We start from the raw sequence: 57,671 nt of genomic DNA on the forward strand, positions 1-57,671 counted from the left end.
TTCCCCTTCCTGTCCCTGGCGGTGGAGCGGCTGCAGGGCACTGCGGTCGCGGTGGCGGCGCAGCACTGCCACGAGGCGGTCTCAGGCGCCTTCACCGGCGAGGTGAGCGCGGCCATGTTGGCCAGCTGTGGTGTGAAGGCGTGCATCGTGGGGCACAGCGAGCGGCGGCAGTACTTCGGAGAGACCGATGCGGCGGTGCATGCCCGGATCCAGGCGCTCCTCGCCGTTGGCATCACGCCCATCTACTGCTGCGGAGAGATGCGCGCAGACCGCGAGGCCGGCCGGCACCAGGAGGTGGTGGGCGCCCAGATGCACGACGCACTGACCGACTTGTCCGGCGAAGCCATGTCGAAGCTCATCGTGGCCTATGAGCCCGTGTGGGCGATCGGCACCGGCCTGAACGCCACGGCGGCCCAGGCGCAGGAGATGCACGCGTTCATCCGTGGCCGGCTTCGTGCCCTTGCCCCGGGCCATGCCGAAGGGATCCCCATCCTCTACGGCGGCAGCTGCAAGCCCGAGAACGCCGCGGAGCTCTTCGCCGGTCCGGACGTGAACGGCGGGCTCATCGGCGGCGCCTCCCTGGATGCAGGGGCCTTTCTGGAGCTCGTGCACATCGCCCACCGCATGAAGAAGCCCAAGTGACGCCATGCCCTGGACCGAGATCGATCTGCTGATCCGACCGCTGGAACCCTGGCGCGACCTGCTGATGGTGGAGCTTGCCGAGCTGGGGTTCGACAGCTTCGAAGAGACCCCGCAGGGCGTGAAGGCGGCGATCCGCTCTGAGCGGTACGATCGGAGCGCCGTGGATGCCGCCATCGCCCCCCACCGAGCCCACATGCAGGTGGGTATCGAGGAACGTCAAGTGCCGGACACCAATTGGAACGCCGTGTGGGAGGCGAGCTTCGAACCGGTGCGCGTGGGGAGGCAGGTGCTCATCCGGGCGGGCTTCCACCCCGCCGAGCCCGGCTTCGGCACGGAGATCGTCATCACCCCGCGCATGGCCTTCGGCACCGGCCACCACGCCACCACCCGGTTGATGGTGCAGGCCATGCTGGCGATGGACCTGGCGGGAAAGACCGTGTGCGACATGGGCTGCGGCACGGGCGTGCTGGCCGTCCTGGCCGCACGGCGCGGGGCCACCGATCTACTGGCGGTGGACAACGACCCGCTGGCGGTCGACAACGCCCGCGAGAACCTTGACGCCAACGGCTGCGCGGGGTGGCCGGTGGTGCGCGGGGACGTCAACGACCTGCACCCCGACCGTTGGGACCTGATCCTGGCCAACATCGAGCGCAACACCTTGCTTCGCGGCATGCCGGCGCTGGCCAAGGCGCTGCGGCCGGGCGGCACCCTCCTCCTCAGCGGATTCCTGGCCCCGGACACGGACGCACTGCGCGCTGCGGCGCGCATGGCCGGCCTGCGCGATGGCGACGCCGCGCATGACCGTGAATGGACCCTGCTCGCCTGCCACCGACCATGATGAAGCTCCGCTCGAACACCGTTCCGCGCATCGTCCTCGCCCTGTTCGGCCTGGCCGCCGTCCCGCGTCCGGCCTTGGCGCAGACGAAGGCCTTCTCCCAGGACCCCGCGGCCTTCCTGCAGGAGATGAGCGCCCTGCTGATCGAGGCGGACAAGAAGGAGGGCAAGGCCTTCATGGAGACCGTGTTCACCCCGGTGTGGAACGGCAGCTACTACCAGGACGGCCAGCGCAAGCGCGTGATCGACATCGCCAACGCGATGCAGAAGAAACGGTTCGAGGCCTACCCGCACTTCAAGGACTACCTCGGAGCGGTGGCGGCCTTCGCCAATGGCGGGCGCAGCGCGGCCCGAGTTCGATGCCTGGATGACCAGCTTGGACGAGCTGGTGAAGAGCGGCCGCAAGAAGAACTTCAGCAGCTACATCACCATGTGCGCCGGGCTGTTCCGCGACCGCACCATCTACGAGAGCGCCAGCACCCGCTGGCAGGCCGCGGGCACGGGCTTCACCTTCGCCTACGACACGGTGCCGAAGGTGGTGTTCGAACGCACCGACCTGCGCTGCTTCGCCAAGGGGGACAGTGCCGTGATCATCGGCACCAGCGGCACGTATTATCCCACCCTGGAGCTGTGGCGGGGCCGTGCGGGCAAGGTCACCTGGCAACGCGCGGGCCTGAAGCCTGCGGCCACCTTCGCCGAATGGAACGGCCCGTATGAGGTCCGCATGAAGAGCAGCACCTTCGAGGTGGACAGCGTGCAGTTCAACGACCCCTATTTCGAGCGCACCCTGCTGGGCCGGCTCACGGACAAGGTGCTGGCGAACGTGGATGAGGACAACGCGAGCTACCCGCGCTTCGAGAGCTACGACCGCCGGATGAAGATCCGCGACATCGTCGACGGCATCGACTTCGAGGGCGGCTTCAGCATGCAGGGCGCCAAGCTGCAGGGCTATGGCACGCGGGAAGAGCCCGCCTACCTCACCTTCTACCGCGAGAAGCGCCCCTTCATCATCACCCAGGGGCTGGCCTACAGCATCGAGCCCGAGCGCATCACCAGCGAGGATGTGGGCGTTCGCCTGGTGGTCGACAAGGACAGCATCCATCACCCCAGCGTGAGCCTGCGCTACCTGAAGGACAAGAAGCTGCTCACCCTGATCAAGAAGGACGAGGGCCTCAGCAAGGCCCCGTACTACGACACCTACCACCAGATCGACATGTATTTCGAAATGCTCACTTGGAAACAAGGCGATCCGGTGGTGCATCTGGGCAATTTGCAAGGCAGCACCCAGGACCGGGCGAGCTTCGAGAGCTTCAACTACTTCAAGGAGAAACGCTACATGGCCATGCTCGGCATCGACGCCATCCATCCGTTGGTGCGGTTGAACGACTTCACCAAACAGGCCGGCATGGACTTTTCCGCGCAGGAGTTCGCCAGCGGCACGCGCATGCAGAAGGACCAGGTGGTGCCCCTGCTGATCGACATGGCCAACAAGGGCTACCTGGACTACGACCCCGAGACCGAGGATGTGCACGTGAAGCCACGCCTCAAGCAGCATATCCTGGCCAGTGCGGGCAAGCTCGACTACGACGTGCTGCAGTTCAACAGCAAGGGCCAGGACGGGGTGAACGCCACGCTCAACCTGCTCAATTGGGACCTGGCGCTGGTGGGCGTTTCGCGCATCATCCTCAGCGATTCACAGGACGTGCGGATCTTCCCCAGCGAGCAGAAGATCACCATCAAGAAGGGCCGCGACTTCACCTTTGGCGGCATGGTGCAGGCCGGCAAGCTCCAGTACCATGGCAAGGAGTACTACTTCCACTACGATCCCTTCTCCGTGGACCTGCTGAACGTGGACTCGGTGAGCTTTTACGCCGACAGCTTCGAACCCGATGAGAACGGGGAGACCGGCTGGGTGCGCGTGCGGAACGTGCTCGAGCAGGTGAGCGGGACCCTCGAGGTGGATGCGCCCACGAACAAGAGCGGCCTGCAGCAGAAGAACTACCCCCAGTTCCCCAAGTTCAACAGCGCCAAGGAGTCCTTCGTGTACTATGACAACCCCCGCATCCAGCAGGGTGTCTACGACCGCGATCGGTTCTACTACCGCAGCGATCCCTTCCAGCTCGACAGCCTCGACAACTTCACCAACGCGGGTCTGTACTTCCCAGGCACGCTCGTCAGCGCGGGCATCTTCCCGGACATCAAGGAGCCGCTGCGCCTTCAGCCGGACTACGCGCTCGGCTTCGTCCGGTCCACCGGCGACGGGGGCATGCCGCTCTATGGCAAGCGGTCCAAGTTCGACAACACCATCACGCTCAACTTCAACGGCCTGCAAGGCGACGGCGAGCTGGCCTACCTCACCACCATCGCCAATTCCAAGTCGTTCGTCTTCTGCCCGGACAGCACCTTCGGGGTGGCCGACACGCTCCTCAACGCCGCGAGCACGGCCGCGCTCAACGTGCCCAGTGTGAAGGGCGGGCAGGTCTTCGTGCGCCTCGAACCGAAGCGGGAGAACCTCTTTGCCGCATCCACCCGCGCCCCGATGGTGATGTACGAGGGACAGGCCTACCTGCATGGTCACACCGACCTGGGGCCCAAGGGCATGACCGGGGCCGGGCTGGTGGACTTCACCAACGCCACGCTGCGGGCGGACCTGTTCGACTTCAAGACCATGCAGCTCCACTCCGATACGAGCGACTTCCGGCTCACGGAGGGTGATACGGCCAGCATCGCCTTCAAGACGGACAACGTGAACGCCACCGTGAAGCTTGACGAGCGCCTCGGCGAGTTCGTGAGCAACGGCGACGAGACCAAGGTGGAGTTCCCGGTGAACCAGTACATCTGTTACATGGACCGCTTCAAGTGGTACATGGACCAAGGCGACATCGAACTGGAGAGCGACCGCACGGCCGCAGCGGCCTCGGAGGACCTGCAGCTCTCCGGATCGAACTTCATCAGCATACGGCCGGACCAGGACTCGCTGGCCTTCATGGCACCCAAGGCCCGGTACGACCTCAAGCGGCACCTCATCACCGCCAACGATGTGCAGTACATCCAGGTGGCCGATGCGCTGGTGACACCCGACAGCATGCGCGTGCGCATCCGCCGCAACGCCGAGATGGACCCGCTCACCAACGCGGTGATCACGGCCAACTTCGTCACCAAGCACCACCGCATCTACAACGCCACGGTGGACATCCGCAAGCGGCGCGAGTACAGCGCCACCGGACAGTATGACTATGTGGATGAGAACAAGAAGACCTACACCATCCGCCTGCAGAACGTGAACGTGGACACGGCCTACCAGACCTATGCCCGGGGCCGGGTGCTGGAGGATGAGGGCTTCCAGTTGAGCCCCGCGTTCGACTTCTTCGGTGATGTGCTGCTGGAGGCCAGCATCAAGGAGCTCACCTTCACGGGGAGCACCCGCGTGCAGCACGGTTGCACGGGCCTGGAGCGCAACTGGATGCGCTTCAGCGGGCGCATCGACCCCTTGGAGGTCTTCATCCCGGTGAGCGACTCCCTGCTCGACGACAAGGGCCAGGCGATCGGCAACGGTGTCTTCCTCACCACCGAGGACCCCTTCGCCACCTACGGCACCTTCCTGAGCCGCAAACGCGACCGCAAGGATGCCCCGGTGATCACCGCTCAGGGCCTGCTCTTCTACGACAAGGCGAAGAAGGCCTATGTGGTGAGCAACAAGGAGAAGATCCGCCAGCGCAGCCTGCCGGGCGACCTGGTGAGCCTGGGCACGGAGGACTGCCTGGTGCAGGGCGACGGCCGCATCCGGCACGGCCTGAACCTGGGCCGCGTGGTCGTGGACAACGTGGGTTCCCTCGTGCACCGACCGGACAGCACCACCGCCCGCGTGGTGATGATGGCCGACTTCTTCTTCCTGGAGAACGCCCTGGAGCGCATGACCACCGAGATGCTGGCCTATCCGGACCAGAAGCAGGTCGACATCACCAAGACACCTTATGAACGCTCGTTGCGCGAGGTGCTCGGCCTGGAGAAGAGCGACAAGCTCATCAGTGAGCTGAGCCTGAAGGGCGAGATCAAGAAGCTGCCCGACGAACTGGTGAAAGCGCTCAACCTGTGCGACGTCAACCTGTATTGGGACGAGGTGGAGCAGAGCTGGCTGAGCCGCGGGCCGATCGGCGTGGGCACCGTGCTGAAGAAGCCCGTGTTCCGCTATGTGAAGGGCAAGGTGGAGCTGCAGCGCAAGCGCAGCGGCGACGCGATGACCATCCTGCTGATGCTCGACGACCAGACCTACTACTTCTTCCAGTACGCGCGTAACTACCTTTATGCCTACAGCAGCGACCAGCAGTTCAACACGATGCTGAGCGAACTGAAGGACGACAAGCGGGTGCTCGAAAGCAAGAAGGACGAGCCCGCCTACCAGTTCATCCTCACCAACAAACGCAAGGTGGACGAGTTCCGCGACCGTTTCGGACTTTGAACCATGGACTTCCCCTGGGTGTACGGTGCGTTCAGCGTGATGCTCGCCTACCTCATCGGCAGCATCCCCACCGCGGTGTGGTGGGGCCGGGCCTTCCATGGCATCGATGTACGCGAGCACGGCAGCCGCAATGCCGGGGCCACGAACACCTTCAGGGTGCTCGGTCCGCGCGCCGGTGTGCCGGTGCTGCTCATCGACATGCTGAAGGGCTTCCTTCCGGTGCGTGTGCTGCCCAACTTCTCGGGCCTGGAGGTGGACGGGGAGGGCTGGATGTGGCTCCGTGTGGTGCTCGTCCTGGCCACGGTGCTCGGCCATCTGTATCCGGTGTTCGCCGGTTTCCGCGGCGGGAAGGGCGTGGCCACCTCCCTGGGCGGGGTGCTCGCCGTACATCCCGGTGCGGCCCTCATCTGCGTGGCGGCTTTCGCGGTCGTCTTCAGCGTATCACGGTACGTCTCCCTCGGCTCCATGACGGCCGCTGTCGTCTATCCGCTGGCGGTGGTGCTGGTGTTCCACGAGACCGGTCCGGTGAAAGTGGGCTTCGCCGTGGTGCTGTGCCTGCTGGTGCTGTACACCCACCGCCAGAACATCGGTCGCCTGTGGCGCGGGGAGGAGAACCGGATGAACCTGGCCGGCCGGAACGCCGGAGGCCCATGAAACCGCCGACCCCTGCAAGCGGTACAAAGGCGCGCTCTTCGATGATGACCCGCCTCGCGGTGCTCCCGCTGTGGCTGTGCGCTGCCTTCCTCGCCCACGGACAGGGTGACAAGCAGCTGCGCGCCAAGGCCGACGCCCTCTTCACCGAGGAGCGGTTCGCCGAGGCCCTGCCGTTGTACTCGCAGCTGGTGAGCCTGGAGCCCGGCGACCGCCGGCTCAACTACCACTACGGCACCTGCGTGCTGCATGGCGGCGGCGACCGGGAAAAGGCCATCGGTTTCCTGAAGTACGCGGCGGCGGACCCGTCCATCCCCGCCCTCGCCTGGTTCTGGCTGGGCCGCGCCTACCACCTCAACTACCGCTTCACCGACGCGCTGAACGCCTACCAGCGCTTCCGCGGCACCGGCGACGCCAAGGCCATCGCCGCCCATCCGGTGGACGCGCTGGAGCAGCAGTGCCGCAACGGTCAGCAGCTGCTCAGCAGCCTCAAGGAGATCACCGTCAGCAGCAAGGTGGAGGTGGAGGACCGCGAGTTCTTCCGCTACTACGACCTGGAGGGCATCGGCGGCCGCATCGTGGTGACCCCGGACGAACTGAAGACCCCCTTGGACAAGAAGTTCACGGGCCGTTCCCTGATCCACCTGCCGGACAAGCCGGGCCCGATCTACTTCGGCAGCTATGGCAAGGACGGCAAGAACGGCCGCGACATCTACCGCACGGAGATCCTGCCCAACGGCACCTTCGCCGTTCCGGTGCGCCTGGCCGGCTTCATCAACACCGACCAGGACGAGGACTTCCCCTTCATGCATCCCGATGGCAAGAGCTTCTACTTCGCCAGCAAGGGGCACAACAGCATGGGCGGCTACGACATCTTCAAGAGCGCCTACGACCGCGGCATGGACGTCTTCGGCCGTCCGGAGAACCTCGACTTCGCCGTGAACACGCCCGATGAGGACCTGTTCTACATCGTGGACGGGGAGGGGCGCCAGGCCTGCTTCGCCTCGGCGCGCAGCAGCAGCCAGAACATGCTGCATGTGTACCGCGTCAGCACCGAGCAGGTGCCGGTGGTGCTCACCGTGCTGAAGGGCACCTTCGCCTCGGCCTTCGATGCGGATGACCGCAAGGCGCACATCATCGTCGAGGACGGCCTCACCCGCGAGGTGGTGGCCGATGTGCGGACGGACATCAACGGGACCTACCTGATCAGCCTGCCGCGCAGTGGCCGTTACCGCTTCCTGGTGGAGGCGGGTCCCACGGGAAGGAAGCACGCCGGTATCGTGGAGGTGCCGCGCAGCGATGGCCCTCGCGCCTATCGCCAGGAGCTGAAGCTGGAGGACCAGGGCGGTCAGGAGCGGTTGGTGATCCGCAACTACTTCGAGGAGGCGCTGGAAGGCGACCTGGTGGCCATGGCCCTGGAGGAGATCAAGCGGCGCGCCCGACTGGACGTGGGGCAGGCCGCGGCCGCACCGCCGGTGGCCCAAGAGCAGGCACCCCGCAGCACCGACCAGCTGATGAACGAGGCCGGCTTCACCGGCGACCGTACAGCAGCATCCGTGGTGGCCGATCTGAAACGTAGTGCACAGCAGGACGAGCTACACATCAAGGACCTTGGCGATGGATCGGGCGCCGCCTTCACCCTGGCCCAGGAAGCGGTGCTTGAGGCCGAGCGCTCGGCCTCGGTCGCGGATGACCTCGTGAAGCAGGCCGTACTGATCACCGACACGGTGGCGCGCGAGCGGCTGATGCGTGAAGCGGCGTTGGCCCGTGCGCGTGCGACCGATGCCAACGCCAAGGCCCGCGCGGCCATGCGCACCGGGCAGGACCTGGATGCCGAGCGGATGGCCACCGCCCAACGGTCCCAACGGACCGCCACCCTGGCCACCGAGCTCGGCGATGCGCTGAACGCCAAGCAGGCCGACCGTACCCTGCCCTTGCTGGTGAAGGCCCGCGAGCACGAGGAGGCCGCGAAGGGCTCCGGCGCCGGCCCGGACCTGGTGGAGCGCGTGCGGCGGGAGGCCACCGAGAAGGAGCTGGAGGCCACCCGCACCATGGCGGCGGCACGCAGCAAGAGCAGCGAGGAGAGCGAACTGCGGGACCGCATCGGAAGGCTCGAACGCGAGCTGGCCACCGCGAAGGGCAAGACCAGACAGGACGAGATCACGCGGGAGCTCACCGAACAGCGCGAGCAGCTCGGGTACCTGGGGCAGGAGGTCACCAAGGCGTACGCGCGGGCCCGCGCGGCCGAGGCCGAGGTGGCCACGATGCGCACCCGCGGCCAATTGGTCGCGGGCCTGGTGAAGCAGCCCGACCTGCGCCCGGCCACCCGGCTGGACGCCTCCGCGGTGGAGGCCCTCGCCGGGCGCATCGCGCAGAACGTGCAGCGCATCGGTGGTCTGGCGGTGGACGAACGCTACAGCGGGGCCGCGGCAGAGCTGCTGGCCGAGGAGCCTGCCGCACGCTATGACTGGCAACTGGGCGAGGCCCTCGCCGCAGCGGAGCCGCGCGCTTCCACCGCGGCGGCGGCCACCGAACGCGTGACCGCCGAACAGGCCGCCGCACGCACCATTGCCGCACCGACGGGACAGTCGCAACAGGCCGCGCCGGTGCAGGTGGCACAGCCGGAAGGCATCACTGCGCAGGAGGGTGATGCCCTCGCCAGCGAACGCCCATCGGCATCCGCCAACGGAGCGGCGCAGGTGCCTGCTGCGCCACAGGTCGTCGAGGAAGCCGCATCCGCCGACGGCGCCGCGCTCCCGAACGGAACGCTCGCACAGCCCGATGCCCCGACCGCCGGGCAGGTCGTGACCGGTGGCGCCGATGCGACGCATGGCGCGGACAATGCTCGACAGGAGGACGCGACGACCTCCACCTCCGGGGAAGGGGTGACGTCGCGCGATGGAACGGAGGGAACGCAGCCTGTGGTCCAGGTACCACCGACCCCGCAGCAGATCCGGGAGGACACCCGGGTCGCCGACCAAGGCCAGGGCACCCTGGATGCGGTGCCACCGACCGTGAGCGCCGAACAGCAGCGGTTCGTGCTGGAGAACGAGGTGGCCGAGCTGCAGCAATTGCGGGCCGCCACACGCGACCGTCAGGAACGGGAGCGCGTGACGGCGCGGATCACCGAGGTCCGCACGCGCATCGACAGCCTTGATGCGGCCATCGCCGCTGAACGCATCGCCGCGGAAACGACCGCGCAACCGGTGGACAGCCCCGAGGTGGTGGTGATCTCCGGGACGGCGCTGGAGCTGCCGGCAGGGCTCTCCGACGAGGAGCTCATCGAACTACTGACCCCGGGTCATGCGGCCGATGTGTCGCGTCTGGAGGCGGTTCAGGACCTGGATGAGCGGGTGGCCGCGTTGAGCGACCTGAGCGCGATCCTGGTGGACAGCATCGATGTGCAGGTTCAGCGTCAGTTGAAGCTCATCGAACGCGAGCCGGCCCGTTCCACCGAGGTGCTGCCACGCGTGGACCGCCTGCGCAACCTGAAAGGCGCCGAAGAGGCCCGGGCCGAACGCCTGCGCTCGGAGGCCATGCGCAGCGATCTGCTCGTCACCGCGGCACCGGGGTCGGGCATCGATCGCGGGCCCATGCGTTCCGCGGGAACGATCTCCGGCACGGAGGCCGCCCGCTACGTGGCCATCGCCGGCCGCCCCACAGCGGTCTATGCCAGCAAATTGGAGGTGCGTTCCAACGAGGTCGGCGAGGCCGTTGCGCTGCGTGACAGGGACCTGGGGGAGATGGACCTGTTGCAGGTCCGTATCGATTCCTTGGAGGCGATGCTGGATACCGTTCAGGGAAAGACGTACGACCGCATCCGCAAGGACGCCGACCGCGCCATCGATGATCAGCTGATCCTGCGCACGGAGATGGGCCAGCGCATGGCCTTCATCACCCGCGAGGAGCTGAAGGCCGGGCGTGACAGCCTGAAGGAGCTCGGGGCGCAGGTGGCCCGGCTGGGCCTGGCGCCCGATGAGCCGGTGCTCGCCCTGGCGCGCTCCGAGGAAGGCAGCTCGCGCACGTATGCCGCCGAGGGCGATCGCCTGCGCAGGCTCGCCGACCGTAAGGAGGACATCCTGGCCCGCGACAGCCTCTATCGCCTGGCCTACACCGCCGAGCTGCAGGCGCTGGCCGCGCTCGATCGGGCCATCACCGCGCAGGCCTACATCTCCGGAGACCGGTTCCTACGGGGTGAAGCGCTCACCATGGCGCAGGTCGAGGAGCGCATGTTCGGTCCGGCCACGGCCGTGGCGCAGGTGCCCGCGCCGGAGCGGCCCGGAGGCGCAGCCGATGCGGCCGTTGCGGCCCCGGCGACGGAACCGGTGCGAACGGACGGTGTGACGCCGGAGGCTCGCGCGGAAGCGCCGACCACTGTTGCGGCGGATACGCTGGTGCACGTTGACGAAGCACCCGTCGCCGTCGCCGATGGCCCGGGCACCGGACCCGCGGCCGATGGCGCGAAGCCTGCCAGCAGCGCTGGAGCGGACCAGGGCTCGACAGCGGCCGTTCCCGGAGGCGCGGTCCCGCTCGACCCGGCGGGCCAGGTCCGGTACTCGGCCTTCCTCACCAGCGACACGCTGCTCACCGATGGTATGAGCGAGCTCCTGCAGGAGGATGAAACGGTGTTGCGGGATCGCGCCAAGGGCGCCATGGACCGCTCCGCCAGCGATCAGCAGCTGTCCGTTGCACTGGCCGACCGCGCCGTGGCCGTGCGCGACAGTGCCCTCACCGCACGGAAGAAGGCCCGGCCCGAACTGGAGCGCGAGGCCGTTCGCCTGCAGACCCTCTCGGATTCGCTGCACCAGGCTTCGCTGCTCACTGCGGAGGAAGCACGCTCCCTGGAGCAGCGTCAGCGCGAAGTGGCCGAGGCCAAGGCCTTCGCCGAGAAGCTGAAGGCCTTCTACTACCTGAGCAGCGAGGAGCATCTGCTGGTGATGGACAACGCGGACCACAGCCGGTATTTCCAGGCCAAGGTGAAGGCCATGGAGCAACAGGAGGCCGGCACGGCGGCAGCGGAGGAGGCCGCGGGCATGAAGAAGTTGGCCGAGGCGTTGGTCACCGAAGCGGACCAATTGGAACGCACCGCGCAGGTAGGTCAGGAGGCCGCTGCACGCGAACAGGTGGCCACCCTGCGCGCCCGATCGACCCTGCTCGCCCAGCGCGGCGATTCGCTCAGCGCGGCATCACAGCGCCTGCGTGGTGCGGCCGCCCTCAACGACGGCCAGGCCGCGCTCTACCTGCAGCAACTGAACGACGACCGGGCCACCGGCATCATGGCCCTGGAGCAGCGCACCCGTCGCACGGATCCCTTGCTGGCCGAGGTGCGGGCGGGTCAGATCCCGGGTCCCGTGACCGCTCCGGGCGCCCCCCCGCGCGAAGGGGCCGGTGCCCTTGCCGATGCGACAGCCATCCCGACCGCTGCGCCGGCGCCGGTGACGGCCGCTCCTTCGCCGGATGGCACCCGCGGGCTGGAGATCACGGCCGAACCATTGCGCCGGGATGTGTTCGACATGGCGGCCGTGCCCCTGCCCCGGGCCACGCCGATCCCCATGGAGCAGCCCTTGCCCGCCGGGCTGGTGTTCAGCGTGCAGATCGGGGCCTTCCGGGACCCGGTGCCGCAGCAGGTGTTCAGCGACCTGTCGCCGGTGACCGGCGAGCGCACCACCAGCGGGCTGATCCGCTATACGGCCGGTCTCTTCACCCGCTTCGAGGCGGCGGATGAGGCCAAAGGCACGGTGCGTGGACGGGGGTACACCGACGCGTTCGTGGTGGCCTTCTACAATGGCAAGCGCATCCCGCTGGCCGAGGCCCGACGCATCGCCCAAGGTGGAGGAGACCTGGCCACGACCTCGCCCGCTGCTCGACCCACCACGGAGCCGGCGGTCCCGTCGGCCACAACGCCCGCACCCGCTCCTTCGTCCACGCCTGCCCCTGCCCCTGCGGCCACCGTCCAGCGCCCCTCGGAGCTGCAGCCTGTGCCCACCGCTTCCGGTCAGGAGTTGGCGAACTATCCGGCCACGGCCGCCGAGGTGATGGCGCAGTTCAACCCGCCGGTGGACGCCACGGCCTACTACAGCGACCCCATGGCAGCACCCGCCAAACAGGTGGAGACCGTGAAGGGCCTCTTCTTCACCGTCCAGGTCGGCGTGTACTCCAAGCCGGTCGCGCTGGACAAGCTCTTCAACATCACCCCGCTCAACAGCGAGGCCATCGCCGGCGGCCGCATCCGCTACACCACCGGCATCTTCCGCGATCTGGACGTGGTGCGGGCACGCCGCGAGGACGCGGTGACCAAGGGGGTGAAGGACGCCTTCATCACGGCCTACCTCAACGGCAAGCGGATCCCTGTGGCCGAGGCTCGGGCGCTGCTGCAGCGGTTCGGGACCGAGGTGCTGGTGGATCCGGCGCTGGTGACGCCGTAGGGCGGTGCGACCGCTTATTTTCGCGCCATCCCGACCCCGATGGCGCACGTCACCGAACCTGAGGAGGCCCTGCTCGTTGAGCTGCTCTGCGAGCATGGTCCGCAGCGTGAACTGCTGCTGCACAACGACGATGTGAACACCTTCGACCATGTGATCGGTTCGTTGGTGGCCGTCTGCAGGCACGACCCGATCCAAGCCGAACAATGCGCCTGGATCGTGCACTACAGCGGCAAGTGCAGCGTGAAGCGCGGCACCTTCGACACGCTGGAGCCCATGTGCGTGGCCCTGCTGGACCGCGGCCTCTCCGCCACCATCCAATGACCATGGTGGTGCCCCGCGCTGCAGTCCTCACGGCCCTGGTGGTCGCATCCGGATGTTCTTCGGTGCCCATCACCGGCCGAAGCCAGCTGAACCTGCTGCCGGAGAGCGAGATGATGGGCATGTCGCTGACGGCCTATCAGGAGTTCCTGCAGCAGAACCAGGTACTGTCGGCCACCGACGCCCGCGCGGCCCAGGTGCGCCGCATCGGCGATCGGCTCGCCCAGGCCGCTACGAGCTACCTCTCAAACGTGGGCGCCTCGGACCGGGTCGCCGGGTTCCAGTGGGAGTTCAACACGGTGAACGACCCCACGGTGAACGCCTGGTGCATGCCTGGCGGCAAGGTGGTGGTGTACACCGGCATCCTGCCGGTGACCCAGGACGATGCCGGACTGGCGGTGGTGATGGGGCACGAGATCGCTCACGCGATCGCCCGCCACGGCAACGAACGGATGAGCCAGGCCCTCGCCATCCAGGGGGCGGGCATGACGTTGGAGGCGCTGACGGCGTCGAAGCCTGGGCTCACGCGGGACATCTTCCTCCAGTCGTACGGCATCGGCAGTCAGTTGGGCATGCTGGCGTACAGCCGCAAGCACGAGACGGAGGCCGACAAGATGGGCCTGGTGTTCATGGCGATGGCCGGTCACGATACGCGCAGCGCCCCGGCCTTCTGGCAGCGCATGGCGGCCGGGGGCGGTGCCAAGCCGCCCGAGTTCCTCAGCACCCACCCGAGCGACGAGACCCGGGTGCACGACCTGGAGGCGTACATGCCCGAGGCGCTCAAGTATTACAAGCCCTGATCGGGGTTCTCCGGATCCGTTATCTTCGCAGCCGCTTTTGCTGGACCCGTAGCTCAATTGGATAGAGCATCTGACTACGGATCAGAAGGTTTGGGGTTCGAATCCCTACGGGTCCGCCGATCGATGAGGGCGCCTTCGGGCGCCCTTCTTCGTTGGGGACCGTTCAAGCAGGGCCGGCGCCCTTGCGGACCAGCAGCCGGTAGAGCCCCGGCAGCGAGAACAGCACCCAGGCGCACTCCAGGATGATGAATCCCCATTGCACGGCCCGGATCGCATCGACCGCCAGCAGCAGCGCGCCCAGCAGGTTCAGAAGCAGGTAGGTGGGCGAATCGCCCTTGATCCGGCCGGTCTGCGACAGGGCGTAGGCCGCCAGCAGCAAGGCGGCACCGATGAGCTGGGGGAGTTGCGACATGCCGCCAAGATAGCCGGGCGTGCGAAGGGGCTATCTTCGCGCGCCTTTTGAACGACCATGGGACTGAAATGCGGCATCGTCGGCCTGCCTAACGTGGGCAAGAGCACTCTGTTCAACTGCCTCAGCAACGCCAAGGCCCAGGCGGCGAACTTCCCCTTCTGCACCATTGAGCCCAACGTGGGCACCATCACCGTGCCCGACGCGCGCCTCAACAAGCTCGCCGACCTGGTGAAGCCCCAGCGCATCGTGCCCACCACGGTGGAGATCGTGGACATCGCCGGCCTGGTGAAGGGCGCCAGCAAGGGCGAGGGCCTCGGCAACCAGTTCCTGGGCAACATCCGCGAGTGCGATGCCATCCTGCACGTGTTGCGCTGCTTCGACGACCCCAACGTGGTGCACGTGGACGGCAGCGTGGACCCTGTGCGCGACAAGGAAGTGATCGACATCGAGCTGCAACTGAAGGACCTGGAGACCGTGGAGGCCCGCATCAAGAAGGTGGAGAAGCAGGCCCAGATCGGGGAGAAGGAGGCCAAGCGCCGGTTCGAGCTGCTCACCCGCATCCGCGAGGCCCTGTTGAAGGGGCAGAGCGCCCGCACCGTGGTCACGGTGAACGATGATCCGGCCCTGCTGAGCGAGTTCCAGCTGCTCACCACCAAGCCGGTGATGTACGTGTGCAACGTGGACGAGAAGAGCGCCACCACGGGAAACCGGTATGTGGATGCGGTGAAGACCGCCGTGGCCGACGAGAACGCCGAGGTCATCTTCGTCACCGCCGCCATCGAGGCCGAGATCGCCAGCCTGGAGACGCCGGAGGAACGCGAGATGTTCCTCAAGGACATCGGCCTCGATGAGCCCGGGGTGAACAAGCTCATCCGCGCCGCCTACCACCTGCTGAAGCTGCAGACCTACTTCACCGCCGGTGTACAGGAGGTGCGCGCCTGGACCATCCACCAGGGCGACACGGGCCCCAAGGCCGCCGGCGTCATCCACACCGATTTCGAGAAGGGCTACATCCGCGCCGAGGTCATCGGCTTCGACGACTACATCACCCTGGGCAGTGAGCCCGCCTGCCGCGCCGCCGGCAAGCTGCGCACCGAAGGGAAGGAGTACATCGTGAAGGACGGGGATGTGATGCACTTCCTCTTCAACGTGTAGGAAGTCGAACAGGCGTCCCGCCTGTTCCTGGTCACAGCCCTCCCAAGGCAGCCCTCCAGCACAGGGCCATGGGGATCCTTGCCCGCGTCATCTCCTGAACGAACGCCACCTTCAGCACGAGCACCGTTCGTCCCGTGACGGGTGCAGTTTCGCTGCGGTTACCTTGCGGTCCCTTTGATGGAACCCATGTACAGAACCCTTCCCCCGATCGCGGCCCTGGCCTTGCTGGCCGCCTGTTCCCAAGCCCCCGAACCCACCACGAGCACCATGGAGACCGCCGTTTCCGACGCGCTCCTTGAGCGCAGCGACCTGCCCTTTTTCGCACCCGCCTTCGACAAGGTCACCGATGCGGAGTTCCGCCCGGCGATCCTGGAGGCCATGAAGCGACACCTCGCCGAAGTGGACGCCATCGTGAACGATCCGAACGCGCCGACCTTCGAGAACACGATCGTGGCCCTGGAGCGCGCCGGTGGGTCCTACACCCGGGTGACCAACTGGTTCTACAACATGACCGGCAGCGCCACCAACGACAGTCTGCAAGCGGTGAAGGCCGACCTGGCGCCGCGGATGGCCGCGCATGCCGATGCGATCACCTTCAACGACAAGCTCTTTCAGCGCATCAAAGCCGTGTACGACCAGCGCGCCAGCATGAGCATGGAGCCGGTGGACGCCCGTCTGCTGGAGCGTTACTACGCGCGCTTCGTGCGCGCAGGCGCCCTGCTGGACGCGGCCGGCAAGGAGCGCATGAAGGCCCTCAACGGCGAAGAGGCCGAGCTCACCACGAAGTTCGAGGACAACATCCTGAAGGAGCGGAGCGCGTCGGCCATCGTGGTGGACGAGGTGAAGCAGCTGGAGGGCATGAGCCCCGAGGGGATCGAGGCGGCCGCGGCCGCAGCCAACGCAAAGGGACATGCAGGCAAGTGGCTCATCGACCTGCGCAACACCACCACACAACCGGCCCTGGCCGAGCTGAAGGACCGCGGCCTGCGTGAGCGGATCATGAAGGCCTCGCTCGCCCGCAACGGCCGTGGGAATGAGTTCGACAACAAGGCCATCATCGCCCGCCTCGCCCAATTGCGCGCTGAGAAGGCGAAGCTGCTCGGCTTCCCCAGCTGGGCGCACTATGTGATGGACGACCAGATGGCCAAGAGCCCGGACCGCGCGCTGAAGCTGATGGCCGACATGGCCCCGGCCGCCGCCGCCAACGCCCGCAAGGAGGCCGCCAAGCTGCAGGCCATCGTGGACAAGCAGGGGGGAGGCTTCACCGTGGCCTCCTGGGACTGGGACCTCTATGCCGAGCAGGTGCGCAAGGCCGAATACGACCTCGATGAGGCGGCCGTGAAGCCCTACCTCGAGTTCGAGAGCGTGTTGCAGAACGGCGTCTTCTTTTCGGCTGAGCGCCTGTTCGGTCTGCGCTTCAAGGAGCGCAAAGACCTGCCGGTCTACCACCCGGATGTGCGCGTCTTCGACATCATCGACACCACCGGCGAGGTCATCGGCCTGTTCTACGGCGACTATTACGCCCGCGACAACAAGAACGGCGGCGCGTGGATGAGCAGCTTCGTGGACCAGAGCACCCTGCTGGGCCAGCAGCCCGTGATCACGCAGAACTGCAACTACGTGAAGCCCGCCGCCGGCCAGCCCTGCCTGCTGAGCTGGGATGACGTGACCACGCTCTTCCACGAGTTCGGCCACGCGTTGCACGGCATGCTGAGCGCAGAAGTACCCGAAGTTCGCCGGCACCAACACCAGCACCGACTTCGTGGAGTTCCCCAGCCAGGTGAACGAGAACTGGGCGCTGGTGCCCGAGGTGCTGAACAACTATGCGAAGCACTGGAAGACCGGGGAGGCCATCCCTGCCGCGCTGGCCGATAAGCTGCGCAAGGCCAGCCGCTTCAACCAGGGCTACGCCACCACCGAGTACCTGGCCGCTGCGCTGCTCGACCTCGAATGGCACAGCCTGCCCGCCGATGCCCCACTGGTGACCGATGTGGAGGCCTTCGAGAGAACGGCGTTGCAGAAGTACGGGCTCGATATCGCCGAGGTGCCGCCGCGCTACCGCAGCTGCTACTTCAGCCACGCGTGGACCGGCTACGCCGCCAACTACTACGCCTACCTGTGGAGCGAGGTGATGGACGCCGACGCCTACGCCTGGTTCACCGCCAACGGCGGCATGACCCGCTCCAACGGCGACCGGTTCCGCCGCACGGTGCTCAGCCAGGGCGGCAGCAAGGCCGAGGCCGAGCTCTACCGCGACCTCACCGGCCGCGACCCCGGCGTGGAGCCGCTGCTGGTGAAGCGCGGGTTGAGGTAGGGCAGCGAGTTCCGGTCGAAGGTGATCGGGCGCTGAAGGCCCGGTTGACAGCCTCCATCTATGCAGGACGCGGTTGGCCCCGCCCACCGTGTACCTTGCTTCCATGTTGCCCGCCATCACCCACCGCATCGTCCTGTTCCTCCTGGTTCTGCTGCTGCTGACTCAGGCCCAGGGCCAGCGCTGGGGTGGTCACGTCGCGGCGCGGATCCAGGCCTTGCAGGATCGCGGTGTGGCCTTCACGCATGTGGGCCTCGTGCAGGAGCTTCAGGTGGACGACCGGACCACGGCGCGCTGGCAGGAAGCGACCGCCCGGGCCACCGTGCTATCGCTCCACGCGGAGGCGGTGACGCAGGTGTTGCGCGGCGCGGCCCACACCATGGCGGTGACGCTTCCCACCCCCGACGGACCGCTGACGCTGGAGCTGGAACGCTGGCAGCCTTTGGCCGATGGCTTCACTGTGACCACGGCCTTGCGCGGCGCCATGCAGGTGGAGCCGGGCGTGCACTACCGGGGTCGGGTGCGGGGCGAGGCGGCTTCGGTCGCGGGTCTGAGCGTGTTCGATGATGAGCTGATCGGCGTGGTGCGCGATGCGCAGGGCACGCTCGTCCTGGGCCGTTTGAACGGGGCGGAGGCCGGTATGCACGTGGTGTACCGGGAGCACGACCTGCGGCTGCACCGGCCGATGACCTGCGGTACGACGCACGACGGCGATCCCTACCACGCCAGCGAGCTCCAAGGCGATCCCGACGACCGCAGCATCCGCTGCGTGAAGTTCTACTGGGAGGTGGACCATCCCATCTTCGTGGACAAGGGCGGCGTGGTGGCGGCCACCAACTACGTCACGGGCCTCTTCAACCAGAGCGCGATCCTGTTCGACAACGACGGGGTGGACGTGCAGCTGCAGGAGGTGTTCGTGTGGGACGTGACGAGCCCCTACACCGGGCCGTCCACGAGCAACTACCTGAACCAGTTCGGGGCGTACCGCACCAGCTTCAACGGCGACCTGGCGCACCTGCTGGGCTACAGCGGCAACGGGGGCATCGCCTGGATCAACTCCTTGTGCGGAGGCACCTCCTCGCGCATGGCGTACAGCGACATCAACAGCAGCTACAGCAACGTGCCCACGTACAGCTGGAGCGTGGAGGTGGTGACGCACGAGCAGGGGCACAACCTGGGCTCGGCGCACACGCATGCCTGCGTGTGGAACGGCAACGGTACGGCCATCGATGGCTGCGGTCCCACGGCCGGCTACACCGAAGGCTCCTGCGCCACGGGTCCGTTGCCGACGGGCGGGGGCACCATCATGAGCTATTGCCACCTGGTGGGCGGTGTGGGCATCAACTTCACCAATGGCTTCGGTCCGCAGCCGGCGGCGGTGATCCGCAACCGGGTGAACGCGTCCGCGTGCCTGGCGCAATGCGGCAGCACCTGCGACCCCCCGGGTACGCTGAGCGTGACGAACCTCACCAGCAACGCGGCCACCTTGAGCTGGTCGAACCTGGGCGTGGCGGCCTACACGCTGCGCTGGAAGCCCCAGGTCGCCCCCACATGGACCACCATCCCGGGGCTGACCACCACGACCTATGCGCTTACGGGGCTCAGCCAGACGACCGCGTACGAGTTCCAAGTGCAGAGCGACTGCGGAGCGTCCACGTCCGCGTTCAGCGCGAGCACCGTGTTCACCACGCCGGCGCCCTGCCCGGATGCGTTGGAGCCGAACGAGACCTTCGCCACTGCGGCACAGGTGGCGCTTCCAGCGAACATCAGCGCGTTGATCGCCACCACATCGGACGCCGATCACTATGGGTTCAGCATCGCGGCCACGAGCACGATCACCATCTTCCTGTCCGGGCTGCCGGCGAACTACAATGTGCGGCTGCTCGGATCCGGAGGGAATCAGCTGGCCTTGGCGCAGAACAGCGGTACGAACAGCGAGTTCATCAGCTATGCGAATGCGGCGGCCGGGGCCTATGTGGTGCATGTGTTCGGCGCCAATGGTGCCAGCGACCCGGTGGCTTGCTACAGCCTCTCGATAGCCGCCCAGGCCAGCACCTGCGATCGTCCCCTGAGCCAGTCGGTCACCAGCATCACGTACAACAGCGCCATCCTCAACTGGGCGGTGGTGCAGGGCGCGTCCGCGTACGACGTGCAGTGGAAGGAGAGCGCTGCACCGGCGTGGACCCTGGTCACCGGTGTCACGGGCACCAGCTTGCCGTTGACCGGCCTGTCGTGGGGCACCGCGCATCAGTTCCAGGTGCGCACGGTGTGCCAGGGCACGGTGGGCGGTCAAGGGGGCACATCGCTCTGGTCGCAGCCCACCAGCTTCACCACCGGCACACCGCCCTGTGAGGTGGCGCCGCCTACGGTGCTCGCGGCAACGGTGCTGTTGGACGGTGCCTGGCGCAGCGCGGCCAACCTGATGGTGGACAGCCTGCGGCGGCAGGGGGTGCTCCCGCTCACTGAGCCGTACTCGGCCGCCGGGCATCTGCTCACCGGGGCCACAACGACCACGGCACAGGTCTTGGCCGTCACCGGGGCGAACGCCATCACGGACTGGGTGCTGGTGGAACTGCGATCGGCCACCACGCCCGCTCAGGTTTTGGAGGCCAGAGCGGCGCTGGTGCAGCGCGACGGGGATGTGGTGGCGGTGGACGGCACTTCGCCGCTGGGATTCTGCCTGGCGGCCGGCAGCTACCACGTGGCGGTGCGGCACCGCAACCATCTGGGAGTGATGACCGCGCAGCCGATCGCCCTGAGCGGTACGGCCACGGCGTTGGACCTGAGCGTGGCCACCACGGCCACCTGGGGCGCCAACGCGCGCAAGAGCGCCAACGGCCGCACCCTGTTGTGGTCGGGCAATGTGGTGGGCGATGCACAGGTGAAGTACACCGGTGGCAGCAACGATCGCGATCCGATCCTCACGCTCATCGGTGGCACCGTGCCCACGGCCACAGTGCCCGGTTATCACGCGGCGGATGTGACGCTGGACGGGCAGGTGAAGTACACGGGCACCGGCAACGACCGCGACCCCATCCTCAGCAACGTGGGTGGCACGGTGCCGACGGCGACGGTGGTCCAGCAGTTGCCATAATTTCCTGAGCGGCGCAACGTTCAGTGTGCATGTCCAAGCGGTGCCGAAGTGCCCTCGTCCGCGGCGGTGCCGTGTTGCTGGCCGGGCTGCTGGCCGGGCGGATCTCCGGGCAGTCCGCCATGCTGCTTGAGGTGGGTGGGCGCTACGTCCAGGGCGGGCTGCCGGTGGAGTACACCGAAGGGACGAGCCGGACGATCGAGCAGGTGGACCGCCGGGGCTCGGCCGGTGCTGGGTTGGACCTGGCCGTGCTCATTCGCGGGCGTTCGGACCGCTTCGGTGTGCTGCTGGGTCCCGCCGTACACATTGGCAGTCAGCGGGCCCAGGTGCGCTCCGTGAGCAGCTCCTACCAGCCCTCCGGCCTGGAGAGCACCACGGGCACCTGGACCGGGACCTTCAAGGCGCCCGCCCTGTCGATCGGCATGGCCCTGCACGCCTGGTGGCAGGCCGCACCTCGGTTCGCGGTCACGCTCGGCCCTCGGTTCGGTGTGGTCCACCTGCCCTCGGCGCGGGAGGAGGGGACGGTGCGCACGGTCACGGTCCGCTATGATCCCGGGTGGAACCCGGTCTCCACCGAAACCGAGGAGTCCTCGTACGTCTTCGATGTTCCGGTGCGGCAGCGCACCCTGGCCACCGCGGGAGTACAGGCCGGGGTCCGTTTTCTGCCCCTGCCCGGGCTGGTGCTCGGGCTCAGCGGGGGGGCGGAGTTCGGGGTGACGAACCCCTACCACCCAGGCGCCCAGGCCTTCGGGGCCGTGTCCGTGGGGTGGATGTTGCCGCTTGGGACCTCGCCTCCGGCTGTTGAAAACTGAGGGCGATCGTTGAAAACCGTTCCCCGGATCGGCCGACCGGGGCTGCGGGGGCTGGTCTACCTTCGTGGCGCCCCGCCGGAACCCTTGTCCCTGTTGGATCTCCGGCGTTCGGGCCCGGGTGGCCGCCACGTTGGATGCCGCGTTCCGGGTCCCATGGGCGGTGAAGCACGATGAGCGAGACGACCTACAGTGAAGAGCATATCCGGTCGCTGGACTGGAAGGAGCACATCCGTCTGCGGCCGGGCATGTACATCGGCAAGCTCGGCGACGGCAGCAGCTATGACGATGGTATCTACATCCTGCTCAAGGAGGTGCTGGACAACTGCATCGACGAGTACGTCATGGGCCACGGCAAGAAGGTCGAGGTCACCATCGACGGCGGACGGGTGGAAGTGCGTGACTACGGGCGGGGTGTGCCGCTGGGCAAGGTGGTCGACGTGGTGAGCAAGATCAACACCGGCGCCAAGTACGACAGCAAGGCTTTCAAGAAGAGCGTGGGCCTGAACGGCGTGGGTACCAAGGCGGTGAACGCGTTGAGCGCCTACTTCCGCATCGAGAGCGTGCGCGACGGGCAGGTGAAGCGGGCGGAGTTCGACCGCGGGGTGTTGCGCAAGGACGAGAAGCTGCAGGCCAGCACCGAGGCCAACGGGACGCGCGTGGTCTTCGAGCCGGACACCGAGATGTTCCGCCACTACCAGTACCGCGACCAGCACATCGAGCGGCTGCTGTGGAACTACTGCTACCTGAACACGGGCCTCACCATCGTGTACAACGGGCAGCGTTTCCAGAGCAAGAACGGCCTGCTGGACCTGCTCACCACCAAGATGGACGGCGAGCCGCTGTACCCCATCATCCACCTGGTGGGCGACGACATCGAGGTGGCCATGACCCACGCCAACCACTACGGCGAGGAGTACTACAGCTTCGTGAACGGCCAGCACACCACCCAGGGCGGCACGCACCAGGGCGCCTTCCGCGAGGGGGTGGCCAAGGTGATCAAGGAGTTCTTCAAGAAGGACTGGGAGGCCGGCGACATCCGCACGGGCATCGTGGCGGCCGTGAGCGTGAAGGTGATCGAGCCGGTGTTCGAGAGCCAGACCAAGACCAAGCTGGGCAGCCTGGAGGTGGAGCCCGGCGGGCAGAGCATGCGCAGCTTCGTGGGCGACTTCCTGGCCACCAAGCTGGACAACTTCCTGCACAAGCATCCGGAGACCACGCAGGCCCTGCAGGCGAAGATCCTCGAGAGCGAGCGCGAGCGCAAGGAGCTGAGCGGCATCCGCAAGCTGGCCCGCGAACGCGCCAAGAAGGCCAGCTTGCACAACCGCAAGCTGCGCGACTGCCGCGTACACCTCAGCGATCCCAAGGTCGACCCGCGCAAGCAGGAGACCACCCTCTTCATCACCGAGGGCGACAGCGCCAGCGGCAGCATCACCAAGAGCCGAAGCGTGGAGACGCAGGCCGTCTTCAGCCTCAAGGGCAAGCCATTGAACAGTCACGGCCTCACCAAGAAGGTGGTGTACGAGAACGAGGAGTTCAACCTCATCCAGGCCGCGCTCGACATCGAGGACGGCATGGACGGGCTGCGCTACAACCGCATCGTCATCGCCACCGATGCCGACGTGGACGGCATGCACATCCGGCTGTTGCTGATGACCTTCTTCCTGCAGTTCTTCCCCGACCTGGTGAAGAACGACCACCTCTACATCCTGCAGACGCCCCTGTTCCGGGTGCGCAACCGGAAGGAGACGGTGTATTGCTACAGCGATGAGGAGCGCCAGAAGGCCCTCGCGCGGCTGGGCCGCGACCCGGAGATCACCCGCTTCAAGGGCCTGGGCGAGATCAGCCCCGACGAGTTCAAGCACTTCATCGGTCCCGACATGCGGCTGGAGCCGGTGATGATCACCAAGGACGCCGCCGTGCAGCAGCTGCTGGACTTCTACATGGGCAAGAACACACCCGAGCGGCAGGAGTTCATCATCGGCAACCTGCGCGTGGAGAAGGACGTGGTGAACGGCAAGCCGGAGGATCCGGTGAAGGCCATCGCCCGCAAACTGGACGAAGTGGAGGAGGAGGTATGAGGACCATGCACACGATCAGCAGGACACTCGTGATGGTGGTCGGATGGGCGGCCATCCTTCCAGCGGCCGCACAAACCCCGGGATCCGTTGCGTCCTCGGGAACGGAGGTGCGCCTGCTGGTGAACCCGCGGGCGATGGTGCGCGCCAAGGTGGACGGCGAACTCCTTCAGCAGGGCACCGTGGGTGTTCGGCTTCAACCCGGTCCGCACCGGCTCGCGTTCTGGGCGCCGGGGTTCGCGTTATTGGATACCACCGTTCAGGTGGGATCCGACACGCTTTTCTTCCGGCGCACCCTGCGGGAGGATCCGGCGCACAAGGTGCACCGGGAGGCCTGGGGCCGGGTGAAAGCGGGCCGCACCCTCTGGCGCTACGGCACCGCGGCGGCCTTCGTCGGCACGAGCGTCTGGGCGGTGCTGGCGCATCAACGGATGAAGGACGCGCACCAGGCGTTGGCCGATGCCGAGACCACCTACGCGACCTCTCAGTCACCTCAAGAGATCGTCACCTTGAAGGAAGTGCGGATCCCGGAGCTCAAGGAGACCTTCGCGGACCGGCGGACGGGCTTCACCATCGCCGCCAGTGTGGCCGGTGCCTGCCTGGCCACCACGGTCTACGGGTGGGTCCGGGCCGGGCGGATCGAGGACCCACCGCACTTCGAGGACCGCGAAAAGGTCCGCTTCGATGGCATCGCATGGCTGCCGCCGTTGACACCGGGCGGTCCCTGGCTCGCCACCTTGAACCTGCGACTCCCATGAAACGGGCCACCCTCGCCACCGCGCTCTTCGCCGTCCTGTCCACGGGATGCTTGAAGGATGAGCTTGATCCGGCCTCTCTTACCGACAATCCGCTCGACCCGGAGAACACCGCCGTCGAGCTCCTGTTCGTGGACTCCATCACCACGGTGAGCTACGCCCAAGGGCAGAACCTGCGGCACGATGTGCACCTGCGCGTGAACATGGATGTCGTGCCTTCCGCTGCGGCCTATAGCATCATCGCCCGGCAGAACGGCCAGGACCTGTGGCTCGATCCCGCCTCGGAACCCGCGGAGCACCGCTACATCTATCGCCGATACCTGGTGCAGGATGGTCAGACCTACCGCTATGACCTTCGCCTGCGTCTGGAAGGCTACGACATCGATGTGCGGACCCCTTGCGCGCTGGCCGAAGAATGACCATGACCGCCATGCCCCCTTGGACAGGACCCTGGATGATGCAGTTTCCGCTGCTCCTCGTTTGTGCGCTCCTACCACGCGAGCAGATGGCCCAGACCACCGGCCAGCTACGGCTGGTGGTGGATCCGGGGCACGACTTCCAGGTGATCCTCGACGGTACCCATCGCCTGCAGGAGCGCGTGCTCGAGCTGTCCGAAGGCAACCACCGCCTCCAGCTATGGGCGCCCACCCGCCGCATCGTGGACACCACGGTGTACGTCCGCGCGGGCAGCAGCCGGGAGCTGACCGTGCGCCTGCCCTTCTCTCCGGAGTTCCTTGCCCACCAGCAGGAGGTGAAGCGATTCCGCGAGCGACTATGGCTGAACAAGGCGCTGCCCACGGTGGCCACGGTGGGCGCCGCAGCGTGGACCACCGTCTCCTATCTGAATTACAGGAAGGCCGGCCGGCAGCTTCAGGAGGACAAGGACCTCTACAACACCAGTGCCGACCCCGGCGAGATCGCCGAGCTGAAGGACGAGCGCCTTCCCGCGCACCAGGACGATTTCCGGCGGGGCAAGGTGATGCTGGGCGTGAGCACCGGTGTGCTCGCCGTGGCGGCCGCTTACACCATCTGGTCGTACCGCCGTGCGGACCGGACACCGCTGCCCATGTTCGACGACAAGGAGAAGGTGCGCTTCGACGGGCTGGTGTGGCTGCCGGGCCCCGATGGACATGGGGTGTGGGCGGCCGGATTGACGATCCCTCTGCGATGAGACGCCTGCGCCATCTGATGCTCATGACCGCCCTTTCGCTGGGGCTGGCCGGCTGCTACAAGGACGACATCGATCTGGCGGAACTGACGAACAACCCCTTCGACGCGGACTACGCAGGTCCCGCGATCTTCAGTCTGGACACCATCTACGTGGAGCAGGTGCTCGGCCCGCCGAACTTCTTCCGCCAGGTGGTGCAGTTCAAGGTGAACGCGAGTCTCTTCCTGGCATCCGCGAGCTATCAGGTGGAGGTGCATGACCTGATCGAGGGTACGCGGACGCTCGTGGGGCAGGTGCCGCCAGGGTCGCACACGCTCCGTTTCTACCGCCTGGAGTACCAGCCCGGGCAGGGGGTCTGCCTGGAGATGCGGCTCACGAACAACAATGCATTCGGTCGTCCCGAGACGATCTGTGGAACATGGCCATGAACGACGAACAGGACGGGTCGGAGGAGCGCACCGGGGCGGAGGAAGGACCGGCGGAGGGTGCGGGGCAGGAGGGCGGTGAGCGCGGTGTGCCGGGCCTTGCGCCGGGCAGCGGCGCTGCCTTCAGCGTGAGCGGCATGTACCGCAGCTGGTTCCTGGACTATGCCAGCTACGTGATCCTCGAGCGTGCGGTGCCTGCGCTGTATGACGGCCTGAAGCCGGTGCAGCGTCGCATCCTGCACGCCATGAAGGAGCTCGATGACGGCCGGTACAACAAGGTGGCCAACATCATCGGGCACACCATGCAGTACCACCCGCACGGCGACGCCAGCATCGGCGATGCGCTGGTGCAGCTGGGCCAGAAGGACCTGGTGATCGACTGCCAGGGCAACTGGGGCAACACGCTCACGGGGGACAGCGCGGCGGCGCCCCGCTACATCGAGGCCCGCCTCAGCAAGTTCGCCAAGGACGTCGTCTTCAATCCGAAGACCACCGAGTGGCAGCTGAGCTACGACGGCCGCAACAAGGAGCCCATCTTCCTGCCGGTGAAGTTCCCACTGCTGCTGGCGCAGGGGGCCGAGGGCATCGCCGTGGGCCTCAGCTGCAAGGTGTTGCCGCACAACTTCAACGAGCTCATCGACGCCAGCATCGCCGTGCTGCGCAAGCGCTCCTTCGACCTGGTGCCCGACTTCCCCACGGGCGGCCTGGCCGACGTGAGCAACTACAACGAGGGCGAGCGCGGCGGCCGGGTGCGCTGCCGGGCGCGGATCCGGAAGGAGGACAACAAGACGCTCGTCATCACCGAGATCCCCTTCGGCACCACGACCACCTCGCTGATCGAGAGCATCATCAAGGCCAACGAGAAGGGCAAGATCCGGGTGCGGCACATCGAGGACAACACGGCCGAGAACGCCGAGATCCTCGTCCACCTGGCCGCGGGCGTCAGCCCGGACACCACCATCGACGCGCTCTTCGCCTTCACCGACTGCGAGGTGAGCATCGCGCCGAACGCGGTGGTGATCGAGAACGACAAGCCGCGCTTCGTGGGGGTGAAGGAGCTGCTGCGCATCAGCACGGAGAACACCCTGCGCCTGCTGAAGCTCGAGCTGGAGATCCGCCTGGAGGAGCTGGAGGCCCAGTGGCACTTCAGCTCGCTGGAGCGCATCTTCATCGAGAAGAAGGTGTACCGCAGGATCGAGGAGGCCGAGACCTGGGAGGAGGTGCTGAGCTTCATCGACAAGGGCCTGAAGCCGCACACCAAGGAGCTGCGCCGCCCGGTGACCGAGGACGACATCCTGCGCCTCACCGAGATCCGCATCAAGCGCATCTCCAAGTTCGACAGCTTCAAGGCCGATGAGCACATCCGTGGCCTGGAGGACCAGATCGCCGAAGTGAAGGACAAGCTGGCCCACCTGGTGGACCATGCCGTGGAGCACTTCAAGGAGCTGAAGAAGAAGTACGGCGCGGGCCGTGAGCGACGCACCGAGCTGCGCACCTTCGACACCATCGTGGCCACCAAGGTGGCCGTGGCCAACCGCAAGCTCTACGTGGACAAGGCGGAGGGCTTCATGGGCTGGAGCCTGCGCAACCACGAGTTCGTGGACGAATGCTCGGACATCGACGACATCATCGTGTTCCGCGAGAACGGCACCATGCTCGTCACCAAGGTGGCCGACAAGAAGTTCATCGGCAAGGGCGTGCTGCACGTGGGCGTATGGAAGAAGAACGATGAGCGCACCATCTACCACCTGGTGTACCAGGACGGACCCAAGGGCGCCTATTACATGAAGCGTTTCGCCGTCACCGGCATCACGCGCGACAAGGAGTACGACCTCACCAGCGGTGCGCCCGACAGCAAGGTGGAGTACTTCAGCGCCAACCCCGACGGTGCGGCCGAGGTGGTGCAGGTCACCCTGCGCCCGCGGCCCAACCTGCGCAAGACCAAGTTCGACGTCGACTTCAGCCAGTTGTCCGTGAAGGGGCGAGGCAGCAAGGGCAACCTGCTCACGCGGTACATGGTGCAGAAGGTGGTGCTGAAGGAGCGCGGTGGCAGCACGCTCGGTGCGATCCCCATCTGGTTCGATGAGACGGTACGCCGCCTCAACGACACGGGTCACGGGCGCTACCTGGGCCGCTTCTCCGGCGATGACCGCATCCTGGCCATCATGCGCGACGGCAGCTACCAGCTCTTCCCTTTCGTGCTCAGCACCCACTTCCCGGACAACGCGGTCACCGTGGTAAAGTGGGATCCGAAGGCGGTGGTGAGCGCGGTGTATTGGGAGGGCGAGAAGCAGCAGTTCCAGGTGAAGCGCTTCCTGGTGGAGCCCTCGCGCGAACCCATGTCCTTCATCACGGACCACCCGGAGAGCAGGCTGACCATGCACAGCCTGGTGGGCCATCCGCGCGTGCGGGTGAGCTTCGACAAGCGCAGCAGCGACCGGCCCGACGAGGAGGTCGACCTGGAGGCCTTCATCGCGGTGAAAGGGGTGAAGGCCCTGGGCAACCGCCTCACCCCCTTCAAGGTGAAGGACCTCGAACTGCTCGACGCCGTGTTCATCCCGATGACACCCGAGCTGGAGGAGGTGCAGGGCATGCTGATCAGCGATGAGGAGATCGGCAACATGGAGGCGCCCGAGGAGGAGGGCCTCGAGGAGAGCCCTGTGAAGCAGTTCAAGCGGCAGCAGGCCATCCAGGAGGTGGAGCGGTCGCCGGAGGATCCCCTCATCGGCTACGAGCCCGGCAAGCAGATCACCCTGGGGCTGGACTGATGCGGCTCTTTGTACTGGCGGTGATGTGTGCCATTGCCAGACCCGTGTCTGGCCAATTGACGATGGTCGTGGACACCGTGAGCGCCGTGCGGCCCTGGCCACCGAACGAGACGTGGACATTCCCACGGATCGGGCTACCTCAACGGCCTGCCGTAGCTGCACGGATCGATCGCGACCTGTGCATCGAGTTCCTCGAGGTGGACCCGGACACGGCCGGAGGTAACCTCTTCGATCTGGTGTGGGGCGATGCCGAGGACCGGACCATGCCGCGCCTCCGGGATCTGGAGTGGAGTGTGAGGCAACCCTTCCCCGAAGTGCTGGAGGTGGAGCTCAGTGGCGAGGGCTGCGGTGCCTATTGCGAGGGTTTCACCAAGCGATACCAGTTCGACCTCCGAACGGGGCGCCGGCTCGACTTCGACAGCCTCTTCACCCCGGAAGGCATCACAGCGATCAACGACACGCTTCTCAAGGCATGGAATGCCCTGCTCAATGATCACATCGCGAGCATGTTGGACAGCCTGACCGATAGCGAGATCGATCCGGAGTATATGGATCAGTACCGGGCGGAGGTGGAGATGTACGCCCGCTGCCAGGCCGAGCGCACGGACGACCCGTACGTCGCTGACCTGAAGCTCGATGCCCAGGGATCGCGGTTCTTCATCGCCCGATGCGCAGCGCATGTGGACCAGAACCTCGATGAGCTGGATCCCGTGAGCTTCGTCCTCGCGTACGCGTGGTGCGGCCGCTGGATGCGACCGGAGCTGCGCCCGCTTTTCCAACTGCCGCGAAATGGCTGAACCCGGTCCAGGATGGGTCCGGGTCCGGAAGCGATGAGCCCATTGGCTTTGGTGCTGGTTCAGCGGGCGCTTGCTCCATGCGCCGGCGCTCCAGAGGGATCATCGGTGGCCTGGGTCATGATGGATCGTCAGTCGCACCGCCCGTCCTCATCGCACCGGATGGTACGGGCGCCGTTGTAGTTTCGGCGCACAAGCCGGACCCATGCACGACCACCATCGTTCCCTGCTCGCAGTCTTGCTGACCTGCTGCGGCGCCGTCGCGCAGCTCTCCGCGCAGAACCTGGTGAACACACGAAAGACCGAGGTGCACCTGCTGTGCCACTGGCGGCCGGGCACCGAGTGCCCCGGCGATGTGCTGAAGGAGACCGCTGTGATCTACACCGTGCCGGCGGACAGCGCCATCGTGCCCATGCGCCCCGGCGGCGGCGACCGCTGGGTGCTGAACCGCGTGGAGGTGTGCTGCGATGCGCGCTGCCTGGTGCGATCCGAGGCGATCGTGACATGCAGCACCTCCAACGACAAGGGCAAGTGCGGCAAGGAACCGGTGAAGCTCATCCGCGAGGAGCGGCGCTACACGGTGGAGTGATCACGGCCTGATCACCACCAGCGGCAGCCTGTCCGTGCGATCGCCGCGGACCACGTCCACCTGATACCGCCCCGGCGTCAGCGCGTGGATGTCGAGCGCAAGCGGCAGCAAGGCTCCCACCGGCCCGATGACCAGGCGTCCGGTGGCATCGTGCACGCGAATTAGGGCCCGCTGCGGGAGCGCCTCGATGAGCGATCGGTCGGTGGCCGGGTTCGGCCAGAGCCGCAGGGACGTGGCCGCCAGGTCCTGCCCCAGGCCGGTGTCCTCGTCCACATGGATGCTGTCCACGGCGATGCCGGTGCAGGTCCCGTCGCTCACCGCGTACTGCACCGACACCCAGCCGAGGCCGTGCTGCTGGGGGTCGAAGCTCGTGACGACCTGGCCATCGATCGTGTACGTGCCGCCCACGGGAGCTCCGCCGGTCAAGGGCAGCGCAGGTTGATGCAGACCAAGGGTGTCCATCGGGAGCGTGAGCGATGCGACCGGTGCAGCCAGCACGACCACCTCGATGGAGTCAGTGCCCGGGCACTCGTTCGCAAGCGAGGCGGTGAGCGTGATCGCGTGGGTGCCGGTGCCGGCGGCCGCAGGGTCGAACTGCCCGGTGGTGCCGGATCCGCTGGCCGCACCGCCCCAGTCACCCGCCGGTGATCCGGTGAGCTCCACCACGGGTCCGTTGTCACAATACGGGCCACCGGCCATCACCTCCGGAACGGTGCGCGCCTGCACGGTGAAGGTGCGGGGCAGGTTGCTGCATTGTCCACCGGTGGCATCCGTGAAGGTGTAGATGGCGATGCCGTCGAACGGGAGCGGCGCCAGGAAGGTGGGGTCGAGCGTGCCGTCGGCCCCGTTCAGCGGTGCGGACCACAGGCCGCCCAAGGGCAGGGCGTGATAGTCCTGGATGCCGTCGTCCGCGCAGAACACCGAGCCGTCCGCCGGGCCGAACACCGAGGGGCGCCGCAGCGCGGTGATGGCCTGTGACGCCGTGGTGCTGCATCCCTGGGCATCCGAGTAGGCATAGTGCAGCAGGTAGTTGCCGAACTGGTGGGTGCTCACATCGAAATGCCCGCCCAGCACACCGAACCCGCTCCAAAGCCCGCCGGAGGGCTGCGCATGAGCGAGCGGGTAGGGCCCCGAACTGCTGCACAGGGTATCGAACGGAGCAAGGACCACCTCCGGTTCGGGATGCACCGTGATCCAGGTGGTGAGCGTATCGGGACAGAAGGCGCCGGCATCAGCCGTGGTCACCAGGGCATAGCTGCCGGGCCCCAGCGCCGGATCGAACTGCACGGCCAGGATGTGGGGCTGCACGTACTGCACGCCGAACACAGGCCCGTCCAGCGTGACCGTTCCTGGTGACGCTCCGCTGAGCACGATGGTCTGCGGGGTCTCGTTCGCGCACATGGCCGTGTCCACCAGCAGGCTCATCGGCGCGGGTGCGGGCAGGTCGAGCCAGAGGCCTTCGCTGGCACAGCTTCCCCCGGCGGCATCCTGCAGCACGAAGATGGCCTCGCCCAGGATGGGCCGTTGGTCCAGGGCCACCAGTCCGGTGCTGTCCACCGCGCCGAACCAGATGCCGGTGGACGGGCGGGCGATGAGCTGCACCGGCGCGTCCGGGCAGGTGGGGATGGGCGCCACCACGGGGTGCACGGTGGGCGCCGCCACCACGAGCAAGGGTGCATCACCGGAGACGGGACAGCCCGCAGTATCGATCACGAGATGCTGCAGGACATAGGTGCCCGGTGCTGCCATGAACGCTTTGAACTGGCCCTGGTCCACCAGCGGGCCGGACCAGAGCCCGGTCGCCGGCAGCGGCGGAGGAAGCGTGTAGCTGCCACCATACCAGCACAGGGTGTCGAGCGCGGGCATGCTCAAGGACCAAGATGGCGTTGTGGCCGGCAGCTCGCTCCGGTACCACCCGAACGCATTGGGATAGATGACCAGGAGGTCGTCGAGCCCATCCCCGTCGAGGTCGGCCCAGAGCGCGAGGTCGCCCTTCAGCACGTCGTTGAGGTCGACGGCCGCTGTGGATCCGATGAGGCCGCTGCGCAGCTGCCGCCAGCGCGTCGGTGCACCCGGGTCGGTAGGGAAGTGGACCACCGAGGCCGAAGCACCGCATCCCGGACGACCGTACGCCGCTTCGCCGCCTTCGCTCCCCGATGCGAACGGCAGCACGGCGAAGGCCGGCCATGGGCCGTCGTTGCGCGCCCATTGCAGCACCGGTCCGTGCAGGCCGATGTCGAGGTCGCCGTCCCCGTCGATGTCGAGCACTTCCGCTTCGTGTTCAATGTCAGCGAAGGTCGTGAAGGCCGGGACCGCCATCCAGACCGTGCCATCACCAGCGCTGTTCTCCGCCACCACGTAGTGGCCTTGGAGGTCATGCAGCAGCAGGTCCGCATCGCCATCGCTGTCCATATCGCCTACGACGAATAGCCCGGAACCGATGCCGGGCAGCACGTCAGGCAGGGACTCCAGCGGGCTGAAAGCGCCGCCGGTGTTGGTGCAGCGGAACACGGTGTTGTGCCCGCCGAAGAGCGCGAGCACCTCGGGAAGACCATCGCCGGTGAGGTCCGCGAGGTGGAGGGCGGTGAAGCCCCTGGGCAAAAGGCGGGCGGGCATGGTGGCGATGGCCTGTGGTGGGCCGAAGGAGCCCAGACCGTTGAGGTTCGCCAGCAGGTAGAGGGTGCTGTCGTTGTCCCGCGCGATCACGAGGTCGGCATCGCCGTCGCCGTCCACATCGCCGGGGCGGGCCATCAGCCGCACGTTCGGCGGCTGTGGAAGGATGACGTGATGCGGACCGAAGCCGCCCTGCCCATCCAGGTTGCGGTACCATTGCAGCCCGTCATCCTTGGTGACGAGCAGGTCCAGGTCCGCATCGCCATCCAGGTCGCAGGCCTGTACGTGCCGGACGGCACAGCCATCCACTGGCTCGTAGCCCCCGAACTGGGCCACGGCCGATCCGGTGCTGATGAACACCACAGGAACGACCAGGTCACGGAGGAACCGCATCGGGCTCCACAAAGGTAGCCCCGCGAAAAGGGTCAGTGCGCGCAGAGCACCGGGATCGCATGCTCGTTGACGAGCAGGCGCTCCTTTTCGGCATCGGCGAGGTAGCGGTACTCGTCGGAGGCGTCGGCGATGATGGCGAACCCGTGGGCGTCCACACTGTGCGCGTAGCGGATGGTCTGTTCGGCGAAGCCGACGGAGAACACGGTGAGCGGTTCGTTCACTTCCACGGTGCGCACCCCGGCCTGTTCCAGATGGTGAAGCATGCGCCGTTTGTTGGTGCGCAGTTGTTCGGAAGGCTCTTCGTTGGGGCGCATCACTTGGTAGACGTGCACTTCGGTGCCGTCGAGCTTCGCCAGCCAGGTGACGGTGTCGAGCAGGCGCCCGATCTCCTCATGGCCGGACACGGGCATCACGAGTCGTTCCACGCGGTGCGCCGGACTGTCGCGCTGCATGATCCAGCTGGGCAGCCCCACATGCCGCACCAGCTTGAGGATGTCGGCGCCGAAGAGGTTTTGGCGCAGGCCGCGGGGCCCATGGGTGCCGGCCACCATGAGCGCATGTCCTGCGGCGGCCTCGGCGGCGATCTCCTTCATGAAATTGCCATCGCGATAGATCACCCGCACCGGGGCACCTCCGGCGGTCCGCTGCACCAGCGCGTCCAGCTCGGCGCGCACCTGGTCGCCCACCGGGCCTGCCCGCTCATGCTTGTCGCGCACATGCAGCAGGGTGACCGATGACTCCGAAGCCTTGGCGAGCCGCACGGCATGGGCCAGGGCGGTGGCGCCCAGTTCGGACATGTCCACGGGGCAGAGCAGGTCGCGCATGGTTACCGGATGGGGCGGCAAGATAGAAGCGATCCACGGGTGCGCACGGACGACCATCCGTCGGTGTTGGATGCCCTTCCAACGATCGCTCCGGCCTTTCCGCGCCAGGGTCGGGGACCGGTGTGGTCGAACCCCTATCTTGTCCGCATGACCATACGTGCATACCGTGCGTTCACTCTTCTGGCCCTCGGCTTCAGCGTTGCGGCCACCACGGCCCAGGTGAACATCAGCCTCCTCGGCCAGTACGACTACCAGGCCGCCCGCAACAGCGACCTCAGCAATCTCTGGGGTTACACCGACGAGTTCGGCAACGAATACGCCCTTATGGGGGTGAACGGCGATGACAACGTGCAGAACTCAGGGGGCTTCTCGGTAGTGGACGTCACCGATCCGGCGAACCCCGTGGAGGTGTTCTTCACCCCCGGCCCGAACAGCATCTGGCGCGAGATCAAGACCTGGGGGGACCATGCGTACATCACCACGGAGGCGTCCGCAGGCCTGCTGATCGTGGACCTCAGCCCGCTTCCGCAGAGCACGGCCCTTCCGGTGACCCTGTTCCAAGGCGACAACTGGGACACCTCGCATTCGCTCTTCATCGACGAGAACGGGAGGCTCTACCTGCACGGGGCCAACCGCGGCAACGGCGGCGTGATCATGTACGACCTGACGCAGGACCCCATGGCGCCCGTGGAGGTGGGCGTGTTCGACAACTGGTATTGTCACGACAGTTTCGCCCGGGGCGACACCTTGTACTCGGCTCACATCAACGACGGGTTCTTCAGCATCGTGGACGTGAGCGACCCGGCGAACCCCGTGCTGCTGGGCACCCAGCCCACGCCCAACACCTTCACGCACAACACGTGGCTGGACGACAGCGGACAGTACCTCTTCACCACCGATGAGCGGGAGGACTCCTACGTGGGGGCCTATGATGTGAGCGATCCGGCCGACATCCAGTTCGTGGACAAGCTGCAGAGCGACCCGGGCAGCAACACCATCCCCCACAACACCTACTGGTTGAACGACTACGTGGTGACGAGCTATTACACCTACGGGGTGGCCATCTACGATGCCACGCGGCCCTGGAACCTGGTGGAGACAGGCAGTTTCGACACCTCGCCGTTCACGGGTGGTGGCTTCAACGGGGCCTGGGGCGTCTATCCCTTCTTCCCGTCCGGGCGGCTGATCATCTCCGACATCCAGCAGGGGCTGTTCATCCTGGAACCCACCTACGTGCGCGCCTGTTGGTTGGAGGGCACGGTGACCGATGCGATCACCACGGACCCGGTGAACCTCGCCGCGGTAACGATCACGGGCCTTCCGGCGACGGACACCACCGCCTTCGACGGCGAGTATGCCACGGGCACCTTGGCCGCGGGCACCTACGATGTGTTGGTGACCGCTCCGGGCTACTTCCCCACCACGGTGACCGCGGTGGTGCTGGTGACCGGGCAGGTGACCTTCCTGGACATCGCCCTACAGCCGATGGTGCCCTTCAGCGTGATCGGCCAGGTGGTGGAGGCCGGCACAGGTGATCCGGTGCCCGGTGCCATCGTGGCGTTCGACGGGCTCATGGCCGATGCGCAGACGGTGGCGGATGCCAACGGTCAGTTCACGATCCCCTCGGTCTTCGCCGACTCCTACGCGGTGACCGCCGGCCGCTGGGGCTGGCATACGGCATGCCTCCCCGCCCAGGCCATCGATGCCAACACGCCGGCCCTCACCATCACGCTCGACCCCGGATATGCGGACGACTTCGCGCTGGACCTCGGCTGGAGCACGGTGAACGCGGCCTCCAGCGGGGCCTGGGAGCGCGACAACCCCATCGGCACGGCGTACCAAGGGGATCCCTGTGCCCCCGGTGCCGACGATCCGGAACGACTGCCACGGTGCGGCCATGGTCACCGGCAACGCGGGCGGCAATGCGGGTGATGACGACGTGGACGATGGCTCAGTGCTGCTGAGCTCGCCGGTGTTCGATGCCACCGGGCTCAACGTGCCTGCGGTGCGCTATGACCGGTGGTTCTTCAACGATGGTGGCACCGGTGGCGCGCCCAACGATGAGCTGCTGGTGCTGCTCACCGATGGCACGGACACCGTAACGGTGGAAACGGTGACGGCGAGCAGCCCCGGCATGGGCAGCTGGCAGCCGGCCCAGTGGGCGATCGCCGATCACCTGGCGCCCTCGGCCACGATGCAGGTGCTGTTCCGCGCGGCCGACGACCAGCCCGGCCACCTGGTGGAGGCGGGCATCGACGTGTTCGAGGTGGTGGAGACCTCCTTCGATGCCATCGCCGAACAGGGCCGCCCTGTTTTCCTGATGTGGCCCAACCCGGCGGAGCGCGCCTTCGAGGTGCGAGTTCCGGGTGCGGGGCTGGAGGCCGTGGAGGTGCGCGATGCGCAAGGACGGGCGGTGCACGTGCAGCGGTCGGCCGGCGAGCGCACCACGGTGGAGGCCGCCTGGGCCCCGGGTGCGTATGCGGTGACGGTGCGAACGACGGACGGCCGGTCGGCCACCTCCACCTTGCTCGTGCGGTGATCAGCGCCGGTTGGGCACGGCACCGCAGTGCTCCTGGATCAGCGCGTCCACATCGCTGACCCCGCCAAGGATGCGGGCCAGGGAGAGGTCGGCGCAGGCCTTCTCCAGGTCGCCTTTCCGCAGGCGCAGAAGCGCTCGTGTGCGAAGGGCGAACGAGTTGGCCGGGTAGAACCGGAGGCTCCGTTCCACATCCTTCCACGCCTCCTCGTTGCGTCCCAGGTTCAGGAGGGCGTAGGCCCGGTTGCTGAGCGCCACGGGCTCGTCGCGGTCGATGGAAAGGGCCTGCTCGAACATGGCCAGCGCGTCGTTCCAGCGGCCCAGGCGCGAGAGCTCGAAGCCGCGGTTCGTCCAGTGCCCCGGGTTCCGGGGCTCCAGGGTGCACAGGCGTTCCAGCACCACCAGGGCCCCTTCATGATCGCCGGTCTCGTCCAGCATGCGGGCCAGTGTCCGGTTGGCCTCCAGGTCATCGGGGATCACGGCGAGGCCGTCGCGCAGGTCGGCGATCGCCATCTCGGGTCGGCGAAGTTCGGCCAGGGCCTCACCGCGGGCGAGCAACAGCTGGGCGCGGAGACGGCCCTGCGCACCGTGCCGGATGCCGCGGTCGCTGTACCGCTCCGCGGTGCGGTAGTCCTCACCGCGGAGGGCGTACAGGCCGCGCTGGTAGTTGGCCTCCGGATGGGTGCTGTCCGCCTTCAGGGCCTGGTCCACATCCAGTAGGAAGCGGTCGGCGCGGTCCATGGCGTACCAGGCGCGGGCACGGGCGGCATAGGTGTCGGCGGACGGCCGTGCTGCGATGGCCCGCGAATAGGCGTCGATGGCTTTGGAGTAGCGCTCCTGGGCCACCAGACTATCCCCTTCGGCCATCAACTGCTCCACCGACTGGGCCGATGCGGCCGTGCAGGCCAGCAGAACGACCGCGGAGGGGACCAGGAGGAAGCGGGCCATGAACGGCAAAGGTAGGTTCTGGCCCCAAGGCCTTCAACGCTGGGGGATGCGCGCCAGGGGCACCACCTCCAAACCCGCCGTGCGCCCCGCGCGCAGCAGCAGGTCGCCGGCCATGGCCACCATCGCCGCGTTGTCCGTGCAGTACGCGAAGGGTGGCATGTGCACCGTCCACCCGTGCCGGTCCGCCAGCTCCATCAGCCGGCCACGCAGGCCCCGGTTGGCGGAAACGCCGCCCGCGATGCCGATGCGCGTGATGCCCGTGCGCTCCACCGCCAGCGTCAGCTTGGCGAAAAGCTGGTCCAGGATCGCCTGCTGCAAGGTGGCACAGAGGTCGGGCACCAGGGCGGGGGGAAGCTGACCGTCGCCATCGCGCAGCGGAAGCAGCAGGTTGCGGAAAGCGCTCTTGGTGCCGCTGAAGCTGAGGTCCAGGTCGGGCACAGCGGGGCGGGGGAGCCGAAAACGTCCCGGGTCGCCCTGTGCGGCGAGCGCATCCACCTGCGGGCCGCCGGGGTAGGGCAGGCCCAACAACTTCGCCCCTTTGTCGAAGGCTTCGCCAGCGGCATCGTCGAGCGTGCTGCCGATGGCCACCATGTCCAGGGCGGAGCGCACCAGCACGATCAGGGTGTGGCCTCCGCTCACCGTCAGGTTCAGGAAGGGGAATTCCGGCACGGGACGCGGCTGGTCGTCGCGGATGAAATGGGCCAGCACATGCGCCCGCATGTGGTCCACGGCCAGCAACGGAAGTCCCAGGGCCTGGGCGAAGGACTTGGCGTAGGCGGAGCCCACGTGGAGGGCTCCGATCAGGCCGGGACCCTGGGTGAAGGCGACCGCGGTGAGCGCGTCAGGCGCCAGGCCGGCTTCGCGAAGGGCGGCCTCCACCACGGGCACAATGTGCTCCTGGTGGGCCCGGCTGGCCAGTTCGGGCACCACGCCGCCCCAGGCGGCATGCACCTCCTGCCCGGCCACGACGTTGCTCAGCACGCGGCCATCCTCCAGCACGGCCGCGGCGGTCTCGTCGCACGAGCTCTCGATGCCCAGGATGCGCGAGGGACCGGTCACCGGCTGTTGCTCCGCTATTTTCGCCATCCGGGCCCGCGATCTGCGTGTTCGCGCCCAAAACTACCCGCTCCTGAGCAGCTCGCCTTTCTTGAAGTGGTCCGGCCGCGTGGTCCGCGCGATCGCCTGGGTGCTGCTCGCGCTGGTGGTGGCGGGCATGCTGGGCGTGTTCGCCCTGCGGCTGCCCTCGGTGCAGACCTGGCTGGCCGGCCGGCTCGGGGCATACGCTTCCGAAGCCTTGGGCAGCTGTGTCCAGGTGGACCGCGTGCACCTCACCTTCACCGGTCCGGCCGAACTGCGCGGTGTGCTGGTGTGCGACCTGAAGGGCGACACGCTGTTCGCGGTGCGACGCCTGAACCTGCGCCGCTGGCGCGTGAGCACCGAGCGGCGGCAGGTGCACCTGCGCGGCGTCATCGTGGAAGGGGTGTGGTGGCACCTGCGGCAGGGTGTGGACGACCCCACGAGCAACTTCACCCAGTGGATCGCCGCCCTGTCCTCCGGGGACACCACGGCGCCTGGCGCACCGTGGGCCATCCAGGCCGACGCCTTCACCATCCGCGACCTGCGGTTCACGCACCACAAGGACAGCTCGCCCGTGCGTCCTTTCGGGGTCGACTTCGACCATGTGGACGTATCGGGCGATGTGCTCGGCCATGACCTGCTGGTGATCGAGGACAGCATCCAGGCGGTGCTCGACCACATCTCGTTCCGCGAGAAGAGCGGATTCACCTGCACAGGCCTGCAGGGCCGGGCCACCGTCAGCGGGCGGGGCATCGCGGTGGAGCACCTGGAACTGCGCACGCCGTTCAGCACGCTGCGGGGCCGGTATGAGATGCGCTCCGCTTCCTGGAAGGACTACACCGATTACATCGACCGGGTGGAGATGCTGGCCGAGCTGGACAGCTCGGTGGTGGACCTGCGCGACATCGCGTGGTTCGCTCCTGACCTCGAAGGGCTTTCCGCCCGGGTCGGTGTGAGCGGCCGGGCGCGCGGCACCGTGCGCGAGCTCAAGGCCCGGGACCTGAAGTTGGACTACGGCCGGCACACCCACTTCGAGGGCTCCGTGGAGATGAGCGGCCTGCCCGACCTGGCCGCCACCTTCGTGGTGGTGGACGCACGCACCTTGCGCACCGACGCCACCGACCTGGCCACGGTTCCTGTTCCTCCCTTCCCGGAGGGTCGTGCGCTGGAGGTGCCCCGTGAGCTTGCCGCGCTAGGGCCGATGGCGTTCCGCGGCAACTTCACGGGCTTCGCATCCGCCTTCACGGCGTACGGCACTGCGAGCACGGCGTTGGGCGTGCTGTCCACCGACCTGTCCTACGAGCGGGATACCGTGAGCGACGTGTTCGGGTTCCACGGTGCGTTGGCCACCACCGGTTTCGACCTGGCGCCGCTGGCCGGCGACCCCACCGTGGGGCCCATCGCCTTCGATGTGAAGGTGAACGCCAAGGGGCGCGATCTGGCCACCATGCAGGCGGACCTCGACGGGCGCGTGCCCCTGATCACCATCAACGACCGGCCGCTCACGGGGATCACCACCTCCGGCCGCCTGCAGCGCCGCTTGTTCAATGGACGCCTCACCTGCGACGACCCCAACGTGAAGCTCCGCTTCGACGGCCTCGCCGACCTGCGCGGAAAGTGGCCGAAGGTGGACTTCACCGCCGAGCTGGAGCGCGCCGACCTCTTCGAACTGAACATCGCACCGGAGCTGCACCTGGGCGAGGTGAGCGGCATCGTGCGCGCGGAGGGTGAGCTGGCCCCGGACAGCCTCAAAGGGCGGCTGGCGATCGAGGGCCTCACCTATTGCGACGACCAGGGCGCGCTGGAGCTGGGCGATGTCGAGCTCGCGAGCGCACGCCGGGACGGGGAGCCGGTGCTGTCCCTCCGCTCCGACCTCGTCGACGCGGACGTGCAGGGCCGATTCCTGCCGACACGCCTGCCCGATGCCTTCCTGAGCGTGGTGTACAGCGTGTTCCCCGCGTTGGCGGACCGCGCACGATACGACCAGGAGGAGCAGCGCTTCGTGTTCGATGTGCACGTGAAGGAGGCCAAGCCGCTGCTCATGCGCGTGGTGCCGCGCTTGGATCTGGATCCGGGGGCGCGGTTCAGCGGCATGTTCGACACGCGCACCTTCGACATGGCGCTCACGGCCGATCTGCCGCGGATCGCATACGGCTCCGTGGGTGGCGATTCGGTGCATGTGATCCTGGACAAGACGCTGGACCTGCTGGTCTTCAGCCTGCGGAGCGAGCGCCAGCAATTGACCGACAGCACCTTCCTGGAAGGGATCGACCTGTCGGGCAAGGCCTATCAGGACGAGCTGGAGGTGCGCATGGTGTGGGACGGCAGCACCCACGACACGCGGGGCGACCTGCATCTGGCCGGCCTGGTGAACGGCTGGACCGACGTGGAGCTGGACCTGCTCCCCAGTCGCCTGCACCTCGGCCTGGGCGCCTGGAGGAATCCCGAACCGGTGCGGCTGCACTACCATGAGGGCGGCCTCGAGGTCCGGCAGTTGGAGGTGTGGAACGACGATGAGCGGATCACCCTGGACGGATGGCTCTCCGCGGACCCGGAGCGCCCCCTGGCCTTCGATGTCAACGGCGTGCGGCTGCGGCACCTTCGTCCCTTCTACAAGGGCCCCATGCTGTTCGGATCCGTGAGCGGTGAAGGGCGGGTCTTCGACCTGCTCGGCGACCCCAGCCTGATCAGCTACCTGTGCATCGACTCCCTGAAGGTGGACAAGCATCCGGTGGGGGACATCACCTTCGCCGCCACCTGGAAGGACGCACGCCGCGAGATGGAGGTGGGCGGCACCATGCAGCGCGGACGGTTGAAGGCGTTGGAGTTCAACGGGCGCATCGCCCCCGCTTCGGAAGTGGAGCAGCTCGATCTCGTGCTCGAGCTCGACTCCTTCGACCTCGCCTTCATCGACCCGTACCTGCCCGAAGGGGTGAGCGACATCCAGGGCCGGGTGACGGGCGACATCCGGGTGGGCGGCACCTTCGCGGAACCGCGGGTGGAGGGCACCGCCCTGTTGGACGAGGCCGGCCTTCGCATCGACTACCTCAACACCTTCTACAGCCTGAGCGACCGGGTGCGGATCCTGCCGGACGGCTTCTGGCTGGACCTGGTGCGGGTGAAGGACCAGGAGGGGCGCACGGCCAAGGCGGTGGGCACCATCAACCACAAGGGCTTTGCCAACTGGGACTACGATGTGATGCTCGAGCTCGACCGTTTCCTGTGCCTGAACACCACGGTGAACGACAACGAGCTCTTCTATGGCAAGGCCTACGGCACGGGCGACCTGCAGGTGAGCGGGTACGAGGACAACCTGGAGGTGGTCTTCACCGGTCGCACCGCCCCGGGCACCACCATCAGTCTGCCCTTGGGCACCGCGCGGGACCTGAGCGGGATCGACTTCGTGCGCTTCCATGCGGGCGGCCTTGAGCTGGACACGGCACGGACCCCCGTGGACCTGAGCGGGGTGCGGCTCGACCTCAACGTGGAGGTGACCCCCGATGCGCGGTTCGAGCTCATCTTCGATCCCACCGTCGGCGACATCCTCAGCGGGCGCGGCAAGGGCAACATCGAGATGACGGTGAGCCCCACGGGCAACCTGTCGATGCGGGGCGACATGGAGGTGGTCGACGGCACCTACCTGTTCACCCTGCGCAACGTGGTGAACAAGCGCTTTGACGTGGACCCTGGTGGGCACATCACCTGGTACGGAGACCCCTTCGATGCCCAGCTGGCGCTGAACGCCGTGTACAAACTGCGCGCACCGCTGGTGGACATCATCCCGGCCGAGCGGGCCGAGGGGCTGGGCAAGCGGGTCCCGGTGGAGGTGGTGATGCGCCTCAAGGACCGGCTGGCCAACCCGGACATCGGTTTCGATGTGCGCCTGCCCTCGGTGGACGAAGGCACCCGCACGCAGGTGAACAGCGTGCTGAGCGAGCCCGACGAGATGAACCGCCAGGTGTTCAGCCTCATCGTGCTCAATCGCTTCCTGCCGGTGGACCGGCTGGGCGCGGCGAACGGTCCCACGGGTTCCCGGGGCAACGTCGTGGGCACCTCGGGCAGCGAACTGCTCAGCAACCAGGTGAGCAACTGGCTCAGCCGCCTCAGCAACGATGTGGACCTGGGCTTCAACTACAGGCCGGGCGATGCGCTGACGCAGGATGAGCTCGAACTGGCGGTGAGCACCCAGCTGTTCGACGAGCGCCTGGTCCTGAGCACCAACGTGGGTGTGCAGTACGGTTCGGGCGCGTCCCAGCAGAGCAACCAGCTGGTGGGCGACTTCCAGTTGGAGTACCTGATGACCAATGACGGGCGGATCCGCCTGAAGGCCTTCAGCCAGAGCAACGATCGCAACCTCAATCAGGCGGACCAGGCGGCCACCACGCAAGGCGCCGGTATCGCCTATCGCGAGGACTTCGACACGCTCGGCGAGCTCTGGCGCAACTTCACGGGCATGCTGGGCTTCCGACGGCGGGCGCCCAAGGTGACCCCGACCACCGCGGGGCCGGCAGAGGGGGAGGAGGGGCGCTGATCAGTCGCGATCGCCCAGCCGCAGCAGGTGGCCCAGCTTGTTCTTCTTGGTGCGCAGGTAGTGCTCGTTGTGCGGGTTGGCGGCGATCTCGATCGCCACGTTCTCCGCGATCTCGAGCCCGTAGCCGATGAGGCCGGTGCGCTTGCGCGGGTTGTTCGTCAGCAGGCGCATCTTGCGCACGCCGATCTCGTGCAGGATCTGTGCGCCCACCCCGTAATCGCGGGCGTCCATGTCGAAGCCGAGCATCACGTTGGCCTCCACGGTATCCGCACCCTCCTCCTGCAGCTTGTAGGCTTTCAGCTTGTTGATGAGGCCGATGCCCCGTCCTTCCTGCTGCATGTAAACGATGACGCCTTTGCCCGCAGCGTCGATCATCTCCATGGCCCGGTGCAACTGTGGGCCGCAGTCGCACCGGCAGCTTCCGAAGATGTCGCCGGTGACGCAACTGCTGTGCACGCGCACGAGCACGGGCTCATCGGGCCGCCAGGTGCCCTTCACCAGCGCCAGGTGTTCTTCGCCGGTGTTGGTCTGCCGGAAGGCGACGAGCTCGAAATCGCCGTGCGCGGTGGGCAGCTGCACACGCACCTGCCGCTCCACCAGGCTCTCCGTGCGCATGCGGTGGGCCACCAGGTCGGAGATGCTCACCAGCTTCAGCCCGAAGGTGTCGGCCATGCGCCGCAGTTCGGGCAGCCGGGCCATGGTGCCGTCCTCGTTGAGGATCTCCACGATGACGCCGGCGGGTTCGAAGCCGGCCAGACGGGCAAGGTCCACCGCCGCCTCGGTGTGGCCGGTACGCCGCAGCACTCCGCCGTTGCGGGCCTTCAGCGGAAAGATGTGGCCGGGGCGCGCCAGGTCGGAGGCCGTGGTGGTGGGGTCGATGAGGGCCTTGATGGTGGCGGCCCGGTCCTGCGCCGAGATGCCGGTGGTGGTGCCGCGGCCCTTCACGTCCACGCTCACGGTGAAGGGGGTCTCGTGCAGGGCGGTGTTGTCGTGCACCATCAGGCCCAGGCCGAGCTGCTCGCAGCGCTCCTCGATGAGGGGGGCGCAGATGAGACCGCGCCCGTGCTTCGCCATGAAGTTGACCACCTCGGGGGTGGCGTTGCGTGCGGCGGTGAGCAGGTCGCCCTCGTTCTCGCGGTCCTCATCGTCCACCACGATCACCACCTTGCCGGCCCGGATGTCGGCGATGGCCTCCTCGATGGGGTCCAGACGGATGTCGTTCATGCACCAGGTCGCCGGGCGCAAGGCCGCAGCGGGCGCGAAGTTAGCCGATCGGCAGGGGGGAGGCCGCACGGACGGGCGCGGTGATGAGGCCGTCCAGCGTGTCCACCGCGCGCGCCCAGTCGAAGGTGGCCAGCACATGGCGGTGCCCGTTCCCCGCGATCCGCCGACGTTCCTCCTCGTCCTTCAGCAGGCGCAGGATGTGGGCGGCGTAGCTCGCCGGGTCGTGGCCGATGAGGATGCCCTCCCCGGGAGGAGCGCCCACCGCGTTGTTGGCCAGGGCCGAGGTGATGCACGGCATGCCCATCGCCATGGCCTCCAGCAGCTTGTTCTGCAGGCCGGTGCCGATCTGCATCGGCGCCACGAACACGCGCGCCGAGACGTAGCTCGTCCGGATGTCCTTCACCCAGCCGGTCACCGTGATCAGGGGGTCCTGCTCGGCGAGCTGCCGCACCCGCGGACTGGGGTCCACGCCGCTGATCAGGAGCGACACATCGGGCCGCTCCCGGCGCACCAGCGGCAGCACCTTGTTCACCAGGTACAGCACGCTGTCGATGTTCGGCGGGTAGTTCATGTTCCCGGTGAACAGCAGATCGTGCGTCAGCTCGCCGGGGATCGGATGGAAGAACGTGGCGTCCACACCGTTCGGGATCACCGTCATCCGCGCTCGTTCCGGGTGGTAGAGGTAGTCCCGGTCCTGCGCCGAGATGATGATCCGGTGGTCGAACAGGTCGAACATCAGGTTCTCATAGGCCTGCAATCGGCGGGTCTCCGTCAGCAACAGCGGCCGCAGCAGCGGGCTGCTGTTCTCGGTGCGACGCTCCATGCCCTTGCTCAGCGTGTCCATGTAGTCCAGCGTCTTGGGCAGGGAGAGGTGCCAGCGCACGTATTCGGTCGTGCGCACGAGCTGGCACAGCACATGGTCGGGGGCGAACCGGTCGATGAGCGCATCCACGCGCCGCTGCGCTGCGGCATGGTGGAAGTAGGCGACCTGGAACGGCATGCGCGAGAACACGGCGGTGATCAGCTTCCACACGATGCGCCAGCGCGGCAGGTGGATGACCTCCAGGTGGTGGCAGAAGCTCCGCAGGTGGTCGAGGTGGTCCTTGTGGATGCGCTGGTCGTTGAGGCAGCAGAGCAGCACCTCATGACGTTCGGCCAGGCGTTTCACCAGGTGGTAGGCGCGGAGCTTGTCGCCCTTCTCCAGGGGATAAGGCACGCGGGAGAGCAGCACCAGCAGCCTCATGTGCGCTTGAGGCTCCGGAGGAAGCCCACCAGGTCGTGGATGATGCGGGCATCGCTGTAGTGGCCCACGATGGTGGCCCTTGCGTGGGCGCCGATGGTGGCCACCAGGCCCGGTTCGTCCAGTGCGCGGCCCATCTGTCGGGCGAAGGCCGCGGCGGTGTCCGCCAGCAGGATGTCGTGGCCGTCGGTAACGGAGATGCCTTCGGCGCCGATGGTGGTGCTGATGACGCAACGGCCCATGGCCATGCCCTCGATGATCTTCACGCGCATGCCTCCTCCGCTGTGCAGGGGCACCACCATCACATGCCGGTCGGCGATGTACTGTTCCGCGCTCTTCACGCGGCCCTTCACCTGCAGGCCGGGCAGGTCCAGGTGCAGCAGGTCATCGGGCATCCGGTTGCCGGCCAGGTGGAGCCGCGCGTCCGGGTGCCGGGCGATCACCCGCGGCCACACCTCGGCCACCAGCCACCGCACCCCTTCGAGGTTCGGCTCCCAGTCCATGCTGCCCAAGTGGAAGAACACCGGCCGTCCGCCGGGCAGCGGCCGGTCGTGCTCGGCGGGATCCACCCCGAACGGAATGGTGGCGATGGGTGTGCGCGCTCCGTGCGCCTCGAAGTGCGCGGCATCGGCGGGGCTGATGGCGGCCACGCCGTCCACCCGGTCCAGCACGGCCATCTCGTACTCCTTCAGCTGGCGGGCGAGGAAGCGGCGGTAGGGCCGTTTGATGAAGTTGCGCTCCCCGCTGGCGATGCGCTCCTGCAGCACATGCTCCAGGTTGTGCGAGCGCAGCACCACCGACGCATCGGTGTAGCGGCGGATGGTGGCGATGTAAGGGGTCATGAACAGGCTCTCCAGCAGCACCACGTCGAAGGGGTGGGCGCTGAGCACGCGGATGAGCGCGATGTCCATGTCCGGCGAGAAGAACCGGCTGATGTTGTAGTTGTCGGCCGTGATCAGGTCGGTGAAGGCGTCCACCACGTTGAGGCTCGTGTCCACGAACACGCCCTGGATGTCGGTGGCCCGGGTGTACGCCTCGGGCAGCGCGTCGATGTCCAGGGGGTGCTTGGGGGTCCGGATGCACATGACCTTCACCATGTGGCCATCCGCCAGCAGGCCGCGCGTGAGGTTGTGCATGGCCTTGCTGCCGCCGTCAATGGGCGGGAAGGGGGGCTTATGGCACAGTTGAAGGATCCGCATCTCGCCGGCCGCGCAACAATGACCTGAGCCGGTACCAGCCGCGATAATAGGCATCGCGGTCCAACAGGGGGCTGTCGGTGGCGGCCTTCCACGTGAGCCAGATGCCGATGGGCAACAGCACGAGGCTGCTGATCCACATGCCGGGCCAGGGGGCCAGCTTCAGGCTGATGACGAGCTTCTCGGTGCTGAAGGAGACGATGTGGAAGATGAGGAAGAAGACGATGGCGAACACCGTGGGCAGCCCCATGCCGCCCTTGCGGATGATGGCCCCGAGCGGCGCTCCGATGAAGAAGAAGATCAGGCAGGCGAAGGCGAGCATGAGCTTGCGGTGCCACTCCACGCCGTGCCGGGCGATCTGCTCCAGGCTGCCTTTCCGCTCCTCATCGGTGCGTTCCAGGAAGTTGATGGTGGCGCGTGCCATGTCGATCGCCTGGTCATGCACCGCCGGTGTGGGCACCGCCCCGGTGGCCGACGTGGGCAGGGGTCGGTCGACCGAATGGCTGTCGCGCAGAGGGCGGAAGGAGTTGTGCAGGTAGCTCATCTGCATTGTCACCCGCTCACGGAACGCGCTGGCGAGCGAGTCCTCGGTCCGCGCCAGCTGCCCGATCGTCTGCATCTTGTAGTTGTCCTTGAAGAGCTCCTCGTCGGTGCGTTGCAGACCGAGGCCGCTGAGGTCGAGGCGCACCACGTCCGTGGCGAAGGTGCCGTGCACCAAGGCATCCGTCCGACCCTTGCGGCCGGAGGGGTCGCGCGCATCGTAGAAATGGCCGTCGCGCAGCGTCAGCAGCAGGCTGCCGCCATCGGCGCTGCGCTGCATGGTCCCGCTGCGGGCACGCACCACGGTGCGGTTCCCTTGGAACGGTTCACGATGGTCATAGATGAGCACATCCGCGAGGGTGCCGTCCTCGGCCTTGTCCCGCACCCGGATGCTGAGGCCGTCGATGCCGTTGTAGAACACGCCGGGACGCAGGTTCATCGCGGGCTTCTTGCGCGTCACGTCCCACAGCAGGCTGTGGAAGCGGAGGTTGGCCACCGGCAGCACGTTGTTGCTGAAGAGGAACGACAGGCCGGAGAGCAGCACGACCAGCACCACCAGCGGCCGCAGGATGCGGAAGAGGTGGAGCCCCGCCGAGCGCATGGGCACCAGCTCGCTGTTCTCGCCCAGCCCGCCCATGGTCATGATGGAGCTCAGCAGCACGGCCAGGGGCAGGGCCAGCGGCACGAAGCTCGCCGTGGCGTACACCAGCAGTTCGGTGAGGGTGTACCAGGGCAGCCCCTTGCCCATGAGGTCGTCGACGTACTTCCACAGGAACTGCATGCTCAGGATGAAGAGCACGATGCCGAAGGTGACCACCAGCGGACCGAGGTAGGCCGCGATGATCATGCGGTGCAGGCGCTTCATCCGGATGGGGAAGGCGGCGGGGCCGCCGGGCGCAAAGGTACCGGCCTCAGGAGCCGATCACCCGCATGAGGTGCGCCACCTGCGAGGCCCAGAGCTGACGCGCGCGCTCCAGGTCCTGCGGCCAGGCATGGTCCGTCACCACCAGGGCCACATCGTTCGTCATGGGGTCGATGCGGATCCGCAGCTCGAAGTAGGCGCCGGGGTCCTCGTCCTCCAGCCATCGGAAGCGCATGAGCTCGCCCGCCCGGCGGCCGATGCACAGGGCTTTCTGCACCTCACCGCCCCACTCGAAGGCGAACTCGTCACCGCGCACGTTCACGTCGTCGCAGAACCATTCGCTGAAGCCGCTCGGCGTGCTGATCAGCTCGAAGAGCACATTGGGCGTGGAACGCATATAGAACTCCGCCTGGTATCGCTCCTTGATGGGACGTTTCAGGACGCGTGCCGGCTGTGCGGCGGGTTCCACGCCCATCATCACGGCCTGGATCGGGGCCGCGGGCGGCTTGTTCGCTGGAGCGCCCTTCTGCTTCGGGCTTGTGAGCGGTGGGGCCTGCTGCGGCGGAGCCGGCTTGGCCGGAGCGGGTTTCGGCGCGGCCTTGGGGGTCGTTGGTGGCGCCTTGGCGGCCGTGGGCTTGGTCACCACCTTGGTCGGTGCCTGGGCTCCGCTCGGGCCGGTACGGGGTCTTGATGCCGGTTTCGGCGGGGCTGCGGCTTTCCGTGGTGCGGGAGTTGGAACGGGCTTCTTCGCAACCGTCCTTTTCGCCACTGCGGACCTCACGGGCTGCTTCGGGGCGGCTTTCCGCACCGGGGTGGCGGCCTTGGGCTTCACCGCGGATCCCTTGGCCGGCGCCTTCTTCACCGGCTTGCGCGGCAGAGGTCGCGTGGTCTGCTTCTTCGCGGGTTTGCGCACCGCGATGCCGCCGGTCCGTTTCGAAGGCGGCGCAGCCGTCCGGCGTTCGGCCGGCTTGCTCGTGCGCGCCGCGGTCGGCTTCTTCGGGGCGGCCTTCCGTGCCTTCGCAACGGATGCGGCCTTTCCTGAGGCAGGACGGCCCCCTGGTTTCTTCTTGGTCGCCTTCTTCCGGTCGTTGGAGGCCGCTGGCCGTCCCTTGCCGGGCGCCGCTTTCCTCGGGGCGGGCCGGGCCGATCGGCGCGTTGGTTCAGGGTTCTTGCGGGACTTGGCCATGGTCCGGGCAAGGTAGAGATTCCCCACGCCTGTGCAAGAGGAGCGCGCCTCGGACCCGATCGGGCCTCCTGCTATATTTGCCGCCCCTTTCGCCCGGCGCAGGCCTGGCCAAGGCCCATGGCGCGGTAGCTCAGCTGGTTAGAGCGCAGGATTCATAATCCTGAGGTCGAGAGTTCAAGTCTCTCCCGCGCTACGAAGCCCCCTTCCCGGGGGCTTTTTCGTACCGGACCCATGATCAGCGCACCCGTTCGAACGGCCACCCTCGCCCTTTCCGTATGGCTGATGGGCTGCTCCGCGGAGGAAAAGGACTTCCGCGAGGTCGAGGTCAGGTCCGCCATCACCCACGTGATGGCCGAGCAGGAGGCGGCCTGGGACCGGGGCGACATCCGCGGCTTCATGGCCGGCTACACCGAAGCGGCCTGCTTCATCACGGCGAAGGAGCGCACGTGCGGGCGCGAGGCGGTGACCCAGCGCTACCTGAAGCGGTACCCGGACAAGTCGGCCATGGGCGACCTGCGGTTCGGCATCTCCGAGGTGCTCGCCGTGGGCCAGGAGCATGCGTGGTGCACCGGCACATGGACGCTGGTGCGGTCCGCCGACACCTTGAGCGGTGGATTCAGCCTGTTGTGGCAGCGGGAGACTGATGGCTGGCGGGTGGTCCGCGACCACACCTATTGAGCCGCTACTTTCGCCGCCATGTCCGCCACGGTGGTCATCCTGGCCCTCACCGTCCTGGTGTCCGTGCTGGCGTTCCGCGATCGGCGCCTGTTCGACACGCTGGCCTTCGAGCCGTTCGTGGTGCATGCCCGGAACGACCTCCATCGCTTCGTGACCCATGCCTTGGTGCATGCCGACTGGCCGCATCTGTTCGTCAACATGTACGTGCTGTACGGGTTCGGACCCTTCGTGGAGGGCTACCTCACCGGGCTCACACCGCTGCCCGGTTCGTGGTTGTTCGTCATTCTGTACGTCACGGCCGCCGTGGTGGCCTGTGTACCGGGCTACGGTCGCCACAAGCACGACCCGCGCTATCGGGCGGTGGGGGCGAGCGGGGCGGTGTCCGCCGTGCTCTTCGCGCACATCCTCATCCTGCCGACGGCCGAAGTGGGCCTCTTCCTGCTGCCGTTCGGGCTGCCTTCGGCCGTCTTCGGCGCGCTCTACCTCATCTACGAAGGCACCATGCACCGGCGCGGTGGTGATCACGTGGCGCATGACGCCCACCTGATGGGGGCGCTGCACGGCGTGCTCTTCGTGGTGGTGCTGCGTCCGGCCCTGGTGCCGGCCTTCTTCCATTCGCTCACCGAACTGCTCCCCGGATGAAGCCACGACCCGCGCTCTTCCTGGACCGTGACGGCGTGGTGAACCGCGAGCGTGGCGAGCATACCTGGCGTCTGGAGGACTTCGAGGTGCTGCCCGGTGTGGCGGAGGTGGTGGCCGCGTTCAACCGCAAGGGCTGGGCGGTGGTGATCGTGAGCAACCAGAGCGGCATCGGGCTGGGCCTGTACACCAGGGCCGACGTGGAGCGGCTGCATCGTTATCTTCACGACCACCTCCACCAGCACGGGGCCCACGTGGACGACATCCTCTACTGCCCGCACCACCCCTCGAAGGGGCGTTGCCTCTGCCGGAAGCCGTCGGCCCTGCTGATGGAGCGGGCCATCGCGCTTCACGGCATCGACCGGGCGCGCTCGGTGATGGTGGGCGATCGGGAGCGCGACATAGAGGCGGCGGCCGGCGTGGGGGTGCGCGGTGTGCTGATCCCCTCCAACGCGGGCCTCGCTGCGGCCCTGGAACACGCCGGCATCCCGTGAGCATGGAGCGCTTCGTCGACCTCAACGGAGAGCTGCTGCCGGCGGACCGGCCGGTGATCACGCTCGACAACCGGGCCTTCCACTATGGCGACGGGCTCTTCGAGAGCATCCGTGTGGTGAACGGCCGCCCACGCTTCCTCGACGCGCACTGGGCGCGCTTGGTGGAGGGCTGCAAGCTGCTGCGCATCGACCTGCCCGCCGGGTTCGACCGCGATGCACTGGAACGCGCCATCATCCGGCTGGCCGAACGTAACGCCGTGCGCAGCGCCCGCTGCCGGCTCACCCTTTTTCGCGATGCCCGTGGCCACTACCGGCCGGACGGGCATCGGGGCGGTTACGCCATCGAGGTGACCCCGTTGATGGAGGAGACGTACACGCTGAACGAGCGCGGGCTGATGGTCGACATCTACCCCGACATGCGCAAGCCGGTGAACGCGCTGGCCGTGCACAAGACGCTGAACTGCCAGTACTACGTGATGGCCTCCCTGTGGAGCGAGGCGCGCGGGCTGGATGATTGCCTGCTGCAGAACGACAGGGGCAACATCATCGAGAGCAGCACCGGCAACCTCTTCATCGTGAGCAACGGTGTGCTGTACACGCCGTCGCTCGCGGATGGCTGCCTGGGCGGCGTCATGCGGATGCAGGTGATCAACCTGGCCCTGGCGAACGGCATCAAGGTGTACGAATGCTCGCTGAACCCGCAGAACCTGCTGGCCGCCGACGAGCTCTTCTTCACCAACGCCGTGCGCGGGTGCAGTGGGTGGCCACCTACCGCACGAAGCGCTACACGCACCGCATGGCCCAGCTGGTGATCGACCTGCTGGCGCGCAGCGTGGTCAATTGAGGGCCGGGTCGTCGGGAAAGTTGGCCAGCGGGGCGAAGGCCTTGCCCATGGCGCGCAGCGAATCGCCCCAGAGGTCCTTCACCTGGGTGTTCATCACGTGCCGCTTGGTGGCCTGGGCCACGATCCACGACCGTTGGCCCAACTCTTTCTCCAGCTGCTGCTCGCCCCAGCCGGAATACCCGACGAAGAAGCGCACGTGGCGGGACAGCCGCGGGTCGGCGGTGAGCAGGGCGCGCAGCTGGTCGAAGTCGCCGCCCATGTGCACGCCGTCCATCACCTCCAGGCTGCCCTCCACACGGGTACCGAAGGTGTGCAGGTAGTAGAGGTTGCCGCTCTGCACGGGACCTCCGATGCTCACGCGCGTATGGATGGGCGGCATGTTCTCCATGAGGTCGCCGATGTCCATGTCGAGGTAGCGGTTGAGCACGAAGCCGAACGAACCCTCTGCGTTGTGCTCGCACAGCAGCACCACCGTCCGCCGGAAGTAGGGGTCCGGCAGGTAGGGTTCGCTGATCAGCAGACGGCCGCGCGCCGGGTCCACCGTGCTCTCCGGATCAAGGTCGAGGAGGTCCCTGCCCATCGTGTGCGGTGGTCAAGGTAAGGTCGAACGGATCGCTGCGCATCGTGCTACGGCCATGAACGGATATCTTCGACGCCATCAAACGGGAAGCATGGAACGCGAGCGCTCGGTGGACCATCGGATCGATTACAGCAAGGCCGTCCTTCTGGAAAGCGAAGCGGCGGACGATCCCTTCGCCCTGTTCGGCCGCTGGCTTCGCGCCGCGGAGGAGGAGGGGATCCCCGAGCCGCATGCCATGACGCTGGCCACGGCGGGCTCGTTCAGCATCAGTTGCCGCGTGGTCCTGCTGCGGTCGTTCGATCCGCAGGGCTTTCTGTTCTTCACCAACTACAACAGCCGCAAGGCCATGGACCTGGAGCGCGACCCGCGTGCGGCGCTCTCCTTCTTCTGGCCACAGCAGGAGCGGCAGATCCGCATCGAGGGCAAGGTGGAGCGGGTGAGCGCCGAGGAGAGCGACCGGTACTTCAGGGAGCGTCCGCGCGAAAGCCAGGTGGGGGCGTGGGCCAGCGACCAGAGCCGGATGGCGGACGACCGGTCGCAGGTGGACGAGCGCTATGCGCGGTGGACGGAGCGGTTCAAGGACCAGGCGGAGGTGCCGCGCCCTTTGCATTGGGGCGGCTTGCGTTTGCGGCCGGTGCGCATCGAGTTCTGGCAGGGCCGTCCGAGCCGCCTGCACGACCGCATCATCTTCGAGCACTTCAGCGACGGCACCTGGAGCCGCATGCGGCTTCAGCCCTGAACGACGAAGCCCCCCGCGGTGCGGAGGGCTTCCTGGTGTTGCGGATCGATCACTTCTTCGGAGCGGCCTTCTTCGCCGCGGCCTTCTTCGGGGCGGCTTTTTTGGCGGCGGCCTTCTTTGGGGCCGCTTTCTTGGCGGCCTTCTTCGCCGTACCGCTGCCCGTCGCGCGGGTCGTGGTGGCCTTCGCACGCTCGCTCGCGCGCACCTTGCGCTTGCTCGGCCGGCTCTTGCCGTGACTGCCTGCCCGCCGCTTGCCTTTCTTGGATCGGATGTCGCCTTTGCCCATGGAGGGTGTTGTTTGGGTTCGCCGCGAAACTACCCGGGCGCGCACCGGAGGCACGAGCGCATGCACACGCACTTGTCCACGCGCGGGTGTTCAGAAGGGCGGCGGTCAGTGCGCCGCATCATCGCGAAGGCGCTGCTCGATGGCCTGCGCATCCTGTAGCGCGGCGCGCGTCCACTGCAGCTTCAGCGCGTTCACGTCCTGTTCGTCCAGCCTCCACGGCACTGCGCTGGCGCGCAGCCGCTGCATCACCGTGTAGAGCACGATTCCAGCGGACACCGAGATGTTGTAGCTCTCCGTGAAGCCGTGCATCGGAATGCGCAGTGCTCCGTCGCAGGCCGCGATGAGCTCGTCGCTCAACCCCTGGAGCTCGGTGCCGAAACAGAAGGCGATGGGCCGGTCGATGGGCACGTTCTCCGGTGTCCAGGCGTCGGCATGTGGTGTGGTGGCCACGATCCGATGACCACGGGCGCGCAGGCCGGCGATGCACTGAAGGGCGCCCTCCGGACCGCCGTAGCGGTGCACCGTGGTCCACTTGTCGCTGCCGAGCGCGATCTCCCGGTTCGCGGTGAAGCGGTTGCGCGCCTCGATGGCGTGCACGTCCTGGATGCCGAGCAGGTCGCAGGTGCGCAGCACGGCGCTGGCGTTGTGGGCCTGGTGCAGTTCCTCCAGCACCACCGTTACGTGGCGGGTGCGCTCGGGTGCGAGGCGGTCGAACAGCGCGCGCTTGTGCGGGGTGACGAAGGCGCCGAGCCGGTCGAGCAGATCGTGGTCGTCCATGGGTGCAAAAGAAAAGGTCCCTCCGAGGAGGGACCCTTCCGAAGATGCACGGGGGAGCTTACTTCACCTTGTTGGAGAGGTCGGCACCGGCCTTGAACTTCACGACCTTCTTGGCCGCGATCTTGATCTCCTTGCCCGTCTGGGGGTTGCGGCCCTTGCGAGCGGCACGCTTGGAGATGGAGAACGTTCCGAAGCCCACGAGGGCCACGCGATCACCCTTCTTGAGGGCCTTGGTGGTGTTGTTCACGAAGGCATCCAGAGCGCGCTTGGCGTCGGCCTTGGAGATCTTCGCTTCAGCGGCGATCGACTCGATCAGTTCAGCTTTGTTCAGTCCCATGTTCGTTAGGAGGTTTGTGTGAGTGTTTGTGTGAACTCGTCGCAAAAGTATTCGGAGACCCGCGCCTGTCAAGGGTTTCCGGATGGGTGCCCGGGAAATGTTGAAAAATCAGGGGTTTTGTTGATAAGTGCGCCTGAATCCCGCCCCCAGCAAGGGTTTGCGGAGAGGGCCTTGGGTCGAGGGGGTCGAGTCGTTGGTTCAACGCTTTCCGACGAGGCCCGCGCCCAGGGCTCACTTCAGGCGGATCGCCTCCCGCAAACCCGCGCGGAACGCGGCTCCGGCCATTCTGCGGCGCCCTTCGGGCTGCACGTCCACCAGCCGCAACACCCCGTCACCACAGGCCACCAGAAGGTCCGTTCCATCTTGCAGCACCGTGCCGGGATCGGCGTTCGCGGCGAGGCCGGTGCGTTCGGTGCGCAGCACCTTGAAGTGCTCCGAGGTTCCATCCGCGCGCACCTGTTCGGTCCACGCGCCCGGTACCGGGGAGAGCCCGCGCACGTGGTCATGCACCTTCACTGCCGGCCACGACCAGTCGATCCTGCATATGGCGGGGCTGAGCTTCGGAGCCTCGCGCAGGGCAGCCCCGGTGGACAGATCATCCTGATGTGTCGGAGCGAGCGCGCCGTTCGCCAAGCCGTTCACCGTACGCACCAGCAGCACCGCCCCCAATGAGGCCATGCGGTCGTGCAGCTCCCCGGCGGTCTCGTCCGCGCCGATGGTCAGGGTCTCCTGCAACAGCACGTCACCGGTATCGATGGCCTGTTGGAGCAGGAAGGTGGTGAGGCCGGTGCTGTGCGCGCCGTCCATCACGGCCCGGTTGATCGGCGCCGCACCGCGATACTGCGGCAACAGCGATGCATGCAGGTTGATGGTGCCCAGCCGGGGCATGCGCCACACCACCTCGGGCAGCATGCGGAAGGCGACGACCACGAAGAGATCGGCACCGCAGGCCCGGAGCTCCTCCAGGAAGCCTTCATCCCGCAAGCGTTCCGGTTGAAGCACACGCAGCCCCAGGCGTTGCGCCGCCTCCTTCACCGCCGAAGCGCGCAGCTGACGGCCGCGGCCCGCTGGCCGGTCCGGTGCGGTGACCACGGCGGCGATGGGGATGCCCGCGGCGTGCAGGGCCTCCAGCGAGGAGACGGCGAAGGGTGGCGTGCCCATGAAGACGATGCGGGGTGCGCTCATGGCGCGAAGGTCATCACAAGCGCACGATGCGGAAGCGATAGGGGAGCAGCGCGTCCGTTCCGGCGTGGTCCACTCCGATCCGCGGACCGATCGCGATGGCGCGGGGATCGATCACATGCCCTTCATCGGCGATCCAGATGCGGCGCCCCAACAGGTCCGTTCCGTCATGCATGCGGTGGATCCCCAGCGCCTGTGCCGCGGTACCCGGTCCGTCCGTTCGCGCGCCGGGCCTTCCTCGACGGACACCGGCGACGGTCCGTCCTTCGAGGATCCGCACACCGCGCAGCAGCACCGCGTGCGGCACCCCGGCGGAATGCGTGACGATGTTGAACAGGTGATGGATGCCGTAGCAGATGTACACGTAGGCGGTACCGCCCCGCGCGTACATCGAAGCGTTGCGTTCGGTGCGTCGTCCTGCGTAGGCGTGCGAGGCCCGGTCGTCCACACCGGCATACGCTTCCGTTTCGGTGATCAGGCCCGAGACATGCGCACCGTCGATCCGCGTATGCAGCACCATGCCCAGCAGCTCGCGCGCGATGGCCACCACGTCGGGCCGCTCATAGAAGCTCCGCTCCAGCCGCATCGATCACGGGTGGTCCTGCTGCCAGCGCAGCAGTTCCGCATCGGGTCCATCGACCGCGTCGGCATCGGCGTGGTGTTGTGCGCGGCAGCGGTCACAGCGGCCGCATGCGGTCGTGCCGTTCTCTCCGAAGTAGCCGAGCAGCGTGCGCTCGCGACAGCCGGCGCCGGGGGCGAAATAAGCGGCCATGGCGTCCACGCGCTCCAGGGCGCGGTGCAGCCGAAGGTCGAGGGCTTCGGGGTCGAGGGTCAGGCGCTGCGCATCGCGTCGCGGGGTCATCAGCGTCAGCAGCGGGTCGTCGGTGCGCGGGGTGTAGCGCAGCACCTCGAGGCGTTGCAGTTCGCGGAGCCCGTCGCGCACGGCGGATGTGGAGGAGGAGAGGACCTGGGCCACGCGTTCCTCCTCGATCAGGGCGGGCGCCTCGAACAGACCGCCGTACAGGCGCAGCAGCGCTTCCAGCAGCGGACCGAGGCGCGCATCGTTCAACCGCAGGCCATGCACGGTGGAGGGGCCGCAGCTGAGCATCACGCGCGACGGGGTATGCACCCCTTCGCTGAGGACCAGGTCCTCGTTGAGCTCCAGCGCCTTCAACGCGCCGAGCACGGTGGCGGGCCGCAGACCGCTGCGGCGGGCGAGGTCGCGCAGATCGAGGCTGTACGACTCGTGCAGGCCGCTGCCCAGGGCGATGCGGTGCGTGTCGGCGAAGGCCTGGTAGGTGCGGCGCACCTCGGCCGTGGTGGGAAAGCCGCTCTCCACGCGTTCGCGCAGGCGTTGCGCGTCGGCATCGTCCACCAGCAGGAAGGCGTACGAGGGCCGTCCATCGCGGCCCGCGCGACCGGCCTCCTGGTAGTAGCTCTCCAGATCGGGCGGCGGGGCCA

At 67.2% G+C, this 57,671-nt stretch carries 43 protein-coding genes, 2 tRNA genes and 1 pseudogene (2 of these 46 cut by a window edge); 29 read left to right on the top strand and 17 right to left on the bottom strand.

The features are described from left to right. From IPJ87_04360 to IPJ87_04395, 8 genes are all read left to right on the top strand, one after another. Positions 1 to 642, top strand: partial view of a triose-phosphate isomerase gene (locus IPJ87_04360; GenBank protein MBK7941099.1) — the 3' portion only. 129 nt of this gene lie to the left of the window's left edge; only the last 642 of its 771 coding nucleotides appear in the window; the start codon falls outside the window, past its left edge; the stop codon is at positions 640 to 642. 4 nt (positions 643 to 646) lie between these two features. After that, entirely contained in the window at positions 647 to 1,480 is an 834-nt protein-coding gene (gene prmA, locus IPJ87_04365; GenBank protein ID MBK7941100.1) for a 50S ribosomal protein L11 methyltransferase, read from the top strand. Between the two features lie 363 nt (positions 1,481 to 1,843). Beyond that, the gene (locus IPJ87_04370; GenBank protein MBK7941101.1) at positions 1,844 to 5,935 is read left to right on the top strand and encodes a hypothetical protein; all 4,092 of its coding nucleotides are present in this window, start codon (positions 1,844 to 1,846) and stop codon (positions 5,933 to 5,935) included. Between the two features lie 3 nt (positions 5,936 to 5,938). Further along, positions 5,939 to 6,589 carry a glycerol-3-phosphate 1-O-acyltransferase PlsY gene (plsY, locus tag IPJ87_04375; GenBank protein ID MBK7941102.1) on the top strand — a complete coding sequence of 217 codons (651 nt, stop codon included), beginning with the start codon at positions 5,939 to 5,941 and terminating at the stop codon, positions 6,587 to 6,589. A gap of 41 nt (positions 6,590 to 6,630) precedes the next feature. Then, positions 6,631 to 13,011: a PD40 domain-containing protein gene (locus IPJ87_04380; GenBank protein ID MBK7941103.1), complete on the top strand. Its 6,381-nt coding sequence runs from the start codon at positions 6,631 to 6,633 to the stop codon at positions 13,009 to 13,011. A gap of 39 nt (positions 13,012 to 13,050) precedes the next feature. Further along, the gene (locus IPJ87_04385; protein ID MBK7941104.1) at positions 13,051 to 13,332 is read left to right on the top strand and encodes an ATP-dependent Clp protease adaptor ClpS; all 282 of its coding nucleotides are present in this window, start codon (positions 13,051 to 13,053) and stop codon (positions 13,330 to 13,332) included. Between the two features lie 2 nt (positions 13,333 to 13,334). Beyond that, positions 13,335 to 14,129: a M48 family metallopeptidase gene (locus IPJ87_04390; GenBank protein MBK7941105.1), complete on the top strand. Its 795-nt coding sequence runs from the start codon at positions 13,335 to 13,337 to the stop codon at positions 14,127 to 14,129. A 42-nt stretch (positions 14,130 to 14,171) separates the two neighbouring features. Further along, positions 14,172 to 14,245, top strand: a tRNA-Arg gene (locus IPJ87_04395). Positions 14,246 to 14,292: 47 nt separating this feature from the next. On the opposite strand, the gene IPJ87_04400 is transcribed toward IPJ87_04395, so the two are convergent. Next, positions 14,293 to 14,541 (bottom strand): hypothetical protein, encoded by a 249-nt coding sequence (locus tag IPJ87_04400; protein MBK7941106.1) that lies wholly within the window; start codon positions 14,539 to 14,541, stop codon positions 14,293 to 14,295. Between the two features lie 57 nt (positions 14,542 to 14,598). On the opposite strand from IPJ87_04400, the gene ychF reads away from it, so the two are divergent. From ychF to IPJ87_04460, 12 genes and pseudogenes are all read left to right on the top strand, one after another. After that, positions 14,599 to 15,696, top strand: coding sequence for a redox-regulated ATPase YchF (gene ychF, locus IPJ87_04405; protein ID MBK7941107.1), 1,098 nt, complete (start codon positions 14,599 to 14,601; stop codon positions 15,694 to 15,696). A gap of 186 nt (positions 15,697 to 15,882) precedes the next feature. After that, positions 15,883 to 18,010, top strand: a pseudogene (locus IPJ87_04410) (M3 family metallopeptidase). A 103-nt stretch (positions 18,011 to 18,113) separates the two neighbouring features. Continuing rightward, positions 18,114 to 21,101 (top strand): fibronectin type III domain-containing protein, encoded by a 2,988-nt coding sequence (locus IPJ87_04415; GenBank protein MBK7941108.1) that lies wholly within the window; start codon positions 18,114 to 18,116, stop codon positions 21,099 to 21,101. A 29-nt stretch (positions 21,102 to 21,130) separates the two neighbouring features. Then, positions 21,131 to 21,910 carry a hypothetical protein gene (locus IPJ87_04420; GenBank protein MBK7941109.1) on the top strand — a complete coding sequence of 260 codons (780 nt, stop codon included), beginning with the start codon at positions 21,131 to 21,133 and terminating at the stop codon, positions 21,908 to 21,910. Positions 21,911 to 22,080: 170 nt separating this feature from the next. Next, a complete protein-coding gene (locus IPJ87_04425; protein MBK7941110.1) occupies positions 22,081 to 23,988 on the top strand; it encodes a type IIA DNA topoisomerase subunit B in 1,908 nt (635 codons plus the stop codon). A 5-nt stretch (positions 23,989 to 23,993) separates the two neighbouring features. Then, positions 23,994 to 24,743 carry a hypothetical protein gene (locus IPJ87_04430; GenBank protein ID MBK7941111.1) on the top strand — a complete coding sequence of 250 codons (750 nt, stop codon included), beginning with the start codon at positions 23,994 to 23,996 and terminating at the stop codon, positions 24,741 to 24,743. After that, positions 24,740 to 25,159 (top strand): hypothetical protein, encoded by a 420-nt coding sequence (locus IPJ87_04435; protein MBK7941112.1) that lies wholly within the window; start codon positions 24,740 to 24,742, stop codon positions 25,157 to 25,159. Before IPJ87_04430 ends, IPJ87_04435 begins: the two co-directional genes overlap by 4 nt. An 86-nt stretch (positions 25,160 to 25,245) precedes the next feature. Next, complete coding sequence (locus tag IPJ87_04440) at positions 25,246 to 25,911, top strand: hypothetical protein (protein MBK7941113.1); 666 nt, start codon at positions 25,246 to 25,248, stop codon at positions 25,909 to 25,911. After that, positions 25,908 to 26,336, top strand: coding sequence for a hypothetical protein (locus IPJ87_04445; protein MBK7941114.1), 429 nt, complete (start codon positions 25,908 to 25,910; stop codon positions 26,334 to 26,336). Before IPJ87_04440 ends, IPJ87_04445 begins: the two co-directional genes overlap by 4 nt. After that, positions 26,333 to 29,101: a DNA gyrase/topoisomerase IV subunit A gene (locus IPJ87_04450; GenBank protein MBK7941115.1), complete on the top strand. Its 2,769-nt coding sequence runs from the start codon at positions 26,333 to 26,335 to the stop codon at positions 29,099 to 29,101. Before IPJ87_04445 ends, IPJ87_04450 begins: the two co-directional genes overlap by 4 nt. 62 nt (positions 29,102 to 29,163) lie before the next feature. Further along, on the top strand, positions 29,164 to 29,898 hold the full coding sequence (locus tag IPJ87_04455) for a hypothetical protein (GenBank protein ID MBK7941116.1): 735 nt from the start codon (positions 29,164 to 29,166) through the stop codon (positions 29,896 to 29,898). A 235-nt stretch (positions 29,899 to 30,133) separates the two neighbouring features. Next, positions 30,134 to 30,484 (top strand): hypothetical protein, encoded by a 351-nt coding sequence (locus tag IPJ87_04460; protein MBK7941117.1) that lies wholly within the window; start codon positions 30,134 to 30,136, stop codon positions 30,482 to 30,484. Here IPJ87_04460 and IPJ87_04465 read toward each other — a convergent pair whose 3' ends face one another. Further along, positions 30,485 to 33,490, bottom strand: coding sequence for a VCBS repeat-containing protein (locus tag IPJ87_04465; GenBank protein MBK7941118.1), 3,006 nt, complete (start codon positions 33,488 to 33,490; stop codon positions 30,485 to 30,487). A 32-nt stretch (positions 33,491 to 33,522) separates the two neighbouring features. After that, the gene (locus IPJ87_04470; GenBank protein ID MBK7941119.1) at positions 33,523 to 34,314 is read right to left on the bottom strand and encodes a universal stress protein; all 792 of its coding nucleotides are present in this window, start codon (positions 34,312 to 34,314) and stop codon (positions 33,523 to 33,525) included. Positions 34,315 to 34,461: 147 nt separating this feature from the next. Here IPJ87_04470 and IPJ87_04475 point away from each other — a divergent pair, with 147 nt between their 5' ends. Together IPJ87_04475 and IPJ87_04480 are read left to right on the top strand one after the other, a co-directional pair. After that, the gene (locus tag IPJ87_04475; GenBank protein MBK7941120.1) at positions 34,462 to 36,246 is read left to right on the top strand and encodes a choice-of-anchor B family protein; all 1,785 of its coding nucleotides are present in this window, start codon (positions 34,462 to 34,464) and stop codon (positions 36,244 to 36,246) included. Further along, a complete protein-coding gene (locus IPJ87_04480; GenBank protein ID MBK7941121.1) occupies positions 36,176 to 36,853 on the top strand; it encodes a T9SS type A sorting domain-containing protein in 678 nt (225 codons plus the stop codon). Before IPJ87_04475 ends, IPJ87_04480 begins: the two co-directional genes overlap by 71 nt. Here IPJ87_04480 and IPJ87_04485 read toward each other — a convergent pair whose 3' ends face one another. Both IPJ87_04485 and tsaD read right to left on the bottom strand, forming a co-directional pair. Further along, positions 36,854 to 37,798 (bottom strand): tetratricopeptide repeat protein, encoded by a 945-nt coding sequence (locus tag IPJ87_04485; GenBank protein MBK7941122.1) that lies wholly within the window; start codon positions 37,796 to 37,798, stop codon positions 36,854 to 36,856. A 33-nt stretch (positions 37,799 to 37,831) separates the two neighbouring features. After that, positions 37,832 to 38,884, bottom strand: coding sequence for a tRNA (adenosine(37)-N6)-threonylcarbamoyltransferase complex transferase subunit TsaD (gene tsaD, locus IPJ87_04490; GenBank protein MBK7941123.1), 1,053 nt, complete (start codon positions 38,882 to 38,884; stop codon positions 37,832 to 37,834). 61 nt (positions 38,885 to 38,945) lie between these two features. Between tsaD and IPJ87_04495 the strand changes: the two genes are divergently transcribed. Continuing rightward, the gene (locus IPJ87_04495) at positions 38,946 to 43,406 is read left to right on the top strand and encodes a translocation/assembly module TamB domain-containing protein (GenBank protein ID MBK7941124.1); all 4,461 of its coding nucleotides are present in this window, start codon (positions 38,946 to 38,948) and stop codon (positions 43,404 to 43,406) included. Here IPJ87_04495 and IPJ87_04500 read toward each other — a convergent pair whose 3' ends face one another. From IPJ87_04500 to IPJ87_04520, 5 genes are read right to left on the bottom strand one after another with little or no spacing between them, the layout of a single operon-like run. Beyond that, a complete protein-coding gene (locus IPJ87_04500; GenBank protein ID MBK7941125.1) occupies positions 43,407 to 44,630 on the bottom strand; it encodes a bifunctional 3,4-dihydroxy-2-butanone-4-phosphate synthase/GTP cyclohydrolase II in 1,224 nt (407 codons plus the stop codon). It abuts the gene before it with no gap. Positions 44,631 to 44,670: 40 nt separating this feature from the next. Further along, positions 44,671 to 45,873 carry a glycosyltransferase gene (locus tag IPJ87_04505; protein ID MBK7941126.1) on the bottom strand — a complete coding sequence of 401 codons (1,203 nt, stop codon included), beginning with the start codon at positions 45,871 to 45,873 and terminating at the stop codon, positions 44,671 to 44,673. Beyond that, entirely contained in the window at positions 45,870 to 47,069 is a 1,200-nt protein-coding gene (locus IPJ87_04510) for a glycosyltransferase (protein MBK7941127.1), read from the bottom strand. Before IPJ87_04510 ends, IPJ87_04505 begins: the two co-directional genes overlap by 4 nt. After that, the gene (locus IPJ87_04515; protein MBK7941128.1) at positions 47,044 to 48,471 is read right to left on the bottom strand and encodes an LptF/LptG family permease; all 1,428 of its coding nucleotides are present in this window, start codon (positions 48,469 to 48,471) and stop codon (positions 47,044 to 47,046) included. Before IPJ87_04515 ends, IPJ87_04510 begins: the two co-directional genes overlap by 26 nt. Before the next feature lie 46 nt (positions 48,472 to 48,517). Beyond that, positions 48,518 to 49,111, bottom strand: coding sequence for a hypothetical protein (locus IPJ87_04520; GenBank protein MBK7941129.1), 594 nt, complete (start codon positions 49,109 to 49,111; stop codon positions 48,518 to 48,520). A gap of 662 nt (positions 49,112 to 49,773) precedes the next feature. Between IPJ87_04520 and IPJ87_04525 the strand changes: the two genes are divergently transcribed. The 5 genes from IPJ87_04525 to IPJ87_04545 all read left to right on the top strand — a co-directional run bounded on the left by IPJ87_04525 (position 49,774) and on the right by IPJ87_04545 (position 52,277). Then, a tRNA-Met gene (locus IPJ87_04525) sits at positions 49,774 to 49,847 on the top strand. A gap of 38 nt (positions 49,848 to 49,885) precedes the next feature. Beyond that, a complete protein-coding gene (locus tag IPJ87_04530) occupies positions 49,886 to 50,332 on the top strand; it encodes a nuclear transport factor 2 family protein (GenBank protein MBK7941130.1) in 447 nt (148 codons plus the stop codon). An 18-nt stretch (positions 50,333 to 50,350) separates the two neighbouring features. Next, entirely contained in the window at positions 50,351 to 50,974 is a 624-nt protein-coding gene (locus IPJ87_04535) for a rhomboid family intramembrane serine protease (GenBank protein MBK7941131.1), read from the top strand. After that, positions 50,971 to 51,465 carry an HAD family hydrolase gene (locus IPJ87_04540; protein ID MBK7941132.1) on the top strand — a complete coding sequence of 165 codons (495 nt, stop codon included), beginning with the start codon at positions 50,971 to 50,973 and terminating at the stop codon, positions 51,463 to 51,465. Before IPJ87_04535 ends, IPJ87_04540 begins: the two co-directional genes overlap by 4 nt. Before the next feature lie 2 nt (positions 51,466 to 51,467). Then, positions 51,468 to 52,277, top strand: coding sequence for an aminotransferase class IV (locus tag IPJ87_04545; protein MBK7941133.1), 810 nt, complete (start codon positions 51,468 to 51,470; stop codon positions 52,275 to 52,277). Between the two features lie 24 nt (positions 52,278 to 52,301). On the opposite strand, the gene IPJ87_04550 is transcribed toward IPJ87_04545, so the two are convergent. Next, entirely contained in the window at positions 52,302 to 52,889 is a 588-nt protein-coding gene (locus IPJ87_04550; protein ID MBK7941134.1) for a YqgE/AlgH family protein, read from the bottom strand. A 55-nt stretch (positions 52,890 to 52,944) separates the two neighbouring features. On the opposite strand from IPJ87_04550, the gene pdxH reads away from it, so the two are divergent. Continuing rightward, the gene (gene pdxH, locus IPJ87_04555) at positions 52,945 to 53,628 is read left to right on the top strand and encodes a pyridoxamine 5'-phosphate oxidase (protein ID MBK7941135.1); all 684 of its coding nucleotides are present in this window, start codon (positions 52,945 to 52,947) and stop codon (positions 53,626 to 53,628) included. A gap of 49 nt (positions 53,629 to 53,677) precedes the next feature. On the opposite strand, the gene IPJ87_04560 is transcribed toward pdxH, so the two are convergent. From IPJ87_04560 to IPJ87_04585, 6 genes are all read right to left on the bottom strand, one after another. Next, entirely contained in the window at positions 53,678 to 53,914 is a 237-nt protein-coding gene (locus IPJ87_04560; GenBank protein ID MBK7941136.1) for a 30S ribosomal protein THX, read from the bottom strand. Positions 53,915 to 54,019: 105 nt separating this feature from the next. Continuing rightward, positions 54,020 to 54,691: an RNA methyltransferase gene (locus IPJ87_04565; GenBank protein ID MBK7941137.1), complete on the bottom strand. Its 672-nt coding sequence runs from the start codon at positions 54,689 to 54,691 to the stop codon at positions 54,020 to 54,022. 58 nt (positions 54,692 to 54,749) lie between these two features. After that, complete coding sequence (locus IPJ87_04570) at positions 54,750 to 55,028, bottom strand: HU family DNA-binding protein (GenBank protein MBK7941138.1); 279 nt, start codon at positions 55,026 to 55,028, stop codon at positions 54,750 to 54,752. Positions 55,029 to 55,259: 231 nt separating this feature from the next. Further along, positions 55,260 to 56,213 carry a methionyl-tRNA formyltransferase gene (locus tag IPJ87_04575; protein MBK7941139.1) on the bottom strand — a complete coding sequence of 318 codons (954 nt, stop codon included), beginning with the start codon at positions 56,211 to 56,213 and terminating at the stop codon, positions 55,260 to 55,262. Positions 56,214 to 56,226: 13 nt separating this feature from the next. Continuing rightward, on the bottom strand, positions 56,227 to 56,796 hold the full coding sequence (locus tag IPJ87_04580) for a DNA-3-methyladenine glycosylase (protein MBK7941140.1): 570 nt from the start codon (positions 56,794 to 56,796) through the stop codon (positions 56,227 to 56,229). Between the two features lie 3 nt (positions 56,797 to 56,799). Then, positions 56,800 to 57,671 carry the 3' portion of a RecQ family ATP-dependent DNA helicase gene (locus IPJ87_04585; GenBank protein ID MBK7941141.1) on the bottom strand. Its footprint extends 961 nt past the window's final position, so 872 of the gene's 1,833 nt are visible here — the last part of the coding sequence; its start codon lies beyond the right edge, outside the window — the gene reads right to left on this strand; it ends in the stop codon at positions 56,800 to 56,802.

The organism is Flavobacteriales bacterium (genome assembly GCA_016713875.1).
Lineage (GTDB): Bacteria > Bacteroidota > Bacteroidia > Flavobacteriales_F > PHOS-HE28 > PHOS-HE28.

Excerpts from the sequence above, each read along its gene's own strand:
- prmA (MBK7941100.1), top strand. The coding sequence starts at position 647 with ATGCCCTGGACCGAGATCGATCTGCTGATCCGACCGCTGGAACCCTGG.
- IPJ87_04370 (MBK7941101.1), top strand. The coding sequence starts at position 1,844 with ATGACCAGCTTGGACGAGCTGGTGAAGAGCGGCCGCAAGAAGAACTTC.
- plsY (MBK7941102.1), top strand. The coding sequence starts at position 5,939 with ATGGACTTCCCCTGGGTGTACGGTGCGTTCAGCGTGATGCTCGCCTAC.
- IPJ87_04380 (MBK7941103.1), top strand. The coding sequence starts at position 6,631 with ATGATGACCCGCCTCGCGGTGCTCCCGCTGTGGCTGTGCGCTGCCTTC.
- IPJ87_04385 (MBK7941104.1), top strand. The coding sequence starts at position 13,051 with ATGGCGCACGTCACCGAACCTGAGGAGGCCCTGCTCGTTGAGCTGCTC.
- IPJ87_04390 (MBK7941105.1), top strand. The coding sequence starts at position 13,335 with ATGGTGGTGCCCCGCGCTGCAGTCCTCACGGCCCTGGTGGTCGCATCC.
- IPJ87_04400 (MBK7941106.1), bottom strand. The coding sequence starts at position 14,541 with ATGTCGCAACTCCCCCAGCTCATCGGTGCCGCCTTGCTGCTGGCGGCC.
- ychF (MBK7941107.1), top strand. The coding sequence starts at position 14,599 with ATGGGACTGAAATGCGGCATCGTCGGCCTGCCTAACGTGGGCAAGAGC.
- IPJ87_04415 (MBK7941108.1), top strand. The coding sequence starts at position 18,114 with ATGTTGCCCGCCATCACCCACCGCATCGTCCTGTTCCTCCTGGTTCTG.
- IPJ87_04420 (MBK7941109.1), top strand. The coding sequence starts at position 21,131 with ATGTCCAAGCGGTGCCGAAGTGCCCTCGTCCGCGGCGGTGCCGTGTTG.
- IPJ87_04425 (MBK7941110.1), top strand. The coding sequence starts at position 22,081 with ATGAGCGAGACGACCTACAGTGAAGAGCATATCCGGTCGCTGGACTGG.
- IPJ87_04430 (MBK7941111.1), top strand. The coding sequence starts at position 23,994 with ATGCACACGATCAGCAGGACACTCGTGATGGTGGTCGGATGGGCGGCC.
- IPJ87_04435 (MBK7941112.1), top strand. The coding sequence starts at position 24,740 with ATGAAACGGGCCACCCTCGCCACCGCGCTCTTCGCCGTCCTGTCCACG.
- IPJ87_04440 (MBK7941113.1), top strand. The coding sequence starts at position 25,246 with ATGGCCCAGACCACCGGCCAGCTACGGCTGGTGGTGGATCCGGGGCAC.
- IPJ87_04445 (MBK7941114.1), top strand. The coding sequence starts at position 25,908 with ATGAGACGCCTGCGCCATCTGATGCTCATGACCGCCCTTTCGCTGGGG.
- IPJ87_04450 (MBK7941115.1), top strand. The coding sequence starts at position 26,333 with ATGAACGACGAACAGGACGGGTCGGAGGAGCGCACCGGGGCGGAGGAA.
- IPJ87_04455 (MBK7941116.1), top strand. The coding sequence starts at position 29,164 with ATGGTCGTGGACACCGTGAGCGCCGTGCGGCCCTGGCCACCGAACGAG.
- IPJ87_04465 (MBK7941118.1), bottom strand. The coding sequence starts at position 33,490 with ATGCGGTTCCTCCGTGACCTGGTCGTTCCTGTGGTGTTCATCAGCACC.
- IPJ87_04470 (MBK7941119.1), bottom strand. The coding sequence starts at position 34,314 with ATGCGCGACCTGCTCTGCCCCGTGGACATGTCCGAACTGGGCGCCACC.
- IPJ87_04475 (MBK7941120.1), top strand. The coding sequence starts at position 34,462 with ATGACCATACGTGCATACCGTGCGTTCACTCTTCTGGCCCTCGGCTTC.
- IPJ87_04485 (MBK7941122.1), bottom strand. The coding sequence starts at position 37,798 with ATGGCCCGCTTCCTCCTGGTCCCCTCCGCGGTCGTTCTGCTGGCCTGC.
- tsaD (MBK7941123.1), bottom strand. The coding sequence starts at position 38,884 with ATGGCGAAAATAGCGGAGCAACAGCCGGTGACCGGTCCCTCGCGCATC.
- IPJ87_04500 (MBK7941125.1), bottom strand. The coding sequence starts at position 44,630 with ATGAACGACATCCGTCTGGACCCCATCGAGGAGGCCATCGCCGACATC.
- IPJ87_04505 (MBK7941126.1), bottom strand. The coding sequence starts at position 45,873 with ATGAGGCTGCTGGTGCTGCTCTCCCGCGTGCCTTATCCCCTGGAGAAG.
- IPJ87_04510 (MBK7941127.1), bottom strand. The coding sequence starts at position 47,069 with ATGCGGATCCTTCAACTGTGCCATAAGCCCCCCTTCCCGCCCATTGAC.
- IPJ87_04515 (MBK7941128.1), bottom strand. The coding sequence starts at position 48,471 with ATGAAGCGCCTGCACCGCATGATCATCGCGGCCTACCTCGGTCCGCTG.
- IPJ87_04530 (MBK7941130.1), top strand. The coding sequence starts at position 49,886 with ATGATCAGCGCACCCGTTCGAACGGCCACCCTCGCCCTTTCCGTATGG.
- IPJ87_04535 (MBK7941131.1), top strand. The coding sequence starts at position 50,351 with ATGTCCGCCACGGTGGTCATCCTGGCCCTCACCGTCCTGGTGTCCGTG.
- IPJ87_04540 (MBK7941132.1), top strand. The coding sequence starts at position 50,971 with ATGAAGCCACGACCCGCGCTCTTCCTGGACCGTGACGGCGTGGTGAAC.
- IPJ87_04545 (MBK7941133.1), top strand. The coding sequence starts at position 51,468 with ATGGAGCGCTTCGTCGACCTCAACGGAGAGCTGCTGCCGGCGGACCGG.
- IPJ87_04550 (MBK7941134.1), bottom strand. The coding sequence starts at position 52,889 with ATGGGCAGGGACCTCCTCGACCTTGATCCGGAGAGCACGGTGGACCCG.
- pdxH (MBK7941135.1), top strand. The coding sequence starts at position 52,945 with ATGAACGGATATCTTCGACGCCATCAAACGGGAAGCATGGAACGCGAG.
- IPJ87_04560 (MBK7941136.1), bottom strand. The coding sequence starts at position 53,914 with ATGGGCAAAGGCGACATCCGATCCAAGAAAGGCAAGCGGCGGGCAGGC.
- IPJ87_04565 (MBK7941137.1), bottom strand. The coding sequence starts at position 54,691 with ATGGACGACCACGATCTGCTCGACCGGCTCGGCGCCTTCGTCACCCCG.
- IPJ87_04570 (MBK7941138.1), bottom strand. The coding sequence starts at position 55,028 with ATGGGACTGAACAAAGCTGAACTGATCGAGTCGATCGCCGCTGAAGCG.
- IPJ87_04575 (MBK7941139.1), bottom strand. The coding sequence starts at position 56,213 with ATGAGCGCACCCCGCATCGTCTTCATGGGCACGCCACCCTTCGCCGTC.
- IPJ87_04580 (MBK7941140.1), bottom strand. The coding sequence starts at position 56,796 with ATGCGGCTGGAGCGGAGCTTCTATGAGCGGCCCGACGTGGTGGCCATC.